The sequence below is a fragment of the Shinella sp. genome, from assembly GCF_052438155.1.
Classification (GTDB): Bacteria; Pseudomonadota; Alphaproteobacteria; order Rhizobiales; family Rhizobiaceae; genus Shinella.
Map to the genome: position 1 here is coordinate 1 of NZ_JBQVPI010000026.1, position 55,302 is coordinate 55,302.

At 62.4% G+C, this 55,302-nt stretch carries 55 protein-coding genes and 5 pseudogenes (1 of these 60 only partly in view); 26 read left to right on the plus strand and 34 right to left on the minus strand.

The features are described from left to right. Positions 1 to 358: 358 nt before the first annotated feature. Positions 359 to 2,677: a methyl-accepting chemotaxis protein gene (locus tag ACT6VE_RS28290; protein ID WP_444801631.1), complete on the minus strand. Its 2,319-nt coding sequence runs from the start codon at positions 2,675 to 2,677 to the stop codon at positions 359 to 361. Positions 2,678 to 3,058: 381 nt separating this feature from the next. Here ACT6VE_RS28290 and ACT6VE_RS28295 point away from each other — a divergent pair, with 381 nt between their 5' ends. Then, positions 3,059 to 4,012, plus strand: coding sequence for a ring-cleaving dioxygenase (locus ACT6VE_RS28295; RefSeq protein ID WP_444801632.1), 954 nt, complete (start codon positions 3,059 to 3,061; stop codon positions 4,010 to 4,012). A 72-nt stretch (positions 4,013 to 4,084) separates the two neighbouring features. Continuing rightward, a complete protein-coding gene (locus ACT6VE_RS28300; RefSeq protein WP_444801633.1) occupies positions 4,085 to 4,642 on the plus strand; it encodes an NADPH-dependent FMN reductase in 558 nt (185 codons plus the stop codon). Positions 4,643 to 4,723: 81 nt separating this feature from the next. Here ACT6VE_RS28300 and ACT6VE_RS28305 read toward each other — a convergent pair whose 3' ends face one another. Beyond that, positions 4,724 to 6,280, minus strand: a complete 1,557-nt coding sequence (locus ACT6VE_RS28305; RefSeq protein ID WP_444801634.1) for a VOC family protein — start codon at positions 6,278 to 6,280, stop codon at positions 4,724 to 4,726. A 156-nt stretch (positions 6,281 to 6,436) separates the two neighbouring features. Further along, complete coding sequence (locus ACT6VE_RS28310) at positions 6,437 to 6,655, minus strand: hypothetical protein (protein WP_444801635.1); 219 nt, start codon at positions 6,653 to 6,655, stop codon at positions 6,437 to 6,439. A gap of 654 nt (positions 6,656 to 7,309) precedes the next feature. Here ACT6VE_RS28310 and ACT6VE_RS28315 point away from each other — a divergent pair. Then, a complete protein-coding gene (locus ACT6VE_RS28315; RefSeq protein ID WP_444801636.1) occupies positions 7,310 to 8,755 on the plus strand; it encodes an efflux transporter outer membrane subunit in 1,446 nt (481 codons plus the stop codon). 3 nt (positions 8,756 to 8,758) lie between these two features. Here ACT6VE_RS28315 and ACT6VE_RS28320 read toward each other — a convergent pair whose 3' ends face one another. Beyond that, complete coding sequence (locus ACT6VE_RS28320) at positions 8,759 to 9,433, minus strand: GntR family transcriptional regulator (RefSeq protein WP_444801637.1); 675 nt, start codon at positions 9,431 to 9,433, stop codon at positions 8,759 to 8,761. Positions 9,434 to 9,549: 116 nt separating this feature from the next. Here ACT6VE_RS28320 and ACT6VE_RS28325 point away from each other — a divergent pair, with 116 nt between their 5' ends. Then, a complete protein-coding gene (locus tag ACT6VE_RS28325; RefSeq protein WP_444801638.1) occupies positions 9,550 to 10,389 on the plus strand; it encodes a fumarylacetoacetate hydrolase family protein in 840 nt (279 codons plus the stop codon). A 222-nt stretch (positions 10,390 to 10,611) separates the two neighbouring features. On the opposite strand, the gene ACT6VE_RS28330 is transcribed toward ACT6VE_RS28325, so the two are convergent. From ACT6VE_RS28330 to ACT6VE_RS28350, 5 genes and pseudogenes are all read right to left on the minus strand, one after another. Then, positions 10,612 to 10,773, minus strand: a complete 162-nt coding sequence (locus ACT6VE_RS28330) for a hypothetical protein (protein WP_171902367.1) — start codon at positions 10,771 to 10,773, stop codon at positions 10,612 to 10,614. Positions 10,774 to 10,882: 109 nt separating this feature from the next. Further along, on the minus strand, positions 10,883 to 11,515 hold the full coding sequence (locus tag ACT6VE_RS28335; protein ID WP_444801639.1) for a thermonuclease family protein: 633 nt from the start codon (positions 11,513 to 11,515) through the stop codon (positions 10,883 to 10,885). Positions 11,516 to 11,759: 244 nt separating this feature from the next. Beyond that, positions 11,760 to 12,461 (minus strand): annotated as a pseudogene (locus ACT6VE_RS28340) (IS6 family transposase). 363 nt (positions 12,462 to 12,824) lie between these two features. After that, positions 12,825 to 13,922, minus strand: coding sequence for an aminotransferase-like domain-containing protein (locus ACT6VE_RS28345; protein WP_444801683.1), 1,098 nt, complete (start codon positions 13,920 to 13,922; stop codon positions 12,825 to 12,827). Between the two features lie 108 nt (positions 13,923 to 14,030). Beyond that, a pseudogene (locus tag ACT6VE_RS28350) lies at positions 14,031 to 14,138 on the minus strand (hypothetical protein); the annotation flags it as partial. A gap of 12 nt (positions 14,139 to 14,150) precedes the next feature. Here ACT6VE_RS28350 and ACT6VE_RS28355 point away from each other — a divergent pair. From ACT6VE_RS28355 to ACT6VE_RS28375, 5 genes are all read left to right on the plus strand, one after another. After that, the gene (locus ACT6VE_RS28355; RefSeq protein WP_444801640.1) at positions 14,151 to 14,381 is read left to right on the plus strand and encodes a hypothetical protein; all 231 of its coding nucleotides are present in this window, start codon (positions 14,151 to 14,153) and stop codon (positions 14,379 to 14,381) included. Between the two features lie 69 nt (positions 14,382 to 14,450). Next, a complete protein-coding gene (locus ACT6VE_RS28360) occupies positions 14,451 to 15,080 on the plus strand; it encodes an amino acid ABC transporter permease (RefSeq protein ID WP_444801641.1) in 630 nt (209 codons plus the stop codon). Between the two features lie 43 nt (positions 15,081 to 15,123). Continuing rightward, a complete protein-coding gene (locus ACT6VE_RS28365; RefSeq protein ID WP_444801684.1) occupies positions 15,124 to 15,765 on the plus strand; it encodes an amino acid ABC transporter permease in 642 nt (213 codons plus the stop codon). After that, the gene (locus tag ACT6VE_RS28370) at positions 15,737 to 16,519 is read left to right on the plus strand and encodes an amino acid ABC transporter ATP-binding protein (protein WP_444801642.1); all 783 of its coding nucleotides are present in this window, start codon (positions 15,737 to 15,739) and stop codon (positions 16,517 to 16,519) included. The genes ACT6VE_RS28365 and ACT6VE_RS28370 overlap by 29 nt, the downstream gene beginning before the upstream one ends. A gap of 84 nt (positions 16,520 to 16,603) precedes the next feature. Continuing rightward, a complete protein-coding gene (locus ACT6VE_RS28375) occupies positions 16,604 to 16,879 on the plus strand; it encodes a tautomerase family protein (RefSeq protein WP_444801643.1) in 276 nt (91 codons plus the stop codon). Between the two features lie 102 nt (positions 16,880 to 16,981). Here the strand turns inward: ACT6VE_RS28375 and ACT6VE_RS28380 are convergent, their stop codons facing one another. Further along, positions 16,982 to 17,158, minus strand: coding sequence for a hypothetical protein (locus tag ACT6VE_RS28380; protein ID WP_444801644.1), 177 nt, complete (start codon positions 17,156 to 17,158; stop codon positions 16,982 to 16,984). Between ACT6VE_RS28380 and ACT6VE_RS28385 the strand changes: the two are divergent. After that, positions 17,155 to 17,385 (plus strand): annotated as a pseudogene (locus tag ACT6VE_RS28385) (DDE-type integrase/transposase/recombinase); the annotation flags it as partial. The gene ACT6VE_RS28380 and the pseudogene ACT6VE_RS28385 overlap by 4 nt on opposite strands. A gap of 92 nt (positions 17,386 to 17,477) precedes the next feature. On the opposite strand, the pseudogene ACT6VE_RS28390 reads toward ACT6VE_RS28385, so the two are convergent. The 7 genes and pseudogenes from ACT6VE_RS28390 to ACT6VE_RS28420 form a co-directional block, all read right to left on the minus strand. After that, positions 17,478 to 17,597, minus strand: a pseudogene (locus ACT6VE_RS28390) (transposase); the annotation flags it as partial. Between the two features lie 107 nt (positions 17,598 to 17,704). Then, positions 17,705 to 18,601, minus strand: coding sequence for a sugar phosphate isomerase/epimerase family protein (locus ACT6VE_RS28395; protein ID WP_444801645.1), 897 nt, complete (start codon positions 18,599 to 18,601; stop codon positions 17,705 to 17,707). Positions 18,602 to 18,690: 89 nt separating this feature from the next. After that, positions 18,691 to 19,629 (minus strand): ABC transporter substrate-binding protein, encoded by a 939-nt coding sequence (locus tag ACT6VE_RS28400; RefSeq protein ID WP_444801646.1) that lies wholly within the window; start codon positions 19,627 to 19,629, stop codon positions 18,691 to 18,693. A 68-nt stretch (positions 19,630 to 19,697) separates the two neighbouring features. Beyond that, a complete protein-coding gene (locus tag ACT6VE_RS28405) occupies positions 19,698 to 20,681 on the minus strand; it encodes an ABC transporter permease subunit (RefSeq protein ID WP_444801647.1) in 984 nt (327 codons plus the stop codon). 36 nt (positions 20,682 to 20,717) lie between these two features. Then, entirely contained in the window at positions 20,718 to 22,259 is a 1,542-nt protein-coding gene (locus tag ACT6VE_RS28410; RefSeq protein ID WP_444801648.1) for a sugar ABC transporter ATP-binding protein, read from the minus strand. After that, the gene (locus ACT6VE_RS28415) at positions 22,256 to 23,659 is read right to left on the minus strand and encodes an FGGY-family carbohydrate kinase (protein WP_444801649.1); all 1,404 of its coding nucleotides are present in this window, start codon (positions 23,657 to 23,659) and stop codon (positions 22,256 to 22,258) included. The genes ACT6VE_RS28410 and ACT6VE_RS28415 overlap by 4 nt, the downstream gene beginning before the upstream one ends. Beyond that, positions 23,656 to 24,435 carry a DeoR/GlpR family DNA-binding transcription regulator gene (locus ACT6VE_RS28420; protein WP_444801650.1) on the minus strand — a complete coding sequence of 260 codons (780 nt, stop codon included), beginning with the start codon at positions 24,433 to 24,435 and terminating at the stop codon, positions 23,656 to 23,658. Before ACT6VE_RS28420 ends, ACT6VE_RS28415 begins: the two co-directional genes overlap by 4 nt. A gap of 194 nt (positions 24,436 to 24,629) precedes the next feature. Here ACT6VE_RS28420 and ACT6VE_RS28425 point away from each other — a divergent pair, with 194 nt between their 5' ends. From ACT6VE_RS28425 to ACT6VE_RS28435, 3 genes are read left to right on the plus strand one after another with little or no spacing between them, the layout of a single operon-like run. Further along, on the plus strand, positions 24,630 to 25,712 hold the full coding sequence (locus tag ACT6VE_RS28425; protein WP_444801651.1) for a class II aldolase/adducin family protein: 1,083 nt from the start codon (positions 24,630 to 24,632) through the stop codon (positions 25,710 to 25,712). After that, on the plus strand, positions 25,709 to 26,986 hold the full coding sequence (locus ACT6VE_RS28430; RefSeq protein WP_444801652.1) for an FGGY-family carbohydrate kinase: 1,278 nt from the start codon (positions 25,709 to 25,711) through the stop codon (positions 26,984 to 26,986). Before ACT6VE_RS28425 ends, ACT6VE_RS28430 begins: the two co-directional genes overlap by 4 nt. After that, complete coding sequence (locus ACT6VE_RS28435; protein WP_444801653.1) at positions 26,983 to 27,825, plus strand: TIGR01459 family HAD-type hydrolase; 843 nt, start codon at positions 26,983 to 26,985, stop codon at positions 27,823 to 27,825. The genes ACT6VE_RS28430 and ACT6VE_RS28435 overlap by 4 nt, the downstream gene beginning before the upstream one ends. Positions 27,826 to 28,022: 197 nt before the next feature. Here ACT6VE_RS28435 and ACT6VE_RS28440 read toward each other — a convergent pair. From ACT6VE_RS28440 to ACT6VE_RS28460, 5 genes and pseudogenes are all read right to left on the minus strand, one after another. Further along, positions 28,023 to 28,721: pseudogene (locus ACT6VE_RS28440) on the minus strand (IS6 family transposase). Between the two features lie 132 nt (positions 28,722 to 28,853). Then, positions 28,854 to 29,885: a sensor histidine kinase gene (locus ACT6VE_RS28445; RefSeq protein ID WP_444801654.1), complete on the minus strand. Its 1,032-nt coding sequence runs from the start codon at positions 29,883 to 29,885 to the stop codon at positions 28,854 to 28,856. A 10-nt stretch (positions 29,886 to 29,895) separates the two neighbouring features. Further along, the gene (locus ACT6VE_RS28450; RefSeq protein ID WP_444801655.1) at positions 29,896 to 30,198 is read right to left on the minus strand and encodes a hypothetical protein; all 303 of its coding nucleotides are present in this window, start codon (positions 30,196 to 30,198) and stop codon (positions 29,896 to 29,898) included. After that, the gene (locus tag ACT6VE_RS28455) at positions 30,195 to 30,860 is read right to left on the minus strand and encodes a response regulator transcription factor (RefSeq protein WP_444783524.1); all 666 of its coding nucleotides are present in this window, start codon (positions 30,858 to 30,860) and stop codon (positions 30,195 to 30,197) included. Before ACT6VE_RS28455 ends, ACT6VE_RS28450 begins: the two co-directional genes overlap by 4 nt. Then, the gene (locus tag ACT6VE_RS28460) at positions 30,860 to 31,195 is read right to left on the minus strand and encodes a PepSY domain-containing protein (RefSeq protein WP_444801656.1); all 336 of its coding nucleotides are present in this window, start codon (positions 31,193 to 31,195) and stop codon (positions 30,860 to 30,862) included. Before ACT6VE_RS28460 ends, ACT6VE_RS28455 begins: the two co-directional genes overlap by 1 nt. A 111-nt stretch (positions 31,196 to 31,306) precedes the next feature. Here ACT6VE_RS28460 and ACT6VE_RS28465 point away from each other — a divergent pair, with 111 nt between their 5' ends. The 5 genes from ACT6VE_RS28465 (at position 31,307) to ACT6VE_RS28485 (ending at position 33,826) form a co-directional block, all read left to right on the plus strand. Further along, complete coding sequence (locus tag ACT6VE_RS28465) at positions 31,307 to 31,576, plus strand: PepSY domain-containing protein (RefSeq protein ID WP_444783526.1); 270 nt, start codon at positions 31,307 to 31,309, stop codon at positions 31,574 to 31,576. A 40-nt stretch (positions 31,577 to 31,616) separates the two neighbouring features. Next, a complete protein-coding gene (locus tag ACT6VE_RS28470; RefSeq protein ID WP_444801657.1) occupies positions 31,617 to 32,528 on the plus strand; it encodes a calcium-binding protein in 912 nt (303 codons plus the stop codon). A 421-nt stretch (positions 32,529 to 32,949) separates the two neighbouring features. Beyond that, complete coding sequence (locus ACT6VE_RS28475) at positions 32,950 to 33,204, plus strand: transposase (RefSeq protein ID WP_444801658.1); 255 nt, start codon at positions 32,950 to 32,952, stop codon at positions 33,202 to 33,204. A gap of 92 nt (positions 33,205 to 33,296) precedes the next feature. After that, positions 33,297 to 33,641 carry an IS3 family transposase gene (locus ACT6VE_RS28480; protein WP_444801659.1) on the plus strand — a complete coding sequence of 115 codons (345 nt, stop codon included), beginning with the start codon at positions 33,297 to 33,299 and terminating at the stop codon, positions 33,639 to 33,641. Continuing rightward, positions 33,638 to 33,826, plus strand: coding sequence for an IS3 family transposase (locus tag ACT6VE_RS28485; protein ID WP_444801660.1), 189 nt, complete (start codon positions 33,638 to 33,640; stop codon positions 33,824 to 33,826). Before ACT6VE_RS28480 ends, ACT6VE_RS28485 begins: the two co-directional genes overlap by 4 nt. A gap of 170 nt (positions 33,827 to 33,996) precedes the next feature. Here ACT6VE_RS28485 and ACT6VE_RS28490 read toward each other — a convergent pair whose 3' ends face one another. From ACT6VE_RS28490 to ACT6VE_RS28545, 12 genes are all read right to left on the minus strand, one after another. Further along, the gene (locus tag ACT6VE_RS28490) at positions 33,997 to 35,112 is read right to left on the minus strand and encodes a branched-chain amino acid ABC transporter substrate-binding protein (protein ID WP_444801661.1); all 1,116 of its coding nucleotides are present in this window, start codon (positions 35,110 to 35,112) and stop codon (positions 33,997 to 33,999) included. Between the two features lie 4 nt (positions 35,113 to 35,116). After that, positions 35,117 to 35,698: a hypothetical protein gene (locus ACT6VE_RS28495; protein ID WP_444801662.1), complete on the minus strand. Its 582-nt coding sequence runs from the start codon at positions 35,696 to 35,698 to the stop codon at positions 35,117 to 35,119. Beyond that, positions 35,691 to 38,498, minus strand: a complete 2,808-nt coding sequence (locus ACT6VE_RS28500; RefSeq protein WP_444801663.1) for a 2Fe-2S iron-sulfur cluster-binding protein — start codon at positions 38,496 to 38,498, stop codon at positions 35,691 to 35,693. The genes ACT6VE_RS28495 and ACT6VE_RS28500 overlap by 8 nt, the downstream gene beginning before the upstream one ends. Then, positions 38,479 to 38,763, minus strand: coding sequence for a sarcosine oxidase subunit delta (locus ACT6VE_RS28505; protein WP_444801664.1), 285 nt, complete (start codon positions 38,761 to 38,763; stop codon positions 38,479 to 38,481). The genes ACT6VE_RS28500 and ACT6VE_RS28505 overlap by 20 nt, the downstream gene beginning before the upstream one ends. A 9-nt stretch (positions 38,764 to 38,772) precedes the next feature. Then, positions 38,773 to 40,026: a sarcosine oxidase subunit beta family protein gene (locus ACT6VE_RS28510; RefSeq protein WP_444801665.1), complete on the minus strand. Its 1,254-nt coding sequence runs from the start codon at positions 40,024 to 40,026 to the stop codon at positions 38,773 to 38,775. 241 nt (positions 40,027 to 40,267) lie between these two features. After that, complete coding sequence (locus ACT6VE_RS28515) at positions 40,268 to 40,870, minus strand: TetR/AcrR family transcriptional regulator (protein WP_444801666.1); 603 nt, start codon at positions 40,868 to 40,870, stop codon at positions 40,268 to 40,270. 277 nt (positions 40,871 to 41,147) lie between these two features. Next, on the minus strand, positions 41,148 to 42,167 hold the full coding sequence (locus tag ACT6VE_RS28520) for a histone deacetylase family protein (protein ID WP_444801667.1): 1,020 nt from the start codon (positions 42,165 to 42,167) through the stop codon (positions 41,148 to 41,150). Positions 42,168 to 42,177: 10 nt separating this feature from the next. Further along, the gene (locus ACT6VE_RS28525) at positions 42,178 to 43,563 is read right to left on the minus strand and encodes an aminotransferase (RefSeq protein WP_444801668.1); all 1,386 of its coding nucleotides are present in this window, start codon (positions 43,561 to 43,563) and stop codon (positions 42,178 to 42,180) included. 39 nt (positions 43,564 to 43,602) lie between these two features. Continuing rightward, entirely contained in the window at positions 43,603 to 44,412 is an 810-nt protein-coding gene (locus ACT6VE_RS28530) for an ABC transporter permease (RefSeq protein ID WP_444801669.1), read from the minus strand. Then, a complete protein-coding gene (locus ACT6VE_RS28535) occupies positions 44,412 to 45,314 on the minus strand; it encodes an ABC transporter permease (protein WP_444801670.1) in 903 nt (300 codons plus the stop codon). Before ACT6VE_RS28535 ends, ACT6VE_RS28530 begins: the two co-directional genes overlap by 1 nt. Further along, positions 45,311 to 46,378, minus strand: coding sequence for an ABC transporter ATP-binding protein (locus ACT6VE_RS28540; protein ID WP_444801671.1), 1,068 nt, complete (start codon positions 46,376 to 46,378; stop codon positions 45,311 to 45,313). The genes ACT6VE_RS28535 and ACT6VE_RS28540 overlap by 4 nt, the downstream gene beginning before the upstream one ends. A 22-nt stretch (positions 46,379 to 46,400) precedes the next feature. Then, positions 46,401 to 47,444, minus strand: coding sequence for an ABC transporter substrate-binding protein (locus ACT6VE_RS28545; protein WP_444801672.1), 1,044 nt, complete (start codon positions 47,442 to 47,444; stop codon positions 46,401 to 46,403). A gap of 177 nt (positions 47,445 to 47,621) precedes the next feature. Between ACT6VE_RS28545 and ACT6VE_RS28550 the strand changes: the two genes are divergently transcribed. The 8 genes from ACT6VE_RS28550 to ACT6VE_RS28585 form a co-directional block, all read left to right on the plus strand. After that, positions 47,622 to 48,197 carry a MarR family winged helix-turn-helix transcriptional regulator gene (locus tag ACT6VE_RS28550; protein ID WP_444801673.1) on the plus strand — a complete coding sequence of 192 codons (576 nt, stop codon included), beginning with the start codon at positions 47,622 to 47,624 and terminating at the stop codon, positions 48,195 to 48,197. Positions 48,198 to 48,275: 78 nt separating this feature from the next. Then, complete coding sequence (locus ACT6VE_RS28555) at positions 48,276 to 49,202, plus strand: hydroxymethylglutaryl-CoA lyase (RefSeq protein ID WP_444801674.1); 927 nt, start codon at positions 48,276 to 48,278, stop codon at positions 49,200 to 49,202. 9 nt (positions 49,203 to 49,211) lie between these two features. Next, positions 49,212 to 49,961 carry an enoyl-CoA hydratase/isomerase family protein gene (locus ACT6VE_RS28560; RefSeq protein WP_444801675.1) on the plus strand — a complete coding sequence of 250 codons (750 nt, stop codon included), beginning with the start codon at positions 49,212 to 49,214 and terminating at the stop codon, positions 49,959 to 49,961. Continuing rightward, a complete protein-coding gene (locus ACT6VE_RS28565) occupies positions 49,958 to 51,145 on the plus strand; it encodes a CaiB/BaiF CoA transferase family protein (RefSeq protein WP_444801676.1) in 1,188 nt (395 codons plus the stop codon). Before ACT6VE_RS28560 ends, ACT6VE_RS28565 begins: the two co-directional genes overlap by 4 nt. Beyond that, the gene (locus ACT6VE_RS28570; protein WP_444801677.1) at positions 51,145 to 51,915 is read left to right on the plus strand and encodes an enoyl-CoA hydratase/isomerase family protein; all 771 of its coding nucleotides are present in this window, start codon (positions 51,145 to 51,147) and stop codon (positions 51,913 to 51,915) included. Before ACT6VE_RS28565 ends, ACT6VE_RS28570 begins: the two co-directional genes overlap by 1 nt. Then, positions 51,912 to 53,534, plus strand: a complete 1,623-nt coding sequence (locus tag ACT6VE_RS28575) for an AMP-binding protein (RefSeq protein WP_444801678.1) — start codon at positions 51,912 to 51,914, stop codon at positions 53,532 to 53,534. The genes ACT6VE_RS28570 and ACT6VE_RS28575 overlap by 4 nt, the downstream gene beginning before the upstream one ends. Further along, positions 53,531 to 54,529, plus strand: a complete 999-nt coding sequence (locus tag ACT6VE_RS28580; protein ID WP_444801679.1) for an NAD(P)H-dependent flavin oxidoreductase — start codon at positions 53,531 to 53,533, stop codon at positions 54,527 to 54,529. The genes ACT6VE_RS28575 and ACT6VE_RS28580 overlap by 4 nt, the downstream gene beginning before the upstream one ends. Then, positions 54,519 to 55,302, plus strand: partial view of an NAD-dependent succinate-semialdehyde dehydrogenase gene (locus ACT6VE_RS28585; protein ID WP_444801680.1) — the 5' portion only. The gene runs 647 nt beyond the window's last position; the window shows 784 of its 1,431 coding nt (coding positions 1-784); it begins with the start codon at positions 54,519 to 54,521; the stop codon falls past the right edge of the window. Before ACT6VE_RS28580 ends, ACT6VE_RS28585 begins: the two co-directional genes overlap by 11 nt.

A 55,302-nucleotide genomic window follows, 5' to 3' on the forward strand; every position in this document is an offset into this window, starting at 1 on the left:
GCCGCCTAGAGCACCTGCTTGCGACGACCGGAAACGACAAAGCCGCTGGCAGCTTCGAAACCTTTGGGTTTCCACGAAGCTGCCAGCGGCTTTCCCGGAGCGCCATTCGTTGGACGCTTCTATCTCGGTCCCCTCTGGACCTATCCCAAAGAAAGCAGGAAGCATGCCAAGCCGGAAGAATTATGAATAGTCATTAAATTTCAAAACTATAAAGCCATCCCTAACATAGAGGGCACGAAGCGTTTGCCGCCAACCTGGTTAAATGCTGTGCACGGCGCAAAAGTTGTGCGCTTTTCTGACGCACAGCAAAAAGGCGGCCGGAGGGGCCGCCTTTTCTTAAAAGCCATAGAAAACCGGCTTAGAACTCCTGCCAGTCCTGTGCCGCAGCACTTGCCGCCGCCTGCCCGCCACCAAAAGCACGGGTAAGCTTGCTGCCGAGCGCCCGCGCACCGGAGGCTGCCGGACGATGCTCGGTAGACGATGCGGCGACCGGGCGGGAAACAGCTCCCCCCATGCCGAGACGGAACTGTGCGATGAGCGCGTCGAGGGCCGTCGCCTCGTTTGCCAGTGCATGGCTTGCCGCGGTCTGCTCTTCCACCATGGCGGCATTCTTCTGCGTGCCCTGATCGATGGAATTCACGGCCGAACTGATCTCGTTGAGGCCCGTGGACTGTTCACGCGCAGAACGCACGATCGCCGCGACATTGATGTCGATTTCCTGGACCTGGTTGACGATCTCACTGAGCGCCGAGCCCGTCTCACCGACGAGCGTGACACCGAGATGGACCTGCTCGCCCGATTTGGTGATGAGGGCTTTGATCTCCTTGGCCGCATTGGCCGAACGCTGAGCGAGTTCGCGAACCTCCTGCGCCACGACGGCAAAGCCCTTGCCGGCCTCACCGGCACGCGCGGCCTCGACGCCGGCATTCAGCGCCAGAAGATTGGTCTGGAAGGCGATCTCGTCGATCACGCCGATGATGTTGGAAATTTCGCGCGAGGAATTTTCGATGCCGCTCATCGCGGAGACGGCGCGGCGCACCACCTCGCCCGACCTTTCCGCACCGGCGCGGGTGCGCTCGACGAGTTGGCCGGCATCTTCCGCTCGACGCGTCGCATCCTTCAACGACGTGGTGATTTCTTCCAGCGCGGCAGCGGTCTCCTCGACGGAGGCGGCCTGCTGCTCGGTGCGCTTGGCAAGATCGTCGGAGGCAGAGCGGATTTCCGCAGAGCCGGCCTGGATGGCATTGGCATTGCCGCCGACCGAGCGCAGCGCCGATTGCAGCTTCTCGACGGAGGCATTGAAATCGTGGCGGACCTGGTCGAGCGACCCGGCAAAGGCATGCTCGATCCGGTGCGTCATGTCGCCATCGGCCAGTTTTTGCAGGCCGTCGGCGAGCGCCTCGACGGCGATGCGCGTCTGGCGTTCACGCTCGGCCGCCTCGTCGGCACGCTGGCGGCGCTCCTCTTCGGAAAGCGCCCGGTTTTCTTCCGCCTCGCTTTCGAGACGCAGTTTGGCGAGCGTCGCATCGCGCAGCACGGCAAGCGAGCGGGCCATTTCACCGATTTCGTCCTGGCGCGCGGATTCGGAAAGATCGACATCCGTGCGACCACCGGCAATCTCGCTCGTGGCCGTAATCACGGTGGCCAGGCGTTTGCGGAAGCGCGCGGCAAGCAGCCAGCCGATCGAAATCAACAGGCCCGCGGCGATGGCGATGACGATGATGGATGTGATGGCCAGCGTGGAAAGGCTGGCGAAAAGCACGCGCTTGGGCACGGAGACGACGGCGTACCAGGTGGTGCCCGGCTGCAGCGGCACCGGCACGGCGACAGCCATCGAGGCGACGCCCGACGCATCGGTCATCTCGAAAGCCTTGTGCGGATTGTCGATGAGCTGCTGCCAGGCGGCAACGTCGAGACCGGAATCCTTCAGCGACTTGCCGAGTGTCGCGGTATCGGGGTGGCTGACGATGCTGCCCCCCTGGCTGAGCAGCGTGACGTAACCCTCGCCGAGCGGCTTCAGCTTGGCCATGTCGGCCGCCAGCGCATCGAGCGCGACATCAACGCCGGACACCGCCTTGAAGGTGCCGTCGAACATCAGCGGCACCATGAACGACATCATCAGCGTGTCCTTGCCGCCGACATTGTAGCTGTAGGGTTCCGTCATCAGGTCTTTCCCGGTCTTCTTCGGCACCTGGTAGTAGTCGCCGGCACCGTCCTTGTCGTAATCGACCAGCGCCTCGATCACCGCCACGCCGTTCGACCGAATGGCGTAGGGAACATAGCGGCCGCTCGCATCATGGCCGGGCTTGTCCTTGTATTCTGCGTCCTTGCCATCAAAGGCGTCGGGTTCCCAGCCGGTGCTGAGGCCGACGGCAAACGGGTTGTCGGTCAACAAACGTTTCAGCGTCGCATCGACCATCTCGCGGCTTGGCGCAGCACTGTCCTTCATCGCAAAGATCGCGGACCGCAGGTTCCAGCTCAGCGTCTTCACCTGCGCGAAGGTGGTCTCCACCTTGCCGGCACTCGCCTCCGCCGCATTCACCATTTCCGAAATTGAGCGTTCTTCCACCGCGCGGTAGGAGAGCCAGAGCAGAACGCCCGCCGTCGCCACGGTCGTGGCAACACCGGTCGCAACGATGGCGAACATGTTTCGGGCAATTGCAGTCTTCGGCAGCATCGAACGTCTCCTCGCGCGGGCGGAAATTCCAGACCGGCAGTTCATCGGAAAGGGCGGACATGCCGACGGGCGCGGCGACGCAGAGACGAAGTCATTTCGCAACCGGCAGCGTACGGAGCGTTGGTTTATGAAACGATAAAATTCAGAGGCGCTAACATTGGAACAGAAAGGGTGGAACCGCCGGTCAAAAAGGCGGTGGCCCGCGCGCCAGAAACCCGAGGTTCCGAAGACGAGAAAGGTCGTTCAACAAAAGTGAACGATCCGTTCGCCCGGCCCGGTCTTTCGGCGGCGCATGCGAGGGGCGATATTCGCTTCAACGCAAGGCCCCGACAGCGGGGTACGCACCAGAACGTCCCGGACGACCCCGGAGAGGAGTTTATCATGACCCTACAGTTGACAGGCATCCACCATCTGACCGCGATCACCGCGAATGCGGCGGAAAACCTGCGTTTCTACACGCAGGTGCTCGGCCTGCGCCTCGTCAAGAAAACCGTCAACCAGGACGACACGAGCGCCTACCATCTGTTCTACGCCGATGGTCTGGCGTCTCCCGGCACCGACCTCACCTTCTTCGACTGGCCGGTCGGCCACGAGCGGCGTGGCACGCACAGCGTCTCCCGCACGGGCCTGCGCGTTGCAAACCTTGCCACGCTCGAATGGTGGAAGGCCCGCTTTGGCGAGTTGAAGGTCAAAGCCGGCGAGATCCATGACGTCGGCGGCCGCGCTTCGCTCGATTTCGAAGATGGCGAAGGCCAGCGCTTCCGCCTTGTCGTCGACAATGCCGGTGCGCCGTCTAACCCATGGGACCGGAGCCCTGTTCCGGCCGAACACCAGATCAAGGGTCTTGGCCCGATCACGCTCAGCGTGCCCGATATCCGCAACACGCAGACCGTGCTCGTCCAGGTGATGAACATGACGGAGACCTCGACCTATCCGAACCCGGACGGGGCGGGTGACGTGCATGTCTTCTCGATGGGCGACGGCGGCCCGGCCGCCGAACTGCATGTCGCAGTCGAGCCGGACCTGCCGCCCGCCCACCAGGGTGCCGGCGCCGTGCACCACGTCGCCTTCCGTGCACCGGATGAAGAGGCGCTGCATGCATGGACGGAACGCCTGCGCGGCTTCCGCCTGCCCTCCAGCGGCGAGGTCGAACGCTTCTACTTCCGCTCGCTCTACTTCCGCGAGCCGAACGGCATCCTGTTCGAGATCGCGACAGACGGCCCCGGCTTTGCGGTGGACGAACCGCTGGAAACGCTCGGCGAAAGCCTGTCGCTGCCGCCCTTCCTCGAACCGCGCCGTGCGCAAATCGAGGCCCGGCTGAAGCCGCTCGTCTAAACCAGATAAAACCCCGGCGTGACAAACAGTCCGCCGGGGTTTTTTATGCCATCTGAAAAGAGGAGAACCCAAATGACGAAACTGGTGGCAATCTCGGGCAGCCTGCGCAAAGGCTCCTTCAACACGGCGCTGCTCCGCGCCGCCCTGGCCATGGCGCCGGAGGGCGTCGAGGTCGTCGAGGGCTCGATCCATGGCATTCCGCTCTATGACGGCGACGCGGAGGCCGAAAGCGGCATCCCGGATGCCGTCACCCGCCTCAAGGACCTTGTTGCGGACGCGGACGGTGTCCTTCTCTTCACGCCGGAATACAACAACGGCATTCCCGGCGTCTTCAAGAACGCCATCGACTGGATGAGCCGCCCTTCCACCGACATTGACCGCGTCTTCGCCGGCAAACCCTTCGCGATCACCGGCGCCTCGCCCGGCAATTTCGGCACGCTCCTGTCGCAGGAAGCCTGGCTGCCCGTCATGCGCACGCTCGGCACCGTGCCGTGGTTCGGCGCCAAGCTGATGGTCTCGCGCGCCGGAACGGTTTTTCAGGATGGAAAAATCGTCGATGAGGCAACTGAAAAAAGGCTTCGCGCCTTCATAGCCGGCTTTGCGGCTTTCGTTGCGGAGCAAGGACGTTAAGGCCGGTCGCAATGGAGTGGTCGAATCAAAAGGGGCATGCCAGCCGGCATGCCCCTTTTCTGTTTTCCGGCGGCGATCCCGTCAGCCGATCATCCGCTCCCTATAGGCCTTTGCCAGGTCCAGATCGGCAGCGACGAGTTCGTGCCCGGTGACGAGCAGCCGGTTTTCGAGGGACGCGCCGGCCGCGGTCAAACGCGTTTCGAGCGCCGTTGCGTGAGCACCGTAAGGGTCCGACTGCCCCGTCAGCATCAGAACGTTGGTGCCGGAAAGGTCAGCCTCCGGGGCGCTTTCCAGAACGTTCATGCCACGCAGCAACACGGCATTGCGGATGAGGCCCGGATGAAGCTGCATGACCGCGCCGATCATGTTGGCACCATTCGAATATCCGACGAAGAGCGTCTTCTTCGGATCCAGTCCATAGGACGCATTCGCGCCCTCCATGAAGGCGGCAAAGGCTTCCGCCTCGCCGACAAGATCCTTCTGGTCGAAGGTCGTCGCCGTCAACCGGCGGAAGAAGCGCGGATAGCCTTCGTCCACGCTGCGCCCGCGCGGGCTGAGCAGGACCGAATGCGGCGCCAACCGCACACCGAAAGGCAACAGGCTCGTCTCGTTGCCCCCGGTGCCGTGCAGCAGCACGACGGCCGTGCCATCCGGGCTTTCCGGACGGTACACCCGGTGGATGAAGGGCAGGTCGCGCTCCGTGATACGCTCCTCACCCGGGAGAGCGAACTGCGGAAGCCGGGCACGGACATCCTCGGGATCGGTCCGGAAATGCCGGGGCACGAACAGTTTGCTGCCGAGGGTTTCCAGCGGTTCATCCACCGTCATGCCGGGCGCATCCGTCGCGTACTCGATGAGCGAACCGCCGGGCTCGCGCACATAGAGCGAGTAGAAATAGGTGCGGTCGTGCATGTTGGTGTCGCCCGCGTCCTCGTCGGCAAGCCGCTTGGCCACGGCCTCGACCGCAGCCCGGTCCGGTGCGCGCAACGCGATATGATCGATCGTCCCGGTGCCAGGCGCCGACGTCCAGAAGCCGCTGGCATTGCGGATGTCGAGCACATCGCCGGTATCGCCGGCGAGCCTTGTGACGCCGTTCGCCTCGGCGACCGTGCGGTAGCCGAAATGCCCGCTGATGAAGGCCGCAGTCTCCACCGGCTTTTCGGAAAAGATCGTCGCGCCGCGAATACGCTGAATGGCATCCGCCGCCGCGATGTCCTTTGTGACATGCGGGGCCGGTCCTTCCACATCCGCTTCGCCGACGAGCTTGACGATGATGCCGTCCGGATCCTTCAGCCGCAATACCGGTTCACCGAACTCCTGCGCCGGGCCGGTGAGCGTAATGTTGTATGTCAGCGCCCGCGTCAGCCAGAAGCCGATCGCCTCCGGCTTGATAGCAAGGGCGATCTCCGCCGGTTGGCCGAGGCCGACACGGCCAGGTGCTCCGTCCTCCCAGGCAAGGAAGGTGATCAGCGACCCGGGGCTTGCCGCCGCATCGCCATACAAGAGGTGGAGCTGATCGGCGTCTTCGTAGCCCGCCGTTCGCTTGACGAGGCGCAGGCCGAGAAAGCCGACGTAGAAATCGACATTCGCCTGGATTTTCCGGGTGATCGCCGTGATGTGATGGATGCCGCTGGTCATGGGGCACCTCCTTTCAGGCGGTAAACAATCAGGATTTCACAGTCCGCGCCAGCCGGCGCCCGGTGAATGCACTGTCCACAAAACAAGACCGGCCCCGCTGATTGGCGGGGCCGGTCGATATCCGGTCTGGAAATGCCGGATCGTCAGAATTTCGGTTCAGGCGGCCGCGCTATGGGCCGGGGGCAGCGCCCGAGCGGCGGCAGCCGGATCATTCAGGAGGCGACGGATTGCCAAGCGCACTTCGTCTGCCGACGAGAAACGCTGCGAATCCAGGTCCCACACGGAATATTTGACGGCTACGAACTTCAGCCGATCCTCATCGGGAACGACAACGCCGACGGCTTCACCACCGATTTCGATAACTTGCTTTTGCATAACAACTCCTGCCGCACCAAAGGTGCGGCCAATTCAATCTTGCGCTTAATTCGACGAGGGAAGTGCGGTTACATTCGGCGGAGTGCCGTATGCGCTTTCCCTGTAATCGTTTCACGACAGGAGTACGCCACACACACGGAGGCGATGCAGTTGATGTCGTACATGGGCACTCCCTCTTGTTGGCGCTGACGCTCTAAAATGGATGCGTCAGGGGGGACCGGGGCTAAAACGCATGCGGTCCTCATGCGATGCTCCAACACATAAGCGAGCCTCCCTTCCTTGTCAATGGAATCGGCAGAATTTTGGAAAAAATTACTGCCGAATTTGTGTGACAATTCGAATCATAAAATTCTGTTCGCTCATGCAGCATTTTTCAGAAAAATATGTCGCAAAGACGGGCAATCCGAGGAAATGCCATGGCGCAACTTTGCAGGGTGTTTTCAAACGACGGCTTTCGCCAGCCGAGCGAAAATGCCACATTCGGGCAAATGCCCCAGTTGCACGACGGACACACCCCGTCAGCGAAGCGGGGAAAAAACGCTGTGGGACCATTCTTTCTTGGGTGGGGGCTCGATCTTCCGCCCAAACATGAATAAAGAGTGAATCGCACATTTGTTCCGTTAAGTATGCCACGATGGCCGGCAGGGTAGACCCATGAATTTTTCCAGGACGCTTTTTCCGCTCAGCATGCTTCTCTTGTCCGGCTGTGTCGTCGGCCCCGATTACCAGAAGCCCGACACCGCGTTGCCGGCCAAGTTTTCCGAGAGCAAGGCAACAAGCAGCGAGAGCGTCGCGCTCAATCCGTGGTGGGAGTCCTTCCGCGACAAGCGCCTCAACGGGCTCGTGCATCAGGGCATGGCTGAAAACCTGACCGTCCAGCAGGCGCTGGAGCGCATCACCGCAGCCGAAGCGAATGTCATCATCGCCGGCGCAGGCGCCCTGCCGAATGTCGGCTTGTCCGCAGCAGGCAATGTCAGCGGCCAGGACGGCAGCTATCTGCGCCGAAACAGCATAACCGCCGCCAATCCCGACGGATCGGATCATTCCCAATCCAAATCCATGAACGCCGGCCTGAGCGCCTCCTGGCTGATCGACTTCTTCGGCCAGTATCGCCGGCAGAGAGAAGTGGCGAACGCCTCGCTCGACGCCGCTTACGATGACGTCGGCGTTGCGCGCCTCGCCTATCTGTCCGACCTCGTGTCGAGCTATGTCAGCGCGCGCTACTTCCAGGAAGCGCTCGCGCTCAACCGCAAGAACCTGGTCTCGCGCCGTGAAACGCTGAAGCTCACCAACGAGATCAAGGAAGCGGGTGCCGCCTCCAGCCTCGACGTGTTGCAGGCCGAAGGTCTCGTGAACCAGACGCTCGCCAACCTGCCGGCACTCGAAACCGGCTTCCACCAGTCGGCAAACCACATTGCGACCCTGCTCGGCGTACCGGCAGCGACGATCACGTCCAGCCTGATCAAGGGCGCCTCCCAGCCGATGCCACGCTATTCCACGCGCACCGGCATTCCGGCCGACCTCATTCGCAACCGTCCGGACATCCGCGCGGCCGAACGTCGCCTGCAGGCCGCAACGGCGCAGATCGGCGTCGCGGAAGCCGATCTTTATCCGAGCATCGAGCTCGGTGGCTCGATCGGAGCGGCGCGCAATTTCAACGCCAGGGTCGGCAACCTGACGAGTTGGTCGTTTGGCCCGACGCTCTCCCTGCCGATCTTCAACGGCGGCGCGCTCAAGGCGCAGGTCAAGATCGCCCGTTCGGACGCCGAGCAGCAGTATCTGACGTGGAAGTCGACAGTGCTCAACGCCGTCGAGGAAGTGGAAAATGCCCAGACCGCGCTGATCCGCGATTACCAGACGGTCGCCGCCCAGCGTAAGGTCGTCGATACCTTCGATCAGACCCTGGTCCTCGCCCGCGAAAGCTATCGCGGCGGCGCCAGCACCATCCTTGACGTGCTCGATGCCGAACGTAACGTCGCCGAATCCCGCCTGGCGCTCGCCACGGCGATCCGCCAGTTGGCCCGCGACTATGTCGCGCTCAACGTGGCGATCGGTGGCGGAGCCGAGATCGGCGCGGCGACGGTCGTCGTCAGCAAATAAGCGTCATGCTTTGAAAAAGCCCTCGAGCGCTGCGGCCGTCCGGCCGTAGTGCTCGCGGAGCGCCTCGGCCGCTCCTTCCGCATCGCGCGCCAGCGCGCGATCCATCAGCCTGCGGTGCTCTCCCGTCGCATCCCGCGCCGCGCCCTCGAGGCTGACGGACAGGCGCCGATAGCGATCCGCGCGGGAAAACAGCTTTCCACAGATCTCCAGAAGTGCCGGCGAGCCGCAGGCTGAAATGAGAGCGGCATGGAAGGTGGTATGGCGCGCCTCCCAATCCTCCCGCATCGCTGACGGAATGTCCTCGCGCGCCTGCGGTATGCGCGCCATCAGGTGGTGGGCGGCAATCACCCTGCCCTCCCAGTCCGCATCTCCCTTCAGCACCGACAGCCGCAGCGCTTCGCCCTCGCAGAGCTGGCGTGTCGCCGTGACGTCGCGCAACTCCTCCAGCGAGAGGCGCGCGACGCTGTATCCCCGGTGATCGTCCAGCGAGGTAAACCCTTCCGCCGTCAGCCGCGCCAGCGCTTCGCGTACCGGCGTCACGCTCATGCCGCACAGCGCCTGGAGGTCGGCGAAGCGCAGCCGATCGCCCGGCTTGAACGCACCCGTGCGGATCGCTTGACGGATTGCCGCATAGGCTTCCGCCGCAAGTGTGCGTCCGCTCCCCTTCTTTTGTTCCATGCTGTCACACCGAAGTTATAAAATCGGGAGATTTTCGAAAATCATTGACTTGATGTAAAACCAGATGAAAGGTGCGCGCAACCGAAATCATAAACTGGCATTCAATGGAGGTTCACATGAAGCTGGTGCGCTTTGGCGCGGCGGGCGCGGAAAAGCCCGGGATCATCGATGCGGACGGCAAGATCCGCGACCTGTCCGGCGTCGTGCCGGATATTGCCGGCGACGTGCTTGGCCGCAAAGGCCTCAAGCGCCTTGCCGCGATCGACCCCAAGAGCCTGCCCCTTGCGCCGGAAGACAGCCGCTTTGGCGCCTGCGTCGGCCGCGTCGGCAATTTCATCGCCGTCGGCCTCAACTATGCCGACCACGCGGCCGAAAGCGGCATGGCCGTGCCGAGCGAGCCGGTGCTCTTCAACAAGGCGCCCTCCTGCATCGTTGGCCCGGACGACACGATCCTCATTCCGCGCGGCTCGGAGAAAACCGACTGGGAAGTGGAACTCGCCGTCGTCATCGGCGAGCGCGCCTCCTACGTCTCGGAAGCCGATGCGCTGAACTACGTCGCCGGCTATTGCGTCTGCAACGATGTTTCCGAACGCGCCTACCAGATCGAGCGCGGCGGCCAGTGGACCAAGGGCAAGGGTTGCCCGACCTTCGGGCCGATCGGCCCATGGCTGGTGACGACGGACGAGGTGGACACGGGCAATCTCGCCATGAAGCTCAGCGTCAACGGCGAGCAGGTGCAGAACGGCTCGACGAGCACCATGGTCTTCAACGTGCCGTTCCTCGTGCACTACATTTCGCAGTTCATGATTCTCGAACCTGGCGACGTCATCACGACAGGCACGCCGCCCGGCGTCGGCATGGGCATGAAGCCGCCGCGTTACCTGAAGCCGGGCGACCGCATGGAAGTCTCCATCGCCGGTCTCGGCGTGCAGCGCCAGGTCGTTGCAGCCGGTTGATTTAAAACATGTCGCGCAAAAGTGTGCAGCGATTTTGCGATAACGACATGCGGAAAATCAAAGACCTAAAGCGCAAGGAGCGAATCTGAAAGATCGCGACGCGCTTTAGGTGAGGCAGAACCCAAAAAGCAAGAGGGGCCTTAACGGCCCCTCTTTCGTTTCAGCGATCAAAGCGTCTCGCGCAAAATGTGCCGCGGCTTCGCCTGAAAGCGATACGTAAAATTAGTGGAATGTCGCAGGCGACACTTCGTCTCCGAGAATGCGGAAGGCTTCGTTGAGCGCGGCCACCAGAATGTCCGTCAGTTCGTCCGCGTCATTTTCGAGGAGGAAGAGCGCAACCGTAGCATTGTCCGGGTCGCTGTAGCGCTCGAGATCGTTCGACATGTCATTGTCCCTTTCCAGCCGGCACCATCCCGGTTAACGGAAAGCATAGGAACGCTGGCTTGCGTCGGGCTTGTGCCGGAAAGACACAGGTTGCGCAAGATTTAATGCCTCAACCGCACCAGGATTGATGGCGCCCCGTCCAGGGCTTTGCGAGCCCTTCCTGCACCAGTCTATGACCGACAGACTGGCCGTTTCGCAGCACGAAATGCGGTGTGGCCCCTGCCCGCGCGCCGTCTTTCGCCGCAACCAGCGTCACATCGCCCTCGTTGAGAATTTCGCGCAGCCGCAGCTTGGCATCTCCGCCGCGCAGGCGCTCCGCGTCGCAGCGTGCGTTCGCAACCGCCGGCGCATCGATATCGGCAAGCCGCACCTTGCGGCCGGCGTAGAGGATCGTGCTGCCGTCGAGCACGCAATAGTCGGACTGCGTCGTGCAGATGAACCATTTGCCGGAAAAAGCCGGCAGCGCCTGCTCGACCGGAAGCGTCTCAACTTTTCCGGTCAGCTCCTGCTTCGGCCGCGGCAACGGTACCTCGCGCTCGACCTTCTTCTCCTTGCGCTCGATGGAGGCCGTGCGGATCGCCGTCGCCGGTGTTTCCGGCCCCGGAACGCGATTGTCCATGTAGAGAACGCCACCGATCACGGCCGCGCCCAGCACATACCAATGCACCATGCCGCCCCGCCCCGCCGCAGCGGAACGCTTCGTTCCCGTCGTCTTCTTTCGCCTGGTCGTCTTCTTCGCCATCACCGGTCTCCTGCGCGAGACAGTGCGATGATCTCTTGAAGATATGGTTACCGAGAGGTGATGCCGATGTGATCGTCCCTGCACCGCGATCGGATCCTGCCGTTGGCTCGACAACAAAAGCTGAAGGCAGCAGGGCCAAAAAACATCTTCTACCTGCCGTACGCTTTCCCGGGAACCTTGCGGCAGGGTCGGCAGGTGATGTCAGGTTAACTGGATCAAGTACGCCGTTGGCATGGCATTTTGATCATGCGGCAGTTGCGGTGACGGCTTTCCAATGTGCCATCGCGGTAATGCGATGCAGATGAATGGCGAGGGCTGAGTGTTTGGAGCGTGCGGGGACGAAGAGATTTCTGACAGCGGAGAAGACGCTGACGAAACGTTGCAGTGCACCAGTGAGCGGAACCGCTGCATCACTCGCTTTCGTTTCCGCAGAAGAAGATGGGAGTTCTCGGCGTGGCTGTTAAGCCCCCTATGTGATCGGTGCTCGAGCGTGACCATGATCTGACGCCGTGCGGCGCCGTAAGAGCGAAGCTTGTCGGTGACGATGCGCTGGCACGCATCCCTGCTTCTTCATCAGCCGGATCAGAAGGCGCTTCGCAGCCTTGGTGTTGCAGCGAGTCTGTACGATCTCGTCGAGAACGTAGCCGTTCTGAGCGACTGCGCGCCAGAGCCAGTGTTTCCGGTCACCGATCGTAACGACCATCTCGTCCAGATGCCAGATGTCGCTCGGGCTTGGCGGCTTCCGACGCAAGCGACCGGCGGCGTAGTCCGGGCCGAATTTCTTCGCCCAGAAACGGATCGTCTCCTAAGAAGCAACAATGCCGCGCTCCAGAAGCACCTCCTGCACCAAAAGCAGGCTCAGCGGAAAGCGGAAATACAACCAGACCGCACGGGCGATCACAGCGGGTGGAAAACGATGGCGCTTGTAGCTGACAGGAGACCGGATCGTGGCGGAGAGACAACCGCAAATCTTCAGCTACAGTAAACCTGACATCGCCGTCCCCACTCCATTGGCCCGCATCACCCGCCCCACAGGCTTGTAATTGACGAGATGCGCCGGTGAAGCTCATGCGTCACGCGGCGGCATCCATCGCAGCGCAATTCCTTCCCAAGCCGGAGGGGACGCGCCCTCACCGTGCATCACCCGATCAATGGCCTCGATCCCCATCTTGCCGGCGAAGGCGACAGCATATCAGCAGCAAGTACAGGCCCAGAACGCCTTGCGGCTCGTCACGAGCCAATCAATATCCACTCCTCTCTCTCCCAAGCGGACAACATCTGAAAGAACGCCAGTTATTCAATTTGGAAATCAAACGGAAAGCGAGGTCAGATGAGGCTCGAGTCGCATCGTTCGGGCGATTATGGCCAGCCCGCGCCGCAACTCGGCGCGAGTCCGGGGTGCACTGACGCTGCCCCTGACGGAAGGCAGAGCTTCACGTGGGGTCACGGCGAAGCCGGAGCCCCCCAACACGAATACTTCCTGCGCGCGCAATTGCTCGGAGAATGCTTCATTATGCCATTGCGGCGATAGCGGCAGCCACAGATGCGGAGAAACCTCCGGCAGGCGCAAATCGAAATCGGCGAACTCTTCCGCAGCAATTGCCATGCGCGCCTTGAGTTCGGATTTCTGTTCGTTGATCAATTGTGCGAGCTTGCCATTGGCTATCAAGCGCGTGAACACCATGGCGGACAAGGGGTTCATCATCAAAGTCGTGGCCCCGACGGCCGCGGCCATAAACTCGGCAGCCTTTTCGTTGCCGACCGGTGACTTGGCGAAGCCGATGCGGACGCTCGGAGACACTGCTTTCGAAAGCCCGGTCAAATAAAACGTGTTTTCCGGATAAAGCGACGCAAGCGTCGATGGCTTATCGTCGACAAGGGCGCCATAGATATCATCTTCGATAACGATCAGGCCGTGGCGACACACCACCGCCACGATCTCGACACGGCGCTGCTCGCTCAAGGTGATCGTCGTCGGGTTCGCCAGGCAGGGCACCAGGAACAACGCCTTGGCATCCACTCGCTGACACGCGGCCTCGATTTCCGATGGAAGAATACCCTCATCGTCTCCCTTGATGGTTACGACGACAAGCTTGAGCAGGCGCGCGACCGCGATCAGCCCGCTAAACGTTGGCCGATCCGCCAGGATGACATCGCCCGGGGAAAGCACCGAGGAAAGTACGGCGAACAATCCGTGTTGGGTTCCGCTCGTACAGATGACCGCGTCTGGATCGGTTGCTGCGCCGTTCTGCTCCATGAACTGTGCAGCTGCCATGCGGACGCGTTCGTTGCCCGCAACCGGCTCATATCCACGGATGTCATCCATTGCTCCGCTACCGCCAATCTCGGCAATGGTTTCGGTCAAGATGCGGCTGAAATTGGAGGCTGCCGCTGCGTTGGACGACAAGTCGATTTCCGCCCGCGCATTCCGTCTGGAATGCGGCCGCTGATCTGTGACATGCGTTCCGCTGCCGACCAAACTCTGTATGATCCCGGCCTTGCGCAGGATGTCGTAACTCTTCGCGGCGGTCCCAAGATTGATTTCCAGCCTTTCGGCCAGATCCCGCAACGTGGGCATTCGCGCGCCCGGCGCGATGACGCCGTCGGTGATCTGCCGCTTCAAGGCATCGGCAATGTGATCGCGCAGGACAGTCTCTACGTCAAAAGCCTGCTCGAAAAATCACCCGAGAAATACAAAGTGCTCGAAGGAAATTTCTCGCGCGAGGAAATCGCAATGGGCATGCCGGCAGGAGATTTTGACTGGTGGCGCGTCGTTAACACATTCGTCAACGAATACGACAAGTCCGGGCATAACGCGGCCGCTTTCAAGCATTGGTTCGGTCGCGAAATGCCTGCTTTCGACTAACCGAACGCCCCAACGCCTGTAGTACACGAGCGCCGCGGCAATCGCGGCGGCGCCAGCCGAAGAGCGACGATGTACCAAATCAATTTCACGACAGTTCTCCCGATACTGGCCGATTTGCCATGGGCAATTTTCAGAACGCTCGCTATCAGCGCCATCTCGGTCGTTCTCAGCATGATCGTCGGCACCGTCGGCGCACTGTGCCGCCGCTCCGACAACGGTGTCGTCAGTACTCTTGCCGGTGCCTATGTCGAGTTCGGCCGAAACATTCCACTGCTCGTCATCATGTTCCTGATCTTCTTCGGCTTGCCGGAAATGGGCATCAGGATCGGAGGCTTCTGGGCAGCGACAATCGCCCTTACCCTTGCAAGCGGCGCGTACATGACGGAGATTTTTCGCGCCGGCCTGCTCGCCATTCCGCGCGGCCAGTTCGAAGCGGCCATCGCGCAAGGCATGACACGGATCCAATCATTCCGCCACCTCGTCTTTCCTCAGGTCCTGCAGGTCATATATGCCCCGCTCGGAAACCAGGTCATCGCGACTGTGCTCGGATCGGCCTTCGCCTCCGCGATCGGCGTCAACGATGTCGCCGCCTGGATGGAAAATGCCGGCTCGGTCTCCTACCACTATTTCGAAGTCTTCCTGATCGCCGCGGCGGTCTACATCGTCATTTGTCAGCTATCAACCTTGTCAGGTTGTTGATCGGCCTGCGCTTCAACCGCAATCATGGAGGGCGGCGTCCTTGATGTTATTCGCCTATTCAAAATTCTTCCTGATTGGCGCCGCGATGACCGTTGCGATCAGCCTGCTCGCCCTTCTGGCGGGAGGTGTCGTGGGAGTGCTTGTCGCGTTGCTTCGCCGAAGCCGCTTCGTCGTGCTGCGCCTGCTTGCCCTGTGCTACGTAGAAGTGTTGCGGTCCACGCCAATCGTGCTTCTCATGTTCGTCTGTTATTTCGGCACGACACTCGTGCTCGGCTTCGATATTTCGGGCTTCGAGGCAGCGGCCCTGGCCCTATCGCTGGCATCAAGTGCAATGATGCCCGGGGTGATTCGAGGGGGTATAGCAAGCGTCGGCCAGGGCCAGTGGCAGGCCGCGCGCGCTGCGGGTTTCACGCCATTTCAGGTCGCTCTCTACATCGTCGCGCCGCAAGCGGTTCGCGTCATCATACCGCCAACCGTCGGCGTCTACGTCGCGACCGTCAAGGATTCTTCGGTCGCTTCGATCGTTGGCATTGTCGAGTTGACCAAGTCGGGACTTCTGGTGCGCGAATCCATCGGCATGAGCTTCGCGTCGTTTGCCATCATCGCCCTCATCTACTTCGTGCTGAATTATTCAATATCGCGTGGCGGAGCCATGCTTGAAGAACGGTTCAAATATGCAACTTGAGAAACATAGTTCCAGCGACCGCAAAATCCTGGAAGTACGCGACCTGTCCAAGACTTATGGCTCCGTGCAGATCATCAAATCGATCGGCTTTACGGTGCCGGCAGGCCAGACCCTGATCATTGCCGGCCCGAGCGGCACAGGAAAATCGACGCTGTTGCGTTGCGTAGACGGTCTGGAGACGACCGACGGCGGCAGCATCGTTTTTGAAGGCCAGACCATTGACGCCAAGCATCGCAGCATCGTCGCGCTGCGGCGGCGGATCGGAATGATCTTTCAGAACTTCAATCTCTATGCGCATCTGACCGCACTCGAGAATGTTATGCTGGCGCCCGTGAAGATCCTCAAGGAGGACCGGGAGGTCGTGCTGAGCCGAGCACATGAACTGTTTCGCAAGGTCAAGCTTACCCACCGCATCTCAGCCTATCCATCGCAGCTTTCGGGGGGTGAACAGCAACGCGTGGCAATCGCCCGGGCGCTTGCGATGAACCCTGCCCTGCTTCTTTTCGATGAACCGACCTCGGCGCTCGACCCGGAAACGGTTGGTGACGTCTTGTCGGCAATGCGCGATCTCGCTGCAGAAGGCCGCACTATGCTGGTCGTCACGCATGAGATGGGATTTGCCCAGGAAGCCGGGGACAGGATGCTTGTGCTCGCCGACGGCAAGATTCTGGAAGATAGCCCGCCACGTAACATTATCCGTAATCCGAAGGAAGAGCGCACCCGGCGATTCCTTGGTTCCGTCCTACAACATTGACGTAAGTGCGAAAGGTCCCCTCACTCCGTGCCCATTGTTCGAATTTCCACTTCCGGATCAGTCGCCTCCCGCATGCGGTCCGATATGCTTCACCAGACGAGAGAAAGCCTGATCGCCACGCTTGGCGCCCAAAGCGACGCCTTCATCATGCTGCTTGAGCAACCTCAAGCAGAACTACCGCCGCGGGCGTCCACAGACTATCTGCTTGTTGAGATCACGCTCTTTCCGGGTCGCAGCGACGACTGCAAGCGCGCAGCCTACGAAGCTCTTCGCACGCTGTTTCACGATATCGGCCTGCGGCCCGAAGAGATTTCCCTAGTTTACATCGAGTCGCGAAGTGAAAACTGGTTTCAGGGCTGAATCGCACACCGCCAGGGAAAGCCGTTAAAGTCTTCCGTTCTTGCCGCTATGACTTCGGCTCAACGCGCTCCGACTGGCGCTGCAATTCAAGGATGTTGAGAATCAGAAGAGCGACGAATTGCGCGGTTGCGTCAGCGATATTGCATGCTGGTACTCCGTGAAGACGATGCCGGCCAACCGCTTGTTCCGGGCGAGATAGTTCAGCAGGATCGCCGCCTGGATGAAGGTTAGTCCGCCCGGCTCGATCGCGCCGACGCCAAGTGCGACCGGGGCGTCCATGCCCACTCGACCACGTCAACCGGCAGTTCTTCGCTCCCGCGCCGAACATGCTGTGGCTTTCCGATTTCACCTATGTGGCAACCTGGCAGGGCTTCGTTTACCTGGCCTTCGTGATCGACGCCTTCGCCTGCCGCATCGTCGGTTGGCGGGCAAGCCGGACTGCTCATGCGGGTTTCGTCCTCGATGCCCTAGACCAGGCACGTCATGATCGGCGCCCCGTCCAACGAGGCCGAAGAACAATATTTGCCATGCTGGACGCACCGGCATTGGCTGCATAACTTAAACCAAAGGGTCTCCGGTAAACCCGGGGCGGTTCAGATCGATAGAAAGTCTGCTCCGATATACCGACCTGCCGGATCAGATCCGCAACCGGCAAACCGAGCTCGACCTGCTTCAAAACCACAACGCCCTGCTCGACCGAAAACCGCTTCTTCTTCATGGCCAATTCTCCTTTCAACCAAGAGGAAAATCCGCCGAACACCAAGAGCAAAACCGGACCACTTTCGCCGTGTCACCTCGTCCAAACGGCCACCTTATTCCCACCAACTAGACGGGGAGATGGGCTTGGCGAACAAGCTCGCCCTTGAGACGGGCCGTCTCCAGGCCCAACTCGATGAACCGATGGGCGTGGCGAGCGAGTGCGATGTTGTCGTCCCATAGATTGCGCCAGATTGCGGTCTTCAGCGACAGGTCCTTGTCGACGATGGTTGTCGAGAAGGATTCGAATGTGACGTAGTCGTCCCAGCCAATTGCCACCAGCGCGTCAAAGATTGCTGCGAAATCGATCGTGCCCGTGCCGAGATAGCCGCGGTGGCTTTCACCGATATGGATGTAGCCGATCTTGTCGGCAGCATGGCGGATCGCCAGGCCGACATCGGCTTCCTCGATGTTCATGTGGAAGGTGTCGAGGTGCAGCAGCACGTTGGACGCACCCGTATCGCGTATATAGGCCATGCCCTGCGCCGCGGTGTTCAGCATGTTGCTCTCGAAGCGGTTGACGATTTCGAGATTGAGCGTGACGCCGGCGGCCCTGGCACGGTCGGCCACCTTGGAGAGCGCGGCGACGCTGGTATCCCAACTCTTGCGGGTGAGCGTATGTTCCTGCTTGCCATGCGCTGAGCTCAGGATGCCGGCAAGCTTCGTGCCGCCGAGATCCCGCACTAGCGCTACCGCGCGGTCGAGAATATCCGTGCCATTGGCGACCACCGATGCGTCATCGCTGGAAATGTCGCCTTCCGGCGGCAGGCCCATGCTGATCGCCACATCGAGGCCGAGTTCCTGGATGCGACCGGCAAGCCATGTCACGTCGACCTGTTTCGGATCGAGATAGGAAAACTCGATAAGCTTGTAGCCGAGCCTGTGCGTGTTCTCGAGCGCCTTTTCAAGCTCGCCACGCGAGGAGCCCGCGCTCCAGACGAAGGAATGGATCCCGATTTTCGACATATCCCGGCTACTTTCTGAAAAAATGGATTAAACAGGGTCGGCCGGGCACGCCGCTTTCGCCTGCGTGTCCGGCCGTCTGGGAGGATTGTTTAGCGGGCGGCACTCCAGCCCTTGTAGTCCTTGACGTTTTCCGCCGTGATCAGCTGCGGGTCGAGCAGCACGACTGGCTCAGCTGGCTTGGTGCCGTTCAGCACTTCGACGCCAAGCTTCAGCGCCTGGCCGGCCATGACGTAGGGGTCCTGCGATGCCGATGCCTTGATCATCGAGTTGCCGCTCGCGAGCGACGTTTCGATATCCGGCGCACCATCGACCGCGGTGAAGAAGAACTCGCTACGGTTCAGCTGCTTGGCGGCAAGCTCTGCGCCGATCGCGGTCGGGTCGTTGATCGCGAAGACGGCATCGATCTTGTCGAAGCGGGTGAGCAGGCCCTGCATCACGGCAAGTCCGCCATCGCGCGAACCCTGGCCGTTCTGGTCGTCGGAGAGGATCTTGATGTCGGCGTGTTTACCGAGCGCATCCTTGCAGCCCTGCACACGCTCGAGGATCGAGGAGGAGGCCGGGCCGTTGATGATGACGACATCACCCTTGTTGTCGAGCTTGTCGGCGATGTAGTTGCAGGCTTCCTCGCCGGCCTTGACGTTGTTGGTCATGACGGTGACGTCGGCGCCGGGGGCGGAGACGTCGAAGGCGGCGACCACGATGCCGGCGGCCTGCGCCTTCTTCACGGCAGGTGTAATGGCCTTTGCATCGACGGCATTCAGCATGATGATGTCGACACCGGCGGCAATGAAATTGTCGACCTGCGAGACCTGCTTGTTGAGGTCATAGTCGGCCGAAACCGAGATCACCTCGACATTGGGGTTGATCTCCTTGGCGCGGTCCTCGATACCCTTGATGGTGGCGACGAAGAACGGGTTGCCGAGCAGGCCGACCGAAATGCCGATCTTGTTGAGATCCTTGGCGGCTGCGGGCATGGCGAGTGCGGCGGCCATGGCGGTGCCGACGAGCAACGTGGACATTAGACGCATATTTTCCTCCTTTGGTGGCGCTTGCCGCGCCGTTATCTCCGGTTGCGACCGGTTCGTTCAGCCGGACCTCATGTCCGACTCATTCCATTGAGCCTGTAGCGATCGAGGCCGACGGCGACGATGATGACGAGGCCCTTGATGATGTACTGCCAGATATCCGAGACCCCGACGAGGATGAGGCCATTGGAGAGGACAGCGATGATGAGCGCACCGATGAGCGTGCCCCAGATCGAGCCGACCCCGCCGACGAAGCTGGTGCCGCCGAGGATGACGGCGGCGATCGCATCGAGTTCGTAGGCCTGGCCGAGCTGCAGGCCGTTGGCGGCATAGAGACGGGCGGCCGACATGGCGCCGCCGAGGCCAGAGAGCAGGCCTGACATCGAATAGACGAAGAGCAGCACCAATGGCACCTTGATCCCGGTCAGCCGTGCGGCCTCGGAATTGCCGCCGACGGCATAGATCCAGGTGCCGAGCACCGTGCGCTTCAGGATGAACCAGGAAGCGACAATCGTGGCGATCGCGATCACGGCAAGCCACGGCACGCCGAACAGCGAGCCGTTACCGATGAAGTCGAAGGGCAGGTCCGGGTTGAAGACGGTCGTATCGCCGCCAAGCAGGCGCGCCACGCCACGGATGGCGGTGAGCGAGCCGAGTGTCACGATGAAGGGCGGCAGCTTCAGCCAGGCGATGATCGCACCGTTGAGAAAGCCGCAGGCAAGGCCCGCCGCGATCGCCGCGGGAATGCCGAGCATGCCGAGATCCGGCACCAGCGAGACCATGACCGCGACCATGGCCGAGGCCGCAAGAATCGAGCCAACGGAAAGGTCGATGCCACCCGTCAGGATGACGAAGGTCATGCCGGCCGCCAGCACCGTGTTGATCGACGCCTGCTGCATGACGATCGACAGGTTGTTAACGGAGAGGAACCGCCCGCTGAGTACATGGAAGCCGATCGCCAGAAGCACGAGGACCGGCAGCATGCCGAGCGCGGTCAGCGTCGAGCGCAGTTTCAGCTTTTCCATCCGGCCCTGTTCGGTTTCGCTTACACTCATGGTTCCGTCCCGTCTTCTTCGTTTCTACGTTCGCAATCAGGCCGCATGGCCGGCAGAACCGGTCGCAAGCGCCATGATCGCTTCCTGTTCGATCGGCGTTTCCGCCGAACCGGTCACCTCGCCGGCGATCCGGCCGTTGCGCATGACCAGCACGCGGTCGGCAATGCCGAGGATTTCCGGCAGGTCGCTGGAGATGACGACGATGGCGATGCCGTTCTGGGCAAGCTCGTCGATGATGCGGTAGATTTCCGACTTGGCGCCGACATCGACGCCACGCGTCGGCTCGTCGAGAATGATCGCCTTGGGCTTCGTCTCCAGAAGGCGGGCGAGCAGCGCCTTCTGCTGGTTGCCGCCCGACAGGGCGCCGACATTGATCCGCGTGCCGGCCGTGCGGATCGACAGAGATTTCACGGCATGCGCCGCCCGCTCCCTGGCCCGCGCGAAATCACGAACACCACCGGCTTTCGCGTCCGCCGAAAGAACGCCGATATTGATGTTGTCACTGATCGACATGTCGAGGAACAGGCCAAGCGCCTTGCGGTCTTCGGTGAGATAGGCAATGCCCGCATCCAGCGCGTCACGCGGCGAGGCAATAGCAAGCGACGTGCCGTTCAGCACCACTTCGCCATCGGTCCGGCGGTCGGCGCCGTAGACGAGACGCGCAAGCTCCGTGCGCCCTGAGCCGACGAGGCCGGCAATGCCAAGCACTTCGCCGGCGCGGACATCGAACGAGCAATCATGCACCTTTATGCCGTCGCCGATGTTTGTGACCGACAACACCGCCGCGCGTTCGCCCGCAGCCTGCCTGTGTTCCTTCTTGTAGAAGGACGAAAGGTCACGGCCGACCATCATCGAGACGAGTTTTTCCGCGGAGAGGTCTGCGCGCTCCAGCGTCCCGACATAGGTGCCGTCGCGCAGCACGCTGACCCGGTCGGAGAGCTGGTAGATCTCCTCCATGCGGTGGCTGATATAGACGATCGCTATGCCATCGGCCTTGAGACGGGCGATGACATCGAACAGCCTGTCGGTCTCGCGACTTGTCAGAGAGGTCGTGGGCTCGTCCATGACGATGATGCGGGCATTGGTCGTCAGCGCCCGCGCGATCTCCACCATCTGCCGCTCGCCGAGCGAAAGCTCCGCGACGCGGCGGGAATACTCGAAGCCGATGCCGAGCTGCTTAAGGATGGGCTCTGCCCGCCGGCGCATTTCCGCGCGGTCGGCAAGGCCGAAGCGCGATGGCTCGCTGCCGAGGAACATGTTCTGCGCCACCGTCAGGTTTGGCGCGAGCGACAGTTCCTGGTAGATGACAGCAATGCCGTAGGCCTTGGCCTTCAGCGGATCACCAAGGGTCACGGCCTCGCCGTCGATCAGCACCGTGCCGCCTGCATCCGCCGTATAGGCGCCCGACAGGATCTTCATCAGTGTCGACTTGCCGGCCCCGTTCTCGCCCATTAGCGCGTGCACTTCGCCCGGATAGACAGTGAAGCTCACCTGGGACAGCGCCTTCGATGCGCCGAATGTCTTGCTGATATCGCGCATCTCAAGGAGCGCGTGCCGCTGGTTCGCAATGATCGTCATGCGCGCATCTCCTTTCGCTTGTTGCGTTTGTCCGTGGTCATGGCGTCGACATGCCGACGCCATTCGTGGCGATATTCATCGAGGCCGGGAATGGTCGCCGGATCGGCGACTGCACAGTCGTTGACGAAGGGATTGCGGCCGATAGCCTCGAAGACCAGCGCGGCGGCGCCGAAGGCGCTGCCTTCCGGATTGGCACTGGTATGCACAGTCTGGCCGGGCCGCAGCGCGCTGAGCACGGAGGCATAAAGCCCCGTCTTCACCAAACCGCCATCGATGACGATCGCATTGTCCGAACCGATGAGGTCGAGCGACAGGTCCGTCATCAGCGCGACATAGAGTAGCGCGGCGGCGGCCCGCTCCTCGCCCTCAACAGCGGGACCGATGAGGCGGCCCTCATGCCCCGATATCGGCCCTCCCGGCGCGAAGGATGGCAGGGCAAAGACCCGCTTGGCGATGACCGCGGCAACGGCCTGCGGAGAGATTGGCTTTACCCATCCATCGCTGGCAACATCATACTCCCGGCCGCCCATGAACCGAATGGTCGCGACCGGTTGATGATCGACCGTGACGTTGGCGAGCATGTCGCGCGCAGCGTCGAGCCGCTCGAGCGGGCTTGCCGGATTGAAGATGATCACCCAGGTGCCGGTCGATACCAGCGTAAAATCGGTAAAGCCGAGCGAGCGGTAGAAGTAGAGCGCAGCATTGCTGTCGTGCACGCCATTGTGGACCGCGACCTCCACGCTGCGACCGTCTTCGAGCGTCACGGCATGCATGCCGATGACGTCACCAGCTCTCGCGAATTCCGGCATCCGGCCGCGCCAGTCCATTCGCTCGACGAGACTGCTGAAATCGTCTTGCAATGGCGCCCAGAGATTGGAATGGCAGCCGAGATAGGAGACTTCTGAGACCGTGCGGCCGGAAAACTTCCAGCTCCAGAACTGCGGATACGCGAGGATGGCGTCGGCCTTGCCAATAAGATCCGAGTCCCGTTCGTTGAGCCAGAGCAGATGCCGTCCATAGTTGAAGCCAAGCGGCAGCGGCGGCGAAAAAGTCTCGGCAAATTCCGGCGCCATCGCGTCGATGCGCGCGGCGATATCGACGGGCGGTTCCTGCTCATAGTCCAGGATCGCATGGACAAGCCGGTCGCCGGCAACGAGCGCAAAGGTGCAGCCATGGCCGGAAAACATGATACGCTCGACACCGTGCGCTGCAACGACACGGGCAAGTTCGTCCTTCATCCAGCCAAAGAGCGCGGCATCGTCCAATACGCGCAGATCTGCTTGCTCGTGCCATATTGGACGCGTGCGCGCTTCGTCGATCACGTGACCTTCGGTCGAAACGACGAAAAGCTTCGAATTGGTTTTGCCGAGATCGAAGACGGCGATGGGGGACTGGTTCAACTTGCCCCTCCCGTGTTCGCAATCACGATTGTGACGCCCCCGTCTTCCAGCATCTTGGCGGCGGCGTCGGTCAGGCCGTCATCTGTAATGATGGTGCCGATGCGCGAAAGTGGCAGGGCGACATGGCGCGGCTGGATGGAGAATTTCCGGCTGTCTGCCAACAGCACGATCTCGTCGGCGCAGGCCGCGAGTTCGCCGATCACCTTGACGAGCAGGGGATGGGATTCCAGCAGACCCTTGCCGCTGATGCCCTGCGTGCCGACGAAAAAGCGCGAGGCGAAAAAACCCGGGGAGCCTGCTGCCGCGTCGTGGATTATGCCGGGCTCGCGGTAGAGTTCGCCGCCGGCAACCGATAGCTGGCACGTGCCGTGTTCGCCAAGATGGGCGGCAAGCGGCATGGAATTGGTCCAGACGCGCAGGTTGCGCCGGGCAAGCAGGGTGCCGAGCTCATAACAGGTCGAGCCTGCATGCACGATGATGGAATCCCCGTCGCGGACGAGTTCCGCCGCCGCAGCGGCGATCGCCCGCTTTGCCTCGACGGCGATGTCCCGGTTTTCGTCATAGGGCCTTGCGGAAAGGCGGCCGCTGTCGCCCGCTTCAATGGCGGAAATGCCGCCATAGACTTTTCGCGCCCGGCCGAGTTCGTGAAGCTTGTCGATATCCCGACGGATCGTGGCGGGAGACGCGGCGAGATGCTCCTGCAGATCGCGCACCGAAGCGAAAGGCGTCTCACGCAAGAGGTCAATGATGGCCTTGTGGCGTTCGGTGTCGTTCACGGATGCTCCTCTCCGGCGTCTCCCTCGCCGATGAACGAAGATAATCACACTAATTTAGATCCATCAAGTGGTTTGAGGTTATTTCTTCATTCTTGACGATGTCCAATCATAATAATACCATTGATAGAGAAGTTTGCTCATCATTCGCGATACACGGATGAGGCTGACAAGATTGTCTAGAGGAGGAGGCCAGCATGGCTTCGGGCATTCGGGCGGAGGACATTCCGGCCTTCGACGCATTTCTTGATCTTTCGCGGGAGATCGGCAGCGACATCCTGAAAACGCAGGGTGCCGGCGGCAATACCTCTTTCAAACGAGATGGGGTGATGTGGGTCAAGGCATCCGGCACCTGGCTCGCCCATGCCGGCGAACGCGATATCATGGTGCCCGTGACGGTGGCACCGCTGGTGGCGGCGTTGCGCGGCGGGGATCCACGTGCGGAAAAAGCAACGGACTTCATCGCCGCCGCGCTGAACGCCTCCGGCCTCCGCCCCTCGATCGAGGCCAGTTTTCACGCCGTGCTGCCACAGACGGTCGTGGCGCATTATCACTGCGTCAACACCATCGCGCTCTCGGTGCTGGCCGACCGGGCGGCAGCGATCGCGGCGCGTATGGCGAAACTTCCTGACCTCACATGGGCAACGATCCCCTATCGCCGCCCCGGCACGCCGCTCGCCCACGAGATCGACCGCGTTGCCAATACCCGGCCGGACGTGTTGATCCTATCCAACCACGGCATCATCGTCACCGGCGAGACCGTGGGCGAGGTGCGTCAGCGTATCACCCGCGTTACCGAAGCGCTTTCCGTCGATGAGCGCGCCACGACAGCAGCCGATCCGGCCATCCTTACGAGCTTGGCGGAGGGCTCGGATTTTCATGCCGCGGAGGATGCCGGGAGCCACAAGACAGCACTCAGCCCGGCCAGCGTGGCTGCTGCCACGCTGGGTTCGCTCTATCCGGACCATGTCATCTTCCTTGGCACGGAGATCGGCCTGCTAGCCGATGGGGAGACTGCAAAAGCCTACACGGACGAACGCCGCTCGCGCGACCTCCCGGTCCCGAAGATGCTGCTTGTGCCGGGCTATGGCGTGCTGCTTGCCAATGAACTCACCGCCGGGGGTCGCGTGATGGCGCGCTGCCTGGCGGAAGTCGTCTCCCGCATTCCGGAGGGCGCATCGGTCGCCTACCTCAAACCCGAGCAGGAACATGAATTGACCCACTGGGAGGCCGAACAATACCGTCAGGCGCTCGACCGCAAGGCAAGCGAGCGAACATGAGCGCCGCTACCAAGCCCGCCGTAGCACTCGGCATCGATCTCGGCACCTCCGGGGTGCGGGCCGCTTTGCTTTCCGAGGACAGTGCGCTCGTCGACATCGCCGCCTTCCCTTTCCCGGATGCAGCAGCGGCGCGACTGCCCTCCATCTGGTGGGCCGGCGTGCAGTCCTGCCTAGCCGAACTCGCCTCGCGCAATTCTTTTGCCTCACTCGAGGGGCTGGCCGTGGACGGCACGTCCGGTACAGTGCTCGCGGTCGACGTCGACGGTATGCCGGTCGGCCGGGCACTGATGTACAATGATCCCTGCCCCGACCCGACCGTCGTCGACCGCATTGCCGCGCAGGCGCCTGCGGATAGTCCTGCGCGTGGGGCGACATCTGCGCTGGCGCGCGCCATTCACCTGTCGCGCCGGCCGGGTGTATGCGGTGTCATGCACCAAGCCGACTGGATCCTGATGAAACTTGGTCTCGCCACCGCGACAAGCGATGAGAACAACGCGCTCAAGACCGGGTACGATCTCGCCACCGAGCGTTGGCCGGACTGGCTGGAGACCTGCGGTATGGACATTGCGCTGCTGCCTGCGGTCAAACGGGCCGGTGCGCCCTTATCGCCGGTCGGGGCAACAAGAGTGGCACTCGGCCTGCCGCCCGGATGTCACTACCATGCGGGCACGACCGATGGATGCGCCTCTTTTCTGGCGACGGGTGCTTCGGCCATCGGTGACGGTGTGACTGCGCTCGGCTCGACGCTGGTCGTCAAGCTTGCATCCGCGATGCCGATCAATGCCGCCAACTATGGTATCTACTCACACCGCATCCTCGATTTCTGGCTTGCGGGGGGCGCGTCCAACTCCGGCGGCGCAGTCATCCGCACGTTCTTCGATGGCGACCAATTGAAAGCCATGACGCCGAATCTGCGGCCGGACACGCCGACCGGTCTCGCCTACTACCCGCTGCCGGGGCTAGGCGAGCGCTTCCCTGTCAACGATCCCATCCACCCGCCCCGGCTGGAGCCGCGCCCGGCCGACGATGTCACCTTCTTTCAGGCGATCCTCGAAGGGATTACCGCCATCGAAAAATCGGGTTACGACCGGCTGGCTGAGCTCGGCGGCCCGAAGGTGTTGTCCATCCGCACAGTCGGGGGTGGCGCAGCCAATCCCGCCTGGACCAGAATGCGGGAAAACACACTCGGCGTTCCCTTTCTTGCGGCGCGTTCGGCCGAAGCGTCGGTCGGCACGGCTTCTCTAGTTATTGCCGGAAAGGCCCGCTGGCCATGAGCATTGCGCCACAGACTACCCTTGCCACCCTCGCCCAGCGCTACGATGCCTTTTTTATCGACCAGTTCGGCGTCCTGCGGGATGACGAGGGTGCCTATCCAGGTGCCAACGCAGCTTTGCTTCATCTGAAGGCACTTGGAAAAACCATTGTCATCCTTTCAAATTCCGGCCGCAGCGGGGACTACAATGCCGAGCGTCTGGGCAAACTTGGATTCGACCAAGCGGGTTTTGATCGCTTTCTGACGTCTGGCGATGTCGCCCATTCCATTCTCGCCCGTGAGACCGGCGGCAAAGCCGGAGGTACGCGCTGTCTGACAATCTCAAGCGGGGGCGATCGCAATCTTGCTAAACGCCTCGGCTTTGAGAGCGTCGAGGACGCAACGCTCGCAGATATCGTGATCATCTCGGGAAGCGAAGCGGAAAGGATTCCGCTCTCAGCCTATCGCCAGCAGCTAAGGCCTGCTGCGGAACGCAGGGTGCCCTGCTACTGCACCAATCCCGACCGGCACAAGCTGGTAGAGGGCGGTGGCACGGCACCAGGCGCCGGCAGCATCGCGCTTGCATACGAGGAACTTGGTGGTCCGGTGCGCTGGTTCGGCAAACCCTATCCCGCGATATACCAACAGGCCCAATCCTTGGTTTCCAACATTGCCGCTGATCGCATTCTCTGCATCGGCGACAGCATCGAACACGATATTGCAGGCGCCGCCGGCGTGGGCCTCGCGTCCTGCCTCGTTCGGACTGGAATCCTTGCCGATAGTTCCCAAAGCGATCTCGCTGTGATCTCCGATACGCATGGAGCGTTTCCCGATTATCTGCTGGAACGCCTCGCGGTCTGAATGACTCTATGTGCGCAGGATCGGAGTCGTGGAAACCCTTTGGCGCGAATGCTGGATGCAAGCTATAAGGTCGTGTCGCCTCCAGTTTCATCCGCCATATCAGAGAACTGGTCCGCATTCGCTTCCTGCCGACTGAACAACCCCGCGGGAGTGTCAGTTTAACGTCGCAGGAACAGGCGCTCGGTCACTGCCGCTGATCAAGCTACCGCACCGGCGCTAGCTTTCCAGTGCGTGATTGCGCCGAGGCGATGCAGATGGATAGCGATGGCTGAGCGTTTCGTGCGGGGCCGAACGAAGAGATTTCGTACTGCCGAGAAGACGCTCGCGAAGCGTTGCAACCCGCCTGATGGGCGAAACCGTTGCATCGTCTTATCCCGTTTTCGAGGGGTAGATGTGAATTTTCGGCCCGATTGTTAAGACCCTTGTACTATCGATGCTCAACGCTAGGCATGACCTGTCGCCGTGCCTCTTCATAGGAGCGGAGCTTTCGGTGACGATACGCTTCGGCCAGCCCCCTGCTTCTTCACCAGCCCGATCAGCAAGCGTCGTGCAGCCTTGGTCTTGCGGCGGGCCTGGACGATCTCGTCGAGAACATAACCCTCCTGATCGACGGCGCGCCAGAGCCAGTTTTTTGCCGCCGCCAGAAATCAGTAGCTTGTCCAAATGCCAGGTATCGATCGAACGGGCCGGCTTTCGCCGAAAATGACTGGTATAACTCGGACCGAACTTCTTTTCCCGACACCGGATTGTCTCATAGGAGATGACAATGCCGCATTCCAAGAGCATTTCTTCCACCAGCCGTGGGCTTAGCGGAAATCGGAGTACAGCCAGACAGCATGAGCGATCACAGAGCACGAGAAGCGGTGGCACCTGCAAATGATAGAGGACGGGATCATAGCCGCCAACGACCAGAAAAGAGCTTCAACGCCAGTTAACCTGACATCCCCCGATGAGAATCTGCAACCGTGCGTCACAGCGCAATAGCCGGCTTCTATGTTCGGAAGGGGCACCACGCAGGGCAACTTGGCTCAGCAGATGACCCGCGGCAGAGTGATACGAGCACAGAACCCCGCATCGCGGTTTTCCAGCACGAAGGAGCCGTTCGCTTCCTCGACAAAGCTTTCGACTATTGCCAGACCAAGCCCTGCGCCCTCGCTCGTCGTGTCGAGCCGGCTGCCGCGCTTTAGCACGAAATCGATCTCGCTTTCCGGAATGCCCGGCCCATCGTCGGCGACATCGATGATGACGGCATTCCCCTCCACCCGCGCAAAAATGCCGACCATGGTTTTGGCATAACGGGCGGCGTTCTCGGTGAGGCTACCGAGGATTTCCGCCAGATCCTCCGCGTCGATGCGAAGGACAAGCCCCTGATCCACCTCCTGCTGCCAGTCGAGATTCCGGCCAGCCGGTGTGCGCGACACGACACTGACGACATGCGCGACGACCCGGCCTAGATCGCTGCGCGCGGCATGTCCGCGCTCTGCTTGGCGGGCCCGCGCCATTTCATGATCGACATGACGACGCATGCGCAGGATGATCGCCTCGATGTCGCGGGCCACCCCTTCCTCGCCGCGTTCGCGCAGGCGCAGCACATCGCCGGAGAGGATTTGCAGCGGCGTCTTGAAACCATGGGCCAGATCGGCAGCCCGCTCGCGTGCCTTGCGAAGCTGGTTTTCACGCGATTGCAGCAGGCCATCCACTTCGCCGGTCAGCGGCAGAACCTCGTCCGGAAAATCGCTACCGAGCCGCTCGGCCTCGCCCGCGCGGATGGCGGAAAGGCGCCCGGTCAGCATCGCGAGCGGCCGCAGGCCGACAAAAATCTGTACGAAACTGGCGGCGAGAAGAAGTGCTACAAGCACCTGGAGATAGGGCAGAAGATCGGCCTCGAACTCCCCCGTTGCGCGCGAAATTTCAGCGCGGTCGATCGCAACCGCAACCCGCACCGGGCGGGCGCCCGCCCGTGCGGCTGTCACTACCTCGCGTTCCACCAAGAGCAACGGCACACCAGCCGGCCCTGTTATGGTTTCCACATGAACACCGCCAGCCTGAATGTCCGGCATGGCGAGCACGCTATCCCAGAGCGACCTGGAACGCAGACGTTTTCCCTCCGCCCTCGATCTGCCAGTAGAGACCGGAGAGGGGGCGCTCGAAGCGAGGATCCACCGGCGGCTTGGCGAGATCCAGGATCGCACCCGGCCGTTCGGCAAGGCCGCCAATAATCTGGTTCAGGTGCAGCTCCAACTCGGCAACAATGCGTCTTTCCACATGCCTTTCGAAGAGAGCGGAAAGAACGAAGAACGCCGCCACGAGGGCGGCGACGATAGAGGCGGCTCCCGCCAGTGCCAGGCGAAGGCGTAGCGACCGGCGCGTCACGGCGCGTTCTCGCCCATATAGTAGCCGAAACCACGCCGTGTGCCGATCGCAACGGCGCCGAGCTTCTTGCGCAGCCGGGCAACGAGTGCCTCCAGCGCGTTGCCGTCCCGCGAGTAATCATCGCCGTAGAGATGCTCCTGCAATTCTGCGGGCGTCACGATGCGGTCGCGATGATGGCCGAGATAACTGACGAGGCGATATTCTAGCGGCGTGAGCGCCTGCGGCACGCCATCGACGCTGACACGCATGGCGCGCGTATCAATGCTCAGCGGTCCGACGGCAATCGTCGTGGCGCCATGGCCGACGGAGCGGCGGATGAGCGCGCGCACGCGGGCGAGCAGCTCCTCGAACTGGAAGGGTTTTGGCAGATAGTCGTCGGCACCAGCATCGATGCCCTCGACGCGCTCCGCCCAGCTTCCTCGTGCCGTCAGAACGAGTACCGGCATGTGGCGACCATTCGCGCGCCATTTTTTCAGAAGAGACATCCCATCCATGCCGGGAAGACCAAGATCGAGCACGATGAGATCATAGTCTTCCGTATCACCGAGGAACCAGGCATCCTTGCCATCCGACACAGCCTCGACCGAATAGCCGGCACTGGTCAGAACGGCGGATATGTCGGCGGCAATGCGGGCATCGTCTTCGACGAGCAGCAGGCGCATCAGTCGGCATCGTCCTCGATAATCGCCAACGACTTGGCATCGAGTTGGAGCTCGACGATCTGGCCGGACGGCTGGATGAATTCGAGTTCGTATATATACCGCTCGTTTTCTCGCTCAAGTTCGACTTCGATCAGATCGCCCTGCACATGCTTGCGCGCCTCGGCGACGATCTCCTCCAGCGGCCGGACAAGCCCTTGCTCGAGCGCCCTACGGGCTTCCTCATGCTCCAGCGCATCATCATCGTCATCCGCTTGTGCGCCGCCGGGCGGCGCTATGGAGAAAGCGGCGAGAAAGACAAGCGCCAGTACGACGGGGGAAGAAATCTTCTGGATCATGCTCCCGTTTCTACGCGAACGAAGCTGACAATTCGCTGACAGCGCCTGTCAGGCAAGCAACAGGCGGGGTGTGCGAATCCTCCTGCGACAACACAGGAAAGGACCTCCGTCATGTTCATGAAACCGACCGGCATCTTCGCCGCAAGCATTCTCGGATTGGCGCTCATCGCTCCGGCCCAGGCCCAAACCGCAACGGCCCCGGCGCGCAAGACGCTGGAGCAGATCGTCGCCGGGCTATCAGCCAAGGGCTATGCGATCCGCGAGATCGAGATGGATGACGGCCATTTCGAAGCGACCGTCGTCGACCCGAAGAGCGTCGTCAGTGAGGCCAAGATCGACGGCTACACAGGTGAAATCCTGCGCCTCGAACGCAAGCACTGATCCCCTACCCAAACACTTCCCTTCAACAAGGATATTTCTCATGGCCAAGATCATCGGTACGTCCACGGCAAACACGCTCAAGGGCAAATCGACGGCTGACGACATTTACGGCAACGGCGGCAATGACAAACTCTTCGGTTACGGCGGCGATGACGATCTTAACGGCGGTACAGGCAACGACTGGCTGCAGGGCGGCACGGGTAACGACGAACTGACCGGCGGCGCGGGCCGCGACAGCTTCGTCTTTTCCAGCGGCCGCGACGAGATCGACGACTTTTCCACGCGCGACGACAAGATCGTGATCGACACCAAGCTCGGCATCACGTCCTTCGCCGATCTGATGAAGACGGCCAAGACGGTCGATGGCGGGGAAGACGTCCGTTTTGACTTCGGCAATGGCCACACGCTGACGCTGGAGGACACGAAACTCTCAAGCCTGAAGGCCAGCCATTTCTCCTTCCAGTCTGTCAATGCCACAGAGCCGAAGGACCCGCTTTCAGGCAATGACACGCTGCATGGCAACAGCAAGGCCAACACGATTTTCGGCGGCGCCGGCAACGACAAGATCTTTGGCGGCAATGGCCATGACGAACTGGACGGCGGCACGGGGAACGACATCCTGTCGGGCGGAGCCGGTAATGACGACCTCGAAGGCGGTACTGGCAACGACCGTCTTTTCGGTGGCCCCGGCAACGACGAGCTGGAAGGTGGCGCTGGACGCGACACATTCGTCTTCAGGGCCGGCAAGACCGAGATCGAGGATTTCAAGACCGGCTACGACTCGATTGAGATCGCCAAATCGCTTGGCGTGTCCAACTTCGCCGACCTCACCGATATCGCCCGCACCGCCGATGGCGGCGAAGACCTCGTGTTCGATTTCGGCAAGAGCGAATTGCGCCTGGAGGACACCAAACTCTCTGATCTCTCCGCTTCGGACTTTCTCTTCACCTGAGGACAATACCCTCTACAGAAAGGGCGAGCCAATTTCCCGCCGCCCTTTCGATCCGCGCCAGCAGATGCCTTTGCCGGTAGACCACCATCTTGTTGAAAGGACCCCTGTGGGAATGAAAGTCGGTCAGTCGCGTATAATCAGCATCATCCGCTGAACCAGCTGTTGTAGGCCTCAGCCAGGCCCACACATCGCCCGCATTCTGATCGCAATTGGCCGGGACGCATTCCGCGTGGCGCTCATGACGATCTCGGGCCTGCAACCCTGTCGCGTTTCGAACTGGTGACCGCAGAGAATTCCCACGCTGCCTATCGTCGTTGCAAAACCGGATCAAAATTGCCGGTCTTGTGGAGTGTGCCCCTGAGGGCGGGCAGATAGGCTCAATGAATTGACCGGGCTTACCGGGTTTCCGAAAGTGGAGCCCATGGCAAAACATCGCATTCACAGTATGGAATTCAAACGGCAGGTCGCGCAGGAGTTTATCGCGGGCGAGACGCTGAATGGTCTGGCACAGCGCCACGACGTGTCGCGCAACTTGATCCGGAGTTGGGTGTGCAAGGATGAGGAAGGCGGTTCGACGATGATGCTCAGGCCGCCGACCTCATCCAGGAATACGAGGCCCGGATCGCTGCCCTCGAACGCCCCGTCGGCAAACAGGCGCTGGAACTGGAGTTTCTAAAGGGACCATGAAAAGCGCACCGCGGCCGAGAAGCGGAGCTACATCCACCATCACCGGCCCGCTGGCGTCTCCGTCGCCGAAGGATGCGGCTGATGGGTATCGCACGCTCGGTCGACTATGGCAGCCCGGTAAAGCCTGTCGATGATACCTCCATCGTCGAGGCTATGTTTTCCATCTGCGATGAATTTGAATTCTACGACTATCGACGCGTGGGTGCCGCGCTACGCCAGCAGGGCTTGGTCATCAACCACAAGAAGACCAGACGGTTAGTGCGTCAACACAATCTGCATCCGAAGGTTCGCCACAGGTTCGTCGCGACCGCGGCTCTCAATACGCAGCTCAGGCATACCGGGATGCACTGGCTGGCGGTGATCTCGTCGGCCCGATGGGTCGGAGGGGGAATCCCTATGACAATGCCAAGGCCGAAAGCTTCATGAAGACGCTGAAGGTCGAAGCGGTCTACCCGATGGCCTATGAAACGTTCGAAGAGGTGGCCGAACACCTTCCCCACTTCATAGAGGAGGTTTACAACACACGCAGACTTGATTCAGCGCTCGGCTATTTGAGCCCGCAGCAGTTCGAGGTTCAACACATCCGGCAGACTGGCAAAACAGCGGCCTGATCACTGTCCGCCCTCAGGGGCGCACTCCAGTCTCGGGAATTTCCACGCGACAGCTTCTCCATGCGTAGCAGCAAGCCCGACGATCCCAAGGTTTTGATGGGGTCGGCTGGCGAATAGAAAGACGGCCCGGCATTTGGCCGGGCCGTTGAACTCCTACAAAAATGTAAGGGTTACTTCGCAATCGGCGCGTAGTTGCCGTCGCTCCAACGATTGATGTCGTAGCTGGCGTCCTTCAGGTCACCCTTCTCATCAAAGGTGATGGTGCCGACCACGGTGTCGATCGACTGGCCGTTCTTCAGCGCTTCAGCGACCTTGGTCGGATCATCCGAGCCGGCGCGTTCGATGCCCTGGGCGAAAGCCTGAATTACGGCGTAGGAGAACAGCGTGAAACCTTCCGGCTTGAAGCCGCCGGCCTGGATCTTCGCGACGGCTTCCTTCGCCTCTGGCTTGGCCTGCGGATCGGACGGGAAGACGAACAACGTGCCTTCGCCGGCCGGACCTGCGACCTGCCAGAATTCCGGCGAAGCGATGGAGTCAGGCATGATAAGCTGGAACTTGTAGTTCTGTTCGGCGGCCTGGCGCAGAATGAGACCGGCTTCCGGGTGATATCCGCCGAAGTAGACGACTTCGACCTTGGCGTCCTTCAGCTTGGTCACCAGCGCGTTGTAATCCTTCTCGCCGGCATTGATGCCTTCGGCAAGGACTTCCTTGAGACCGTTTGCGTTCATCGTGGCGCGAACGGCATCCGCCACGCCCTGGCCATAAGCCGTCTTGTCATGCAGAACGGCAACATTCTTGCCGGCATATTCCTTGGCAATCCACGGACCGATGAAGGCACCCTGCGCGTCGTCGCGGGTGTAGAGGCGCATGATGTTCGTCCAGCCCTTGGCAGCCGCATCGTCCGTCATGACCGGGTTGGAAGAAGCAGGGCTCATCATCAGCGTGCCATTTTCCGCATAGACGGCGGAGGCCGGGATGCTCGAGCCCGAGCAGGCGTGGCCGTCGACGAACTGGATGCCGGCAGCGGCAATGCGGTTGGCGACCGAAACGGCCTGCTTCGGATCGCACTGGTCGTCCTCGAACTGCAGCTTGATCTGGCGTCCCAACACGCCGCCCTTGGCGTTGATGGCATCGGCGGCGGCCTGCGCACCCTGCTTGAACTGGTCGCCGATCGTCGCGAGCGGACCGGTGAGCGGGCCGGCGACCGCGAAGGTCAAGTCGTCCGCCCGTGCGGCGGTGCCCATGAGCAGGCCGAGTGCCGTGCCGAGGATCAGAATTTTTCTCATTGTTTCAACTCCCTTTTTGCCCGCATCCGTGCGGGCTTCTCCCAAAACGAAATTCCTGCCCTTGCAAAAAGAGTGGCTGACATTCGAACCATTCCCAGAGATAGGCGGCAAGCCCCCGATCCACATGAATCCACAAGGTCTCGATATCGGCGTGCCAATAGACGATGCCCGTCACGCCGCCAAACGGCATGGCCGCGCAAGGTCCCGGATTGCCGGGATCGATTGTCGTCGCCCGCGCGAGAAGATCGCGCACACCTTCACCCCTCGCCTCGAAGAGTCGCAGGGCCGAACTGACGGTCGATACCGCATAACCTTCGTCATGCCAGCCATCGGACACCTCGGCAGGCGAAATGCCGATGGCGAGCAGCCGGTCTCGCGCAACCCGCACCGCATAACGATCGCCTGAAGCAATATCGAGCGCGCCGATATCCGTGCCAAGATGATATCGGGCGAGGAAGCGGCCGATATTGCCACTGACGAGGTGCTGCGTGACGCCGGCGACGGCGCCGACCTCGACGGTACGACCGATAAGGCGGGCCTGTGTCCAGTCCGGCTCGGGTCGCCACTTGCGTGCAACATCAAGCATGGAGACGTCTCCCTTCCTCATCGAGAGCGCAAACGGAGACGATGCGAGCGCGCCTGATGTCGCGAAGGTGCTGCAATTCGATGACATCACCCATACGGGAAAGGCCGCGTTCGATCAGCCCGAGCGCGATCGGTTTCTGCAAGACGGGGCTGAAGTAGCTCGACGTGACAAAACCGGTGCTGCGAGGGACGCCCGCTTCCCGCTCGATGCCATGCGCGCCCGTCGGCAGCAGGCCCCTGCCGTCGATCGCTTCGAGTCCGACGAACTGGCGACGATCCGGGCGCGTCGCATCCTCGGTGATCAGCGAGCGGCGACCGATGAACTCGACCTTCTTGCGCTCCAGCGGAGCGGTGAGACCGAAATCCACCGGGCGACTCGTCCCGTCGGTATCCTTGCCGATGACGACATAGCCCTTTTCCGCCCGCAAGATCATGAGCGCTTCGATGCCGAGCAGCGTCGCGCCGAAAGCCGCGCCCGCCTGCCGCAGCCGCGTCCACAACGCGGTAGCATGGTCGGCCGGAACGGAGATTTCGTAGGAACGGTCGCCGGTAAAGCTGATGCGGGCGATCCGCACCGCAATGCCGTCGAACACGCCGGAAACCACCGCCATGTGCGGCAGCGCCGTATCCCCAAGTTCGGTCCCGAAACCGATCGTTTCCATCAGCGCCTTCGCTTGCGGGCCGGTGATCGTCAGGGTCGCCATCTCGGCCGTTGCGTTGTGGATGAAGACGCGCCGCTTGTCGAAGCGATCCTGCCGCCATTCTTCCAGGAGGGCATGTACGCCCGCCACATGCGAGGACGAGCACGACACGACGAAGCGGTTCTCATCGAGCCGCACCAGCACGCCGTCATCGTAGATGTTGCCCCCTTCCGTGAGGATGAAACCGTAGCGGCAGCGGCCGGGCGCCAGCGTCGACATGGTGTTGTAGTAGATGAAATCGAGAAATGGCGCAGCATCCGGGCCGATGACCTCGATCTTGCCAAGCGGTGAGCCGTCAAAGAGCGCGACGCCTTCGCGTGCCGCCTTTGCTTCCGCCTGGATGCACTCCTCCAAGGCACCAACGCCGTAGAAGGCCGGTCGCAGCCAGCCGCCATAGTCGCGGAACACTGCGCCGTCTGCCCGATGCTCCCTTTCCAGTGGCAAGCGCCGGAGCGGGTTCATGCGCGTGCCGGAACGCGCGCCGGCAAAGGAGGCGAGCGGCACCGGCGTGAAGGGTGGGCGATAGGTGGTCGTGCCGACCTCAGGAATACGCCGTCCGGTGATTTCCGCCATCAGCGCGAGGCCGTTGACGTTGGACGTCTTGCCCTGATCGGTCGCCATGCCGAGCGTGGTGTAGCGCTTCAAGTGCTCCACGGAGACGAAATTCTCCCGCACGGCGAGTTCCACGTCCTTGGCCGTGACATCGTTCTGGAGATCGATCCAGACCCGCTCCTTCGCGCCCGGCTTCGGCCAGGCGGCGACGATGCCGAGTTCCCTGCCCGCCCTGTCCACAAGCTCTGCCGGAAGGCCAAAATCACCCGCGGCAGCGCCAACAACCTGGACGCCCTCGACCGGCCGGCCGGGGACAAAGGCGAGGATATCATCGCGCCAGTCGAGCTTGCCCTGCGCCTGGCAATAGAGATGCACGGTCGGCGTGAAGCCGCCCGAGACAAGCACGGCATCCGCCTCCAGCACGCTTCCATCGGAAAGCCGGACGGCGGCGACCGCATTCCTGCCGGTCGCAGCCGCTACGGTGAGACCCTTCAGCACCCGGAGACCGACGGGAGAAGCGGCATTCGCACGATAATCGACGACGGTAACATCGGCGCCGGCGGCCACCAGGGCTTCCGCCGTCTCATAGGCAAGGCCGTTGTTCGCCGCGATAACGACCTTGCGGCCGGCGACGACACCAAAGCGGCGGAGATAGACCAGCGCGGCCTCGGCCGACATGACACCTGGCAGGTCGTTGTTTCCAAAGGGCAGCGGCCGTTCGATAGCGCCTGTGGCAAGCATGATCGACCCGGCACGGATGCGCCAAAACCGGTCCGGCGCATCACCCATAAGCTTCTGGTTGAGGCCAACAAGGTGGTGATCGTAGATGCCGAAAGCTGTCGCGCCGGTCAGCACCAAAACTCCAGCCTGTTCCAGCTCCGCCGCCACGTCCGCAGCCCACTGCGCTCCCGGTTTCCCTTCAAGGGTCGCCGCTCGAAAAAGCAGGCTGCCGCCAACCTGCTGGCCATCATCGCAGAGCACCACACGCTTTCCAGCGCGCACCGCATTGCGCGCGGCAAAAAGGCCAGCAGGCCCTGCGCCAACCACCAGCACGTCGCAATGGTGGTTCACCTGCTCGGCGAAGGCCGGGCCGCTTCCGTTCTTGTCCAGTGTCCCGAGACCGGCCATCTGCCGGATGCGCGGCTCGAAGAGGTGCCAGTCGGGAAGCATGAAGGTCTTGTAGTAGAAGGCGGCCGGAATGAAGCGCGAGAAGGCATCGATAAAGGCGTGACGGTCCTTTTCCGCGCTCGGCTCGGCGTTGACGCTGCGCACCGCCAGGCCGTCAGCCGCGAACACCTGCGTGGCACGCGTGTTCGGCATGCCGCCTACAATATCCACGAGCGCGTTCGGCTCCTCGACACCCGCGCCCCAGAGGCCGCGCGGACGGTGATACTTGAAGCTGCGACCGAGCACGCGAACGCCGGCGGCAAGAAGCGCCGAGGCGACCGTATCGCCTGCGAATCCTCCGATTGCCTTGCCGTCGAAGGTGAAGGCGAGAGGTCGTGACCGGTCGATGGCGGAGCCGCCGTCAGTGCGCCATGCCGTCATTGTCGCCTCCTTCCCCAAACGCAAAGGATTGCGCCACGCGGTGGTTCACGGTGTCACGCTCCATGCGGAAGATTTCACCGCAGGCCATGTGCATCCAGATTTCGTTTGCCGCACCGCGCCGGTTGTTGCGCTCGTAGAGATAGGCGGTCCATTCGTCATCCGTCACGGCGCGAAACCCTTCGGGGCGATGGTTGCCGGCGTCGCCGCCGAAACGGAATTCGTTCTCGCTTCGCGGTCCGCAGAAGGGGCAGGGAAAAAGCTGCATGAAAACCTCCTAGTGCGCGATGCCGGAGCCGGCGGCCTCGTCGATCAATCGTCCGCGTGAAAAGCGGTCGAGATCGAAGGGGCGGCTGACATCGTGGTGTTTGCCGGTCGCCAACAGATGGGCGAGCAGCGTGCCGCCGGCGGGAATGGCCTTGAAGCCGCCTGTTCCCCAGCCGCAATTGAGGAAAAGGCCCGGCAGCGGGCTTTCCCCGAGGATCGGCGACGAATCCGGCGTGACATCGACGATGCCGGCCCATTGCCGCATCAGCCGGAGTTGGCGGAACGACGGGAACATTTCCAGAAAGCCCGCGACGACCTCTTCCAGGACAGGCAGGTTGCCGCGCTGGCCATAGGAGGGAACTCGGTCGAGCGCACCGCCGATGACCAGTTCGCCCTTGTCCGACTGGCTGGCATAGGTGCCTGTGCCGGGCGACAGCACGACGGTATCGAGCACCGGCTTGATCGGCTCGGAAACGCAGGCCTGCAAGGCATAGGAAGTGATAGGCAGTCGGAACCCGGCCTTGGCCGCGAGATGCGAGGAGTGGCCGGCGACGACCATGCCCGTCCGATCGGCGCGAATCTCGCCACGGCTGGTTTTCACGCCCCGGCAGCGCCCGCCCTCGATCAAAAACTCCTCCACCTCGCAGGACTGGATGATATCGACACCCAGCCTGTCGGCGGCACGGGCATAGCCCCAAGCGACCGCATCGTGCCGCGCCGTACCCGCCCGGCCCTGCCAGACGCCGCCGAAGACAGGATAGCGCGCTTCCGGAGAGAAATTTGCGAGCGGCAGGACGCGGCGCACATCCTCGACGCCGAACAATTCCGCATCCGTGCCGTTGATCTGCATGGCATTGACCGTCCGCGCCGCCATCTCCATCTCGGCCTCCGAGTGGGCGAGCGTGATGATGCCACGCTGCGACAGCATGATGTTGTAGTTGAGATCCCGGCCAAGTGTTTCGTAGAGCCGCAACGCCATATCATAAAGCGCTGTACTCTCTGGGAAGAAGTAGTTGGAGCGCACGACGGTCGTGTTGCGGCCCGTATTGCCGCCACCGAGCCAACCCTTTTCGATGACCGCAATATTTCTGATGCCGTGCACCTTGGCGAGGTAATAGGCTGTCGCCAGACCGTGCCCGCCGCCACCGATGATGAGAATGTCGTAGCGCGGCTTCGGCTCCGGCGAGCGCCAGGCTTGCTGCCAGCCCTTCTGCCCCCGAAGACCTTCCTTGAACAGCGAAAGTGCAGAGTAGTGCCGTGTCATCGGAAAACACCCGCACGCGCCTCGGCGCAGCGATAAAACGACAAGGCTGAGTGCGGCTTCATACGCTGCCCCATGGATAAGGAACCGGTCGATCAAGCCCCTCCGCTTGATCCGACGATATGCATATTTCCACTGGACACTAATGTCCAGAAAATTGCAAGAGAATGTGCGTGGCGACGATCATCCGTCACCTATCACCCCTGATTCCAGCAATTCGGAGACGTACAGCAATGCCCATTGCTCAGCCGCCGGGCTGAACACGCCTCATCAATGTTTCGAAAGCCTCAACTTCGGCATCCGATGCCTCGCGACCGGTGAAGCTGAGGAGATAGGGGCGCAAGAGACGCAACCGCATCTCCCGGTCATCGCGCATGCCGAGTGTGAAATGACCGATCTGCGTGAAGTAGAGGACCCGGGCCCGGATGAAGGCCTCGTCCTGCGGATAGTCATAGCGCAGGAACATGCGTGTCACCGCATCGACACGCTGATCGTCCGCCTGATCGACAATGCCGCGCACCGATGCATCCACCTGCCCCCAGGAGCGGACGGCGGCATCGAGGCGCGGACTGAAGAGATCAGGGTCAACCCAGCATTCAAAAATGTGGCATACGGCCTTGGTGACGGTCGGCGCCGGTCGAAGCGCCCGCTCAATGATAGGACTGGTGTTCTTGCGCAGCCAGTATTCGATGAGTTCGCGGTGCAGTTCCTGCAAGTCGGCGAAGAACCAGTAGAAACTCGACCGCGAAACAGCGAGCGTCTTGGCCATAACCTGGATCTTCACATTGGCGATACCCTCTCCAATGAGTGCCTCGATTCCTGCCACGATCCAGGCCTCGCGCGTCATGCGGCCAGCTGTCTGTTTGGAAGCAGATGGCCTTGCCACCGAAGGCCTTGTAGCACTCACGATTTCCCCCCATGGCAGGCTTCATCGCCACGCACACCAAATTCGGTGTGTCATGTTGCCCAAAGCCAAAGAGATATCAAGTTCGCGGCAGAGGCGCACAACTTCGCGTAGGCAGGTTCAAAAGCGCCTTTGGCGTTGCGCAAATTCGACCCCTGCCGCCACAGATCTGGCTAGAGCACTGACCGTTTCCCCTATGTTGCGCATACTCGTCTGTCGGCTACTGCGAAATACCAGAGATGAAAGCCGCCAGCGTTGCGGCAAGGAAGGGTGAAACATAGCCTCCCTCCTGAACTATGACGGTCGGGATTCGTAGCTTCGCGATGTGCAGCCCGATGCGGTTGAAATGCCCGTCGTCCACCCTCATGCAAGCAAAGGGATCGTTTACGGATGCGTCGAGGCCGAGAGCCAGGACAAGGAAGTCGGCCCCAAACCGTCGGACTTCTTGACATGCCGTTCGCACCGCCGCCAGGTACACCGCACCGTCGCTGCCGAGTGGAAGGGGAAAATTGCGGTTCGTTCCCGCCCCTGCCTCGAACCCCGCCTCATCGGCATATCCGGCATAGTATGGGTAGAGATATGCGGGGTCGCCGTGCACTGACAGTGTCAGCACGTCACTGCGATCATAGAACATCGCCTGCGTGCCGTTGCCGTGGTGCACATCGATATCGAGGATTGCGACGCGCCGCCCCGCCACGACCGCCTGTTCGGCGGCAAGGGCGGAATTGTTGAGATAGCAGAAGCCGCCGGCCTTGTCGCGATAGGCATGATGGCCGGGCGGACGACACAGGGCATAGACCATGTCCTCGCCGTCAAGCACGCGCCGGGAAGCATCGAGTGCGGTCAAAGCGCTCGCTTTTGCAGCTTCCCACGTTCCTTCAACAAGGACGCAGCCTGCATCCGCCTGGTAGAAGCCGGCACGACCGAGAAGATCGTCCGGGCGCCGGTTCATGTAGATATTCGGGTGAATGCTGGAGCGCAACTCCGGGCCATTGCCGGGGATCGCGCGCCAGGCGGCAAAACCGTTCTCCAGAAAATCAAGATAGTCGCCATCGTGCAGGCGATGGATCAGGGTCGTATCGTCACTAGCAGGGGCGACGACACTGACACCGGCCAGCGCCAGCCCTTCACGAAGCTTCTCGATGCGCTCGGGAACCTCGAGATTGGGCTGCAGCACGCCGCCTGCAATACGCGTCAAGGGCCGGTGCAGCGACTGCCGCTCGTCATAGATCGCAAGCACTGCGGCCTCCTCACTGCTTGCCGAGCCGGCCGCCGCCGGCAAGGTAGGCGTCCAGGGATCGGTCCAGCGCATCGCGGAACCGGGAGACGATCGCATCGATCTGTTCCGGCGTGCTGATCAGCGGCGGCGCAAAGGCGATCGCCGTGCCGAGCGACCGGCAAACCAGCCCATTCTCGAATGCGCGGTTCTGGATGCCGACGCCGAACTGCATGTCGGCAGGAAAGGCTTCGCGCGTTTCCTTGTCGCGGACGATCTCGACGCCCCACATCAGGCCAACGCCACGCACCTCGCCGACAAGCGGGTGGTCGATGAGCGGCCGCATGCCCGCGGCCATGCGCTCTTCGAGCGCGGCGACGCCATCGATGATCCCGTCTTCCTCGTAGATCCGCAGCGCCTCGACCCCCACCGCGCAGGCCACCGGATGGGCGCCATAGGTATAGCCGTGCCCGAAGACGCCGATCTTCTCGCTCTGCGCCCGCATGCCGGCATAGAGACGCTCGTTCAGAAGCACCGCCGAGAGCGGCATGTAGGCGGCCGTGAGAGCCTTGGCGCAGGTGATCATGTCCGGCTCCAGCCCGAATGTCTGGCTGCCCCACCAGGCGCCGGTGCGCCCGAAACCGGTGATCACCTCGTCGGCCACCAGAAGCACGTCGTGCTTCTTCAGGACCTTCTGAATCTTCTCGAAATAGGTTTTCGGCGGAATGACCACGCCGCCGGTGCCCATGGCGGGCTCGGCAAAGAATGCGGCCACGGTGTCCGGTCCCTCGGCCACGATCAGGGCATCCAGCTCATCCGCCAGGCGCGTGGCAAAACCCTCCTCCGTCTCGCCCGGCAGGCCCTCGCGATAGAAATGCGGGCATGTCACGTGCAGGAAGCCGGGCAGCGGCAGATTGAATTCACGGTGCAGGTGCGGCAGGCCGGTGATGCTGGCCGAGGCGATGGAGGTGCCGTGATAGCCGCGGTTGCGGGCGATGATCTTCTTCTTTTCCGGCTTGCCCTGGGCATGGAAGTAGTACCAGGCGAGCTTGACGGCCGTATCGTTCGCTTCCGAGCCCGAGCTTTGGAACAGCACCTTCGACATCGGCACGGGCGCGATCTTCAGGAGGCGTTCCGACAGCTCGATCGCCGGCTCCGTCGCGCGATGGGCGAAGTTCTGGTAGTAGGGCAAGGTGTTGAGCTGGCGGGTGGCCGCCTCGACCAGCCGCTTCTCGCTCATGCCAAGCGCCGCGCACCAGAGGCCGGACATGCCCTCGATATATTGCTTGCCGTCGTCGTCGTAGACATAGGCGCCCTCGCCGCGCGCCATGATCGTCGGCCCGACGGTCTCGTGGGCGGCGAGATTGGTCTGCGGGTGGATTTGGGACGCGATGTCGCGCATGCGAAGCGAGTTGTACATGGTTTTCCTCCTGGAATTAGAAGCGGCGCGCAGCGCGCATTACGCATCTTTGCGCTTGACGAACTGGGCGGCGATGAGAACGACGATCGAAAGCGCCACCAGCATGGACGAGATGGCGGCGACGGTCGGATCGACCTGGTCGCGGATATTGGCGAACATGCGCTTGGTCAGCGTGGAATTGGCGCCGCTGGAGACGAACAGCGAGACAACAACCTCATCGAAGGACGTGACGAAGGCAAACAGCATGCCCGAAAGCACCGAGACACGGATCTGCGGCAGCGTGACGGTGAGGAAGGCGGCCACTGGTGACGCCCCCAGGCTGCGGGCCGCCCGTTCGAGATTGGGATCAAAACCCTTCAGTCCGTTGCCGACGGCGATCATGACGAAGGGTATGGCAAGTGTTGTATGCGCTAGCACGAGGCCGGTGATCGTGTTGTTGAGGCCGAAGCGCGCATAGACGAAGAAGACGCCGATGGCGACGAAGATCAGCGGGATCATCATCGGCATCATCAAGAGACCGCGGATGACCGGCGCCAAGAGGCTGGTGGCCTTGTAGAGCCCGTAGGAAGCCAGGGTTCCAAGCGCGGTGGCCAGCACCGTCGTCAGGCCCGCCACCTTCAGCGACACCAAAGCGGACTGGATCCATTCCGGCGAGGTGAAGAAGGCTTCGTACCAGCGCAGGCTGAGACTGCGCGGCGGAAACTCGAGATATTGCGAGTCTGAGAAAGACATCGGAATGACGAGAATGCAGGGGATGATCAGGAAGGCCATGACCAGGGCGACAGTCAAATAGAGCCAGAGGCGCTGGCCATGCGTGATCTGGGTGGATGTGGCAGGTGTGTTCAGCATCACGGTCTTCCCGCAGAAAAGCTCAAGGCGTCGGTCAATTTGCGAACGCCCCAGAGAATGACGGCCGTCACCACCAGCAGGGCGACGCTCAGCGCACTTGCCGCCCCCCAGTTGGAGAATTTCGCAACGGTATCGGCGATCTGCGTGGACCACATGGCAACACGCCCGCCCCCCAGGAGCGCCGGCGTCAGGTAGAAGCCGAGGCACAGGACGAAGGTCAGCGCGATCCCCGAGGCAAGGCCGGGCATCGACAGCGACAGGAAGACCTGGCGGAACGCCTGGCTCGGCGAAGCGCCGCAATTGGCGGCCGCCCGCAACAGCACCGGATCGATCGCCTTCATCGATGCATAGAGCGGCAGGATCAGGAAAGGCAGCATGACATGCACCATGCCGATGATCGTGCCCGTCAGGTTGTGCACCAGTGCGAGCGGCTGGTCGATCACGCCGATGGACAGCAGCCAGTCATTGATGACGCCCTTGCGCTGCAGCAGAACCAGCCAGGCATAGGTGCGCACCAGCACCGAGGTCCAGAACGGCAGGATCACGAAGATCATGAGGATCTGCGCGGCGCGAGGCGAAAGCTGGGAGAGCAGATAGGCGACCGGGTATCCCAGGACAACGCACAGCGCCGTCACCAGTCCCGCAACCTTGAAGGTCGTGAGGAAGCTTCCGACATAGGCAGGCCGCAGCAGCCGGGCATAGTTCTGGACCGAAAGGTTCCCGGCAGCATCGAACAGCGATAGCCAGGCGAGCCAGGCGAAGGGGATGAGGAGAATACAGGCGACGAGGATCAGGGCTGGAAGACTAAGCCCCCGGAAGATGCGCTGCTCACGGTTTGTGGCACTCCTCAACATCGTGCCGTTGAGCGGCATATCGGGCGCCCGGTCGATGGCCAGCGTCATGGCGCGGCACTCCCGATGACCAGGCTCGATTCCGCCGGCAGCCACAGGGCGAGGCTGTCGCCCGGCTGCGGCAACGCTTTGCGTTCGGCGCCCGAATGGCGAATGGCAACTTCATGCCCGCCCGCAAGCTCGACCGAGACCTGATTGCAATCACCCCGGTAGACGACATCGAGCACCCTGCCCTCGATGCGATTGTCGCGCCCGGTCTCGCCTTCCCAGCGCAGCCGCTCCGGGCGGACCATGAGCCAGTTTTCGCCGCCGGCGGATGCAGCCCGCGTGTCGGCAAGCTGGAGCGGTCTTCCGTGCAGGAGATAGGATTGATCGCGGCATTCGACGGGCAGGAAGCGGGTCTCGCCCATGAAGCCGGCGACGAACTTGCAGTTCGGCCGGTCATAGACCGTTGCGGGCACGTCGAGCTGGACGATCCTGCCCTTGTCGAGCACGGCGATGCGGTCCGACATGGTCAGTGCTTCCTGCTGGTCGTGCGTCACGTAGATCGTCGTCATGCCGAGCTGTTTGTGCAGCCGCTTCAGCTCGATCTGCATGTGCTCGCGCAGGTTCTTGTCGAGGGCGGAGAGCGGTTCGTCCATCAATAGCAGCCGCGGCTCGAAGACGAAGGCCCGGGCAAGCGCAACGCGCTGGCGCTGGCCGCCCGACAGCGCCGTGATCCGCCTGTCGGCAAGGTGCTGCATGTGGACGATCTCCAGCGCGCCCATCACGCGCTTGCGAATGGACGCGCTGTCCACCTTACGCAGCTTCAGCGGGTAGGCAACGTTCGAGAAGACATCCATATGCGGAAACAGCGCATAGTTCTGGAACACCATGCCGAGGTCACGCTTGTGTGGCGGCCGCGTGATGAATTCCACGTCATCAACCAGCAGGCTGCCCTGGTCGGGCCGTTCGAAGCCGGCGATGACGTTGAGAAGCGTGGTCTTTCCCGAGCCGGAAGGACCGAGAAGCGTCAGGAACTCCCCCGCCCTGATATCCAGGGAAACGCCATCGAGCGCCCTGAAACTGCCATAGGCCTTGTGGACCTCGCGAAGGTTGACTCTGCCCGACTGCATCCTGCCCTCCCGGCTCGTTCGATCAGTTCGACATCAACAGGCTGTAGTCCTCGCGAACCAGCTCGTTGTTGTCACGCCACCAGTTCGCATCGAGGAAGGTCTGCTTCTTGACGTTCTCCGGCGACATGTTGGACTGCGCCAGCACCTCCGGCGAAAACGCCTTCACCTCGAAGGCGAGACTGTTGGTCGGACCATAGTAGGGCATCATTTCGGGAATGCGGGCCTGCACCTCGGGGGATACCACGCCAGCGATGAATTTCTGCGCGGCGGCGGCATGGGGCGCGCCCTTGAGGATCGCGAGGCAACCATAGCCGAGGATCGCATCCTGATAGGTGAATTTTACGGGTGCGCCATCTGCTATCACCGAAGCAACGCGGCTGCCCCAGATCGCCATCATGTCGACCTCACCGTCCTTCAGCAGTTGCGCGGATTGCGCGCCGGACGACCACCAGACGCCGACATCGCCCTTGATCTTTTCAAGGGAAGCCAGCGCGCGCTCGGTGTCGAGCGGATAGAGGCCGTCCTTGTTCACCCCATCCGCAATGAGCGCGATCTCCATCATCTCCTGCGGATAGGTGCTGAGTGCGCGGCGGCCGGGAAACGCCTGCACGTTCCAGAAGTCCTGCCAGCTTGCCGGCGCCTTGTCCTTGTAGACATCCGTGCGCCAGGCGAGAACCACCGAATAGGTGTTCGTCGCAATCCAGTGCTCGCCGTAGCCGCGCGTATCGAAACCCTTGGTGCTGATCGTATTGTAGTCGAGCGGCTCGAAAAGCCCCTCCTTGCCGCCGACCGCGCATTCGTCCGCGCCGAGATGTACGACATCCCAGGTCGGGGAGCCGGACTGCACCTGCACGCGCACGGCGGCGAGCCCGTCATGGGTCTCCTCGCGCAATTCGATGCCTGCGGCATCCGCCGCCGGCTGCCAGATCGTCTTGCGCAAGTCGGTCTGGAGATTGCCGCCGAAGCCGGCGACGATAAGTGTTTCCTGTGCCGCTGCGACGCTGGCAAAGGCCAGCACGCCGGCTGTCGCGGCGACGGTCAAGAATGCGCGATTACACGATGCCATTACCAAACTCCTCCTCTGGTGATGATCGGCCGGAGCCATCCTCCACGGTCCGAATACAGGATCGACATTCCATTCCCTGCGTGCCAATCTAGTTAATGAGATGAACTATATTGTTCACGTTGTCAACCAAATTTATCCGCGTAAAATCCGCCCACAGGAATCGTGAGGAGCAACCACTTGAATAAGCAAAACGAAACCATGACGGATCGCTCCAGTCGCGCCGACGGCCACTTCTTTCGCGACCACACGTCGCCACAGAAGATCGAGCCGGACATCCGAGACCTGTTCTCGTTTGAGCTGCAACGGCTGGCCGGCCTCTCCACCCGCATTGCTGCCCTGTCGATCCGCCCGAAATACGGCGTCACCGCCCGCGAATGGCGCGCACTCGCCGTCCTCAAATATCTTGGCGAGGTGCCCCTCCAGGAACTGGCAAAACACAGCGGATTGCTGAAAAGCCAGATGAGTCGGACGGTTTCGGCGATGATCGAGCGCGGCTACATCCTGAAAACGGCCAATCCGGAGGATGGCCGCAGCATCCTGCTCACACTCAGTCCGGAAGGCCTGGAACTGTCCCAGACGATCCTGGCCGATTCCTTCGAGCGAAACGAACACATGCTTTCGACCCTCAGCCATGCCGAGCGGCAGATCCTGATCGAGCTTCTGCAGCGCGTCGGACGCAACAGCGCACACTATTTCCACGACCTGAAAACCAACGCATCGCAGGAAGACCTGCGCGAGCTCGACGAGGATTAAGGCCGCATCGCAGAATTATAGTTGACAATATAAACTAAATTTCGCATCACTATCCCCACGGAAACTAGGAGGATCGAGATGTCGGGAGAGCTGACGATCTGCGAGTGCTTCGCAAGGGACGGCTTGCAGCACGAGACGACAGATCTCGCCACGCAAACCAAGATCGCCCTGATCGACGCCATTTCCGAGGCCGGCTTCCCACGTGTGGAGGCAACCAGCTACAGCAGCCCCCGCCATGTGCCGGCCTTCGCCGACGCCAGCCTCGTGCTGTCCGGCATCCACCGCCGCTCCGGCACCGCCTACAAGGCCACCTGCCCGAACCTGCACGCCGTCAAGCGGGCGCTTGACGATCACGCGGCAGGACACGGGCCTGAGGAAATCAGCCTTCTCGTTTCGGCAACACAATCGCACACCGAGAAAAACCTGCGCACGACGCGCGAACAGCAATGGCGCAATGTTGCCGAGATGGTCGCGCTGGCCGACGGCCGGTTCCGTCTGATCGGCGTGATCTCGATGGCGCTCGGCTGCCCCTTCGAGGGCAAGGTCGACCCTGCTTCCGTCATCGACGACCTGAAGGCCTTTGCCGGCCTCGGCGTGCGTCACGTCTCGATCTGCGACACGACCGGCCATGGTACGCCCGGCAGCGTACGCCGCCTCTTCACACGCGCCATCGCGGAAGTGCCGGACGTCACGCCCATCGCCCATTTCCACGACACGCGCGGCACGGGCATCGCCAATTGCATGGCCGCCTACGAGGCCGGGTGCCGCTGGTTCGACAGCGCCATCGGCGGCGTCGGCGGGCATCCCACCCAGATCCGCTATGGCGGCGGCTATACAGGCAATGTGGCGACGGAAGATCTCGTCAATCTCTTCGAGGCCGAAGGCATTGCCACCGGCATCAACATCGACAGGCTCCAGGCCGCCTCGCTGCAATGCGAACGGGCTCTTGGCCGGGAATTGCAGAGCAAGGTGGCGCGAACCGGTTTCGGCCATCTGGCAGCATAGGATGAGTTCATGACACAGAATAACGCTCTACCGATCCTCACCAGCGAAGACCGCGGTCCGGTCCGGATCCTCTCGCTCAACCGGCCCGACAAGCTGAACGCCCTCGATACCGCCCTAACGCAGGCGCTGCATGACGCACTGCTGGCCGCCGATGCCGACGAGGCCGTGCGGGCGATCGTGCTGACGGGACGCGGCCGCGCCTTCTGCGCCGGCGCCGACCTTGCGGAATTTTCCACCCTGACGCCGGCCAACCAGGACCTTGTGGAGAAGCGTGCCGATCTCACCTGCCGCACGCAGGCGATGATGCAGAGCCTGTCCAAGCCCGTCGTCTCCGCCGTGCGCGGCGCGGCCGTCGGCGGCGGCGCCGGACTGGCCATCGGCTGCGACATGATGGTCGCGGGCACCGACCTGAAATTCGGCTATCCCGAACTCAAGCATTCGATCGTGCCGGCGCTGGTGATGACCGGCCTGCAGCGCTCGCTCGGCCGAAAGGCCGCCTTCGAATTGGTCAGTCTCGGCCGTCTCATCGGGGCAGAGGAAGCGCACACCCTCGGTCTCGTCAACCGGATCGTACCACCGGAAGAGATCGTCGAGACGGCCCTCGAAATTGCCAGCCAGTGGGCAGCGGCGCATCCGAAGGCCATGGCGGCGGTCAAGTCGCTCTACTACCGCGTCGCGGACCTGCCCTACGAGGGGGCGATGGCGGCCGGGCGAACCGTGAACGCGCAGATGCGCAGCTTCCGGGAGCAGAGCCAATGAAGCCGCTGGAGGGTATCCGCATCCTCGATTTTTCCCGGGTGCTTGCCGGCCCCATGGCGACGCAGATCCTGGCCGAGCTCGGCGCTGAGGTCACCAAGATCGAGCGGCCGGGAACGGGCGACGAATCCCGCCTCTTCGAACCTCGGCTGCCGGGCGGCGAAAGCGCATATTTCTTCGCCTTCAACCGCGCCAAGCGTTCGATGACGCTGAACCTCAAGTCGCCGGAAGGCCAGGAGATCGCGGCACGGCTGGCCGAAGGACACGATGTCGTCGTCGAGAATTTCCTGCCGGGCGAGATGGATCGCTTCAATCTCGGCTACGACACGCTTTCCGGTCGAAATCCCGGGCTGATCTATGTCTCCAATACAGGCTTCGGCCAGACCGGGCCATATCGCCTGCGCAATGGCTACGATACGATCTTCCAGGCGCTTTCCGGCATCATGCACCTCACCGGACACCCGGATTCGCCGCCTGCCAAGACCGGCATTCCGGTCTCCGACATGACGTCGGGGCTGTGGATCGCGATCGCCATCCTGACGGGATTGGTCGGACGTGCCCGCACGGGCAAGGGATGCCATGTCGACCTTTCCATGATGGACGTCCAGACGAGCCTCCTGGCCCTTGCCGCCGCCCGCCTGTTCGCGCTCGATGAGGATGTCGGCCGCTCGGGAACCCAGCATCCCGGCCGCGTCCCCTCTGCCGCATTCCAGTGCGCCGACGGATCGTGGCTGCATATCAGCGGCAGCGACCAGCATTGGGGTGATATCTGCGTGGTGCTTGAACTCGACGACCTCGCCGCCGATGCGGCCTTACAGAAGAACGCCGCCCGCGTCGCCGCGCGCGAACGGGTCATGGCGCGTTTGCGCCAGGCGATCGTGAGCCGCGACCGTGCGCCGCTCGCCGCGGCGCTGCGAGGCCGCGGCGTGCCGGCCGGCGAGGTGAACACGGTGCGCGAGATCCTGAACGATCCGCACAGCGCGGCGCGCGGCGCGGTCGGCACGTTCGACCACGCCACGGAAGGCACTGTCCGCGCCCTGCGCACGCCGCTGCGTTTTGCCGGCTACGACGATCCGGCCATCGGCTGCCCGCCAACGCTTGGCGGGGATACGGCGGCCGTGCTCTCGGAAGAACTGGACATGCCGGCCGAAACCATCGCGCGGCTGCGCAATGAGGGAGTGATCTGATGAGCGGCCCCAAATCCCCGATTCTCCTGCGCAAGGCGGATGGCGTCGCCCATGTCGTGCTCGACCGTGCCGAAGCACGCAATGCGCTCAACCTGCCGATGTGCCTTGCGCTGAAGGAGATGTTCGAGGCGCTCGATGCGGATGCGGATATCCGCGCCGTTGTGCTTTCCGCCAATGGCCCCGTCTTTTGCGCCGGCGCGGACTTGAAAGAGCGCAACGGCCGCGACGAGGCCTGGGTAGTCGCACGGCGGAGGGCTTCGTTCGCTGCCTATGATGCCATCGCCCGTTGCCGCAAGCCGGTGGTTGCTGTCACGCAGGGACCGGTGGTCGGCTCCGGCGGTGAAATCCTCATGAGCTGCGATTTCGTCATCGCATCCGACAAGACGACCTTCCGTTTCCCCGAGCCGCAATGGGGCACCGTCGGCGCGACGCAACGCCTGCAACGCACGATCGGCAAGATGCGCGCCAAGGAACTGCTGTTCACCGGGCGCACCATGCCAGTCGAGGAAGCCTACCAGTTCGGCCTCGTCGCCCGTATCATCCCGGCAGACGCTCTTGCCGAAACTGTTGCCGGCATCGTCAGCGCAATTGCCGCCGCGCCTCCTCTCGCCATGGCGCTGACCAAGCAGGCGGTGGATCTCGGTAGCGAAACCGACCTCAACAACGGCATACGCGTCGAAATGGCCGCGATCGAACGGTGCCTGGCGGACGGCGGATGGCGGGATGGCCTGGATCGCTTCACCAAAAATATCGGAGGCAAGGAACCATGATCGCCGACCGCCACACCGCGTTCGACATCGACGCCCTCTGCCCGACAACGATTACCGCCGCGCTGGAACGGGCCGCAGCCCTTGCCGGCGACGTCGAAGCCGTCGTGGCGAGCGAAGGGCGGCTTACCTATGCCGCCTTGGCCGGCGAGGTCGCGCGTATCCGCAATGGGCTCGCAGCACAGGGCGTGAAGAAGGGCGATCATGTCGGTCTCTGCCTTGGCAATTCCACGCTATGGGTCTCCATCTTCCTCGCGATTGGCTCGCTCGGCGCCGTCATAGTGCCGATCAACACACGCTTCGTCGCCAACGAGATGGCATATGCCCTTCGCCAGTCGAAGGTTTCGCGCCTCATTCTGTGCGACCGGTTCCTGAAGATCGACTTCATCGGCATGCTACGGCAGATCGATCCCGCCATCACACAGCAGTTGCCGGTTCCCACCCTTCCCGATCTACGCCAACTGATCGTCATCGGGGAGGACGTGCCGTCCGCCGCAATCTCCTGGCAGGCCTTGCTGACGAGCGGCACGGAAACCGTTTCAGCGGCTTGCAGCCCGGACGCCCCCCTTCTCATCCAGTATACATCCGGCACCACGTCCTTCCCGAAAGGTGTCCTGCTGACCCAGCGCAGCATGCTGGGCAATGCCTTCGTATCCGGTCACCGCATGGGGCTTCGCGTCGGCGACCGTTTCCACAGCGCCCGGCCGTTCTTCCATGTCGCAGGCACGACGCTGTCGATCCTCTCCTGCCTCCAACATATGGCGACGCTCGTCTCCATGGACCGCTTCGAGCCGGGTGAGGCATTGCGCCTCATGGAGGAAGAGCGCTGCACGCATTTCTCCGGCAACGACACCATGGCGCTGATGCTGCTCAGCCATCCGGACAGCACGGAACGCCGGCTCGTCCTGCGTGGCGCCTGGCTTGCCGCGTCGCCCACCATCGTCGCCCGCGTCATCGATGAACTCGGCGCCCGCGAATGCGTCGTCGGCTATGGGCTGTCGGAGGCCTCGCCCAACGTCGCACAATCCTGCTGGTGGGAGCCGGAGGCGATCCGCATCTCCGCCGCCATGCGACCTCAGCCGGGCGTCGAGGTTCGCATTCTGAAAGAAGATGGCGGGGAGGCCGGCTGCGGCGAACCGGGTGAAATCCGCGTTCGCGGCTGGAGCGTCATGCAGGAATATTTCGACAAGCCCGCCGAAACGCATGCGGCACTGTCGCCCGACGGTTGGCTTTCCACCGGCGATCTCGGCGCGCTCGACGAAAACGGCAGGCTGACCTTCCTCGGCCGCGCCAAGGAGATCGTGCGGGTCGGCGGGGAAAACGTTTCGCCGGCCGACGTGGAAAACGTCCTGCACCGCCATGCCGCCATCCGCCAGGCGGCGGTGGTCGGCGTGCCGGACCAGCGGCTTGTCGAGGTCATCGGCGCCTTCGTCATTCTCAAGCAGGGTGCCCATGCGGAGCCGGCGGAGATCATGGACTGGGCGAAATCCCAGATGGCCGGCTTCAAGGTGCCGCGCCATGTCTGGATCGTCGAAAGCTTCGAAGCGATCGGCATGACGGCAAGCGCGAAGATCCAGAAGAAACAGCTCGCCGCGCATGCCCGCAAGCTGATCGGGGCATGACGGGCATGCGGATCGAAACCAATGTGACCCGCCTTCTCGGCATCGACCTTCCGATCATCCAGGCCGGCATGTCCTGGGCGTCGTCCAACTCCGCCCTGCCGCTCGCCGTCTCGGCGGCGGGGGGCCTCGGGGTGATCGCCGCCGGTCCCATGTATGCGCATGACCTTGCGGCGGCAATCGACGCGGTGCGGGCCGGCACGGATCGGCCCTTCGCCGTCAACCTGCCGCTCTACCGCAAGGGCGCCGACGAAATCATGGACCTGCTCGTCGAAAAGCGTGTGCCGGTCCTCATCGCCTCGCAGGGCGGGCCGAAGCGCTATCTCGAGCGGTTCAAGACCATCGGCACGGTTTGCCTGCATGTGGTCGCCGGCGAAGAACACGCCGTCAAGGCAGCAGTGGCTGGCGTCGATGGCCTGATCGCCGTCGGCGGGGAAGCCGGTGGCCACCCTCCGCCGGACCTCGTCTCCACCCTCGTCCTCGGCCGTGCGGTCGCCAGGGCGGTGCCGGGCATGCCGCTCATCCTGAGTGGGGGCTTTGCCGACGGACACGGCCTTGCGGCCGCGCTGGCGCTGGGTGCCGGTGCGGCACAGTTCGGCACCCGCTTCATGCTGTCGCGCGAAGCGCGCCTGCACGCCGCCTATAGCCAGCAGCTGCTTTCCGCCTCCGTCACCGACACCATGGTCGTTGGCCACGGGCTCGGAATGATCCGCGTGCTGCGCAACGGCTTTGCCGAGCGGATGAACAGCGCGGAGGCCGAGGGACGAACGCTCGAGGAGCGCAAGGTGATTTTCGCTGCCGCCTCGCTCAAGGCGGCGGCCTTTGACGGCGACGTCGAGGGCGGCAAGGTCGAGGCCGGCCAGAGCGCGGGGCTCGTCAACGAGATTTCTCCGGCGGCGGATATCGTCGCCTCCATTGCGCGGGACTATGCAGCGGCCGTTGCCGCCCTGCCCCGCCCCAAGACACTCTCTCATGAAGGACTGAGCCATGCTGGGTAAACCGCTTCTCATCAACGGCGAATGGCGCGCGCCTGCCGGCAATCGCTCGGTGGAGGTCCGCAATCCGGCAACCGGCGAGGTGATCGCGACATTGGCGCTCTGCGAGACCGCCGATCTCGATGCGGCGCTCGAAGCCGCGCAGCGGGGTTTTGAGACCTGGCGCAGGACGACCGCCGTCGAGCGTGCCAAAATCATGCACAAGGCGGCGGCCCTGGTCCGCGAGCGCGCGGAAACCATGGCGCAGTTCATGTCCCGCGAACAGGGGAAGCCGATCGCCGAAGCGCGCGGCGAGGCGAACGCCGCAGCGGAACATATCGAATGGCATGCCGAGGAAGGGCGGCGCGCCTATGGCCGCGTCATCCCGGCACGTGTGCCCGGCGCACGGCAGATCGTCCTGCGCGAACCGGTCGGTCCTGTCGCGGCGTTCACCCCCTGGAATTTCCCGATCAACCAGCTCGTGCGCAAGGTTTCCGCAGCGCTCGCCAGCGGCTGCTCGATCATCGCCAAGCCGCCGGAAGAGGCTCCCTCCGCCTGTATCGAACTTGCCCGCGCCTTCCAGGACGCCGGCCTGCCGCCGGGCGTTCTCGGCATCGTCTTCGGCCCGGCAGCCGTAGTCTCCGAATATCTCATCGCCTCTCCGGTCACCCGCAAGATCTCGTTCACCGGCTCGGTCCAGGTCGGCAAGAAGCTCGCGGCGCTGGCGGCGGCCGGCGTCAAGCGCGCGACGATGGAGCTTGGCGGCCACGCGCCCTACATCGTCGCGAAGGATGCCG

What these genes read in the sequence shown, in the direction of transcription:
- ACT6VE_RS28480 (WP_444801659.1), top strand. Translation starts at nt 33,297, where the DNA reads ATGGGTATCGCACGCTCGGTCGACTATGGCAGCCCGGTAAAGCCTGTC.
- ACT6VE_RS28560 (WP_444801675.1), top strand. Translation starts at nt 49,212, where the DNA reads ATGACACAGAATAACGCTCTACCGATCCTCACCAGCGAAGACCGCGGT.
- ACT6VE_RS28405 (WP_444801647.1), bottom strand. Translation starts at nt 20,681, where the DNA reads ATGAGTGTAAGCGAAACCGAACAGGGCCGGATGGAAAAGCTGAAACTG.
- ACT6VE_RS28465 (WP_444783526.1), top strand. Translation starts at nt 31,307, where the DNA reads ATGTTCATGAAACCGACCGGCATCTTCGCCGCAAGCATTCTCGGATTG.
- ACT6VE_RS28300 (WP_444801633.1), top strand. Translation starts at nt 4,085, where the DNA reads ATGACGAAACTGGTGGCAATCTCGGGCAGCCTGCGCAAAGGCTCCTTC.
- ACT6VE_RS28525 (WP_444801668.1), bottom strand. Translation starts at nt 43,563, where the DNA reads ATGTACAACTCGCTTCGCATGCGCGACATCGCGTCCCAAATCCACCCG.
- ACT6VE_RS28515 (WP_444801666.1), bottom strand. Translation starts at nt 40,870, where the DNA reads ATGACGCGCGAGGCCTGGATCGTGGCAGGAATCGAGGCACTCATTGGA.
- ACT6VE_RS28535 (WP_444801670.1), bottom strand. Translation starts at nt 45,314, where the DNA reads ATGACGCTGGCCATCGACCGGGCGCCCGATATGCCGCTCAACGGCACG.
- ACT6VE_RS28295 (WP_444801632.1), top strand. Translation starts at nt 3,059, where the DNA reads ATGACCCTACAGTTGACAGGCATCCACCATCTGACCGCGATCACCGCG.
- ACT6VE_RS28555 (WP_444801674.1), top strand. Translation starts at nt 48,276, where the DNA reads ATGTCGGGAGAGCTGACGATCTGCGAGTGCTTCGCAAGGGACGGCTTG.
- ACT6VE_RS28495 (WP_444801662.1), bottom strand. Translation starts at nt 35,698, where the DNA reads ATGCTTGATGTTGCACGCAAGTGGCGACCCGAGCCGGACTGGACACAG.
- ACT6VE_RS28380 (WP_444801644.1), bottom strand. Translation starts at nt 17,158, where the DNA reads ATGGACGCCCCGGTCGCACTTGGCGTCGGCGCGATCGAGCCGGGCGGA.
- ACT6VE_RS28575 (WP_444801678.1), top strand. Translation starts at nt 51,912, where the DNA reads ATGATCGCCGACCGCCACACCGCGTTCGACATCGACGCCCTCTGCCCG.
- ACT6VE_RS28435 (WP_444801653.1), top strand. Translation starts at nt 26,983, where the DNA reads ATGAGCATTGCGCCACAGACTACCCTTGCCACCCTCGCCCAGCGCTAC.
- ACT6VE_RS28310 (WP_444801635.1), bottom strand. Translation starts at nt 6,655, where the DNA reads ATGCAAAAGCAAGTTATCGAAATCGGTGGTGAAGCCGTCGGCGTTGTC.
- ACT6VE_RS28485 (WP_444801660.1), top strand. Translation starts at nt 33,638, where the DNA reads ATGAAGACGCTGAAGGTCGAAGCGGTCTACCCGATGGCCTATGAAACG.
- ACT6VE_RS28460 (WP_444801656.1), bottom strand. Translation starts at nt 31,195, where the DNA reads ATGATCCAGAAGATTTCTTCCCCCGTCGTACTGGCGCTTGTCTTTCTC.
- ACT6VE_RS28400 (WP_444801646.1), bottom strand. Translation starts at nt 19,629, where the DNA reads ATGCGTCTAATGTCCACGTTGCTCGTCGGCACCGCCATGGCCGCCGCA.
- ACT6VE_RS28540 (WP_444801671.1), bottom strand. Translation starts at nt 46,378, where the DNA reads ATGCAGTCGGGCAGAGTCAACCTTCGCGAGGTCCACAAGGCCTATGGC.
- ACT6VE_RS28360 (WP_444801641.1), top strand. Translation starts at nt 14,451, where the DNA reads ATGTACCAAATCAATTTCACGACAGTTCTCCCGATACTGGCCGATTTG.
- ACT6VE_RS28290 (WP_444801631.1), bottom strand. Translation starts at nt 2,677, where the DNA reads ATGCTGCCGAAGACTGCAATTGCCCGAAACATGTTCGCCATCGTTGCG.
- ACT6VE_RS28505 (WP_444801664.1), bottom strand. Translation starts at nt 38,763, where the DNA reads ATGCAGCTTTTTCCCTGCCCCTTCTGCGGACCGCGAAGCGAGAACGAA.
- ACT6VE_RS28305 (WP_444801634.1), bottom strand. Translation starts at nt 6,280, where the DNA reads ATGACCAGCGGCATCCATCACATCACGGCGATCACCCGGAAAATCCAG.
- ACT6VE_RS28470 (WP_444801657.1), top strand. Translation starts at nt 31,617, where the DNA reads ATGGCCAAGATCATCGGTACGTCCACGGCAAACACGCTCAAGGGCAAA.
- ACT6VE_RS28455 (WP_444783524.1), bottom strand. Translation starts at nt 30,860, where the DNA reads ATGCGCCTGCTGCTCGTCGAAGACGATGCCCGCATTGCCGCCGACATA.
- ACT6VE_RS28570 (WP_444801677.1), top strand. Translation starts at nt 51,145, where the DNA reads ATGAGCGGCCCCAAATCCCCGATTCTCCTGCGCAAGGCGGATGGCGTC.
- ACT6VE_RS28500 (WP_444801663.1), bottom strand. Translation starts at nt 38,498, where the DNA reads ATGACGGCATGGCGCACTGACGGCGGCTCCGCCATCGACCGGTCACGA.
- ACT6VE_RS28545 (WP_444801672.1), bottom strand. Translation starts at nt 47,444, where the DNA reads ATGGCATCGTGTAATCGCGCATTCTTGACCGTCGCCGCGACAGCCGGC.
- ACT6VE_RS28580 (WP_444801679.1), top strand. Translation starts at nt 53,531, where the DNA reads ATGACGGGCATGCGGATCGAAACCAATGTGACCCGCCTTCTCGGCATC.
- ACT6VE_RS28365 (WP_444801684.1), top strand. Translation starts at nt 15,124, where the DNA reads ATGTTATTCGCCTATTCAAAATTCTTCCTGATTGGCGCCGCGATGACC.
- ACT6VE_RS28475 (WP_444801658.1), top strand. Translation starts at nt 32,950, where the DNA reads ATGGCAAAACATCGCATTCACAGTATGGAATTCAAACGGCAGGTCGCG.
- ACT6VE_RS28425 (WP_444801651.1), top strand. Translation starts at nt 24,630, where the DNA reads ATGGCTTCGGGCATTCGGGCGGAGGACATTCCGGCCTTCGACGCATTT.
- ACT6VE_RS28565 (WP_444801676.1), top strand. Translation starts at nt 49,958, where the DNA reads ATGAAGCCGCTGGAGGGTATCCGCATCCTCGATTTTTCCCGGGTGCTT.
- ACT6VE_RS28315 (WP_444801636.1), top strand. Translation starts at nt 7,310, where the DNA reads ATGAATTTTTCCAGGACGCTTTTTCCGCTCAGCATGCTTCTCTTGTCC.
- ACT6VE_RS28530 (WP_444801669.1), bottom strand. Translation starts at nt 44,412, where the DNA reads ATGCTGAACACACCTGCCACATCCACCCAGATCACGCATGGCCAGCGC.
- ACT6VE_RS28430 (WP_444801652.1), top strand. Translation starts at nt 25,709, where the DNA reads ATGAGCGCCGCTACCAAGCCCGCCGTAGCACTCGGCATCGATCTCGGC.
- ACT6VE_RS28325 (WP_444801638.1), top strand. Translation starts at nt 9,550, where the DNA reads ATGAAGCTGGTGCGCTTTGGCGCGGCGGGCGCGGAAAAGCCCGGGATC.
- ACT6VE_RS28410 (WP_444801648.1), bottom strand. Translation starts at nt 22,259, where the DNA reads ATGACGATCATTGCGAACCAGCGGCACGCGCTCCTTGAGATGCGCGAT.
- ACT6VE_RS28330 (WP_171902367.1), bottom strand. Translation starts at nt 10,773, where the DNA reads ATGTCGAACGATCTCGAGCGCTACAGCGACCCGGACAATGCTACGGTT.
- ACT6VE_RS28395 (WP_444801645.1), bottom strand. Translation starts at nt 18,601, where the DNA reads ATGTCGAAAATCGGGATCCATTCCTTCGTCTGGAGCGCGGGCTCCTCG.
- ACT6VE_RS28375 (WP_444801643.1), top strand. Translation starts at nt 16,604, where the DNA reads ATGCTTCACCAGACGAGAGAAAGCCTGATCGCCACGCTTGGCGCCCAA.
- ACT6VE_RS28510 (WP_444801665.1), bottom strand. Translation starts at nt 40,026, where the DNA reads ATGACACGGCACTACTCTGCACTTTCGCTGTTCAAGGAAGGTCTTCGG.
- ACT6VE_RS28490 (WP_444801661.1), bottom strand. Translation starts at nt 35,112, where the DNA reads ATGAGAAAAATTCTGATCCTCGGCACGGCACTCGGCCTGCTCATGGGC.
- ACT6VE_RS28445 (WP_444801654.1), bottom strand. Translation starts at nt 29,885, where the DNA reads ATGCCGGACATTCAGGCTGGCGGTGTTCATGTGGAAACCATAACAGGG.
- ACT6VE_RS28320 (WP_444801637.1), bottom strand. Translation starts at nt 9,433, where the DNA reads ATGGAACAAAAGAAGGGGAGCGGACGCACACTTGCGGCGGAAGCCTAT.
- ACT6VE_RS28335 (WP_444801639.1), bottom strand. Translation starts at nt 11,515, where the DNA reads ATGGCGAAGAAGACGACCAGGCGAAAGAAGACGACGGGAACGAAGCGT.